49 protein-coding genes (2 of these 49 cut by a window edge) are annotated in these 56912 nt (G+C 70.4%); 22 read left to right on the top strand and 27 right to left on the bottom strand.

Translation table 11 applies throughout. The features are described from left to right. The 4 genes from MUN76_RS04925 to MUN76_RS04910 all read right to left on the bottom strand — a co-directional run. Positions 1-55: the beginning of an META domain-containing protein gene (locus MUN76_RS04925; protein WP_244687696.1), read on the bottom strand. It extends 326 nt beyond the left edge of the window; only the first 55 of its 381 coding nucleotides appear in the window; it begins with the start codon at positions 53-55; its stop codon lies beyond the left edge, outside the window. Between the two features lie 33 nt (positions 56-88). Then, complete coding sequence (locus MUN76_RS04920) at positions 89-1612, bottom strand: aldehyde dehydrogenase (NADP(+)) (protein WP_244687694.1); 1524 nt, start codon at positions 1610-1612, stop codon at positions 89-91. Positions 1613-1761: 149 nt separating this feature from the next. Continuing rightward, positions 1762-2787, bottom strand: a complete 1026-nt coding sequence (locus MUN76_RS04915) for an agmatine deiminase family protein (protein WP_244687692.1) — start codon at positions 2785-2787, stop codon at positions 1762-1764. 82 nt (positions 2788-2869) lie between these two features. Further along, positions 2870-3844, bottom strand: a complete 975-nt coding sequence (locus tag MUN76_RS04910) for an ornithine cyclodeaminase family protein (protein WP_244687690.1) — start codon at positions 3842-3844, stop codon at positions 2870-2872. A 138-nt stretch (positions 3845-3982) separates the two neighbouring features. On the opposite strand from MUN76_RS04910, the gene MUN76_RS04905 reads away from it, so the two are divergent. The 4 genes from MUN76_RS04905 to MUN76_RS04890 all read left to right on the top strand — a co-directional run bounded on the left by MUN76_RS04905 (position 3983) and on the right by MUN76_RS04890 (position 7400). Further along, the gene (locus MUN76_RS04905; RefSeq protein WP_244687688.1) at positions 3983-4333 is read left to right on the top strand and encodes a nuclear transport factor 2 family protein; all 351 of its coding nucleotides are present in this window, start codon (positions 3983-3985) and stop codon (positions 4331-4333) included. 60 nt (positions 4334-4393) lie between these two features. After that, complete coding sequence (locus MUN76_RS04900; protein WP_244687686.1) at positions 4394-4750, top strand: cupin domain-containing protein; 357 nt, start codon at positions 4394-4396, stop codon at positions 4748-4750. A 264-nt stretch (positions 4751-5014) separates the two neighbouring features. Next, entirely contained in the window at positions 5015-6514 is a 1500-nt protein-coding gene (locus MUN76_RS04895) for an APC family permease (protein ID WP_244687684.1), read from the top strand. A 91-nt stretch (positions 6515-6605) separates the two neighbouring features. Continuing rightward, a complete protein-coding gene (locus tag MUN76_RS04890) occupies positions 6606-7400 on the top strand; it encodes a gamma-glutamyl-gamma-aminobutyrate hydrolase family protein (protein WP_244687662.1) in 795 nt (264 codons plus the stop codon). Here the strand turns inward: MUN76_RS04890 and MUN76_RS04885 are convergent. Then, on the bottom strand, positions 7397-7861 hold the full coding sequence (locus MUN76_RS04885; RefSeq protein ID WP_244687660.1) for a flavodoxin domain-containing protein: 465 nt from the start codon (positions 7859-7861) through the stop codon (positions 7397-7399). The two genes, MUN76_RS04890 and MUN76_RS04885, sit on opposite strands and share 4 nt — an antisense overlap. 39 nt (positions 7862-7900) lie before the next feature. Continuing rightward, positions 7901-9178 carry an FAD-dependent oxidoreductase gene (locus tag MUN76_RS04880; RefSeq protein ID WP_244687659.1) on the bottom strand — a complete coding sequence of 426 codons (1278 nt, stop codon included), beginning with the start codon at positions 9176-9178 and terminating at the stop codon, positions 7901-7903. A gap of 244 nt (positions 9179-9422) precedes the next feature. On the opposite strand from MUN76_RS04880, the gene MUN76_RS04875 reads away from it, so the two are divergent. Genes MUN76_RS04875 through MUN76_RS04855 form a run of 5 tightly spaced genes read left to right on the top strand, consistent with a single transcriptional unit; the run spans position 9423 to position 14312 of the window. Beyond that, positions 9423-10652, top strand: a complete 1230-nt coding sequence (locus MUN76_RS04875; RefSeq protein ID WP_244687657.1) for a cytochrome P450 — start codon at positions 9423-9425, stop codon at positions 10650-10652. A gap of 30 nt (positions 10653-10682) precedes the next feature. After that, positions 10683-12119 (top strand): glutamine synthetase family protein, encoded by a 1437-nt coding sequence (locus tag MUN76_RS04870; RefSeq protein WP_244687655.1) that lies wholly within the window; start codon positions 10683-10685, stop codon positions 12117-12119. Beyond that, the gene (locus tag MUN76_RS04865) at positions 12116-12862 is read left to right on the top strand and encodes a substrate-binding periplasmic protein (protein ID WP_244687653.1); all 747 of its coding nucleotides are present in this window, start codon (positions 12116-12118) and stop codon (positions 12860-12862) included. The genes MUN76_RS04870 and MUN76_RS04865 overlap by 4 nt, the downstream gene beginning before the upstream one ends. Beyond that, complete coding sequence (locus MUN76_RS04860; protein WP_244687652.1) at positions 12859-13572, top strand: gamma-glutamyl-gamma-aminobutyrate hydrolase family protein; 714 nt, start codon at positions 12859-12861, stop codon at positions 13570-13572. Before MUN76_RS04865 ends, MUN76_RS04860 begins: the two co-directional genes overlap by 4 nt. Beyond that, on the top strand, positions 13569-14312 hold the full coding sequence (locus tag MUN76_RS04855; protein ID WP_244687650.1) for a type 1 glutamine amidotransferase: 744 nt from the start codon (positions 13569-13571) through the stop codon (positions 14310-14312). Before MUN76_RS04860 ends, MUN76_RS04855 begins: the two co-directional genes overlap by 4 nt. Here the strand turns inward: MUN76_RS04855 and MUN76_RS04850 are convergent. Genes MUN76_RS04850 through MUN76_RS04840 form a run of 3 tightly spaced genes read right to left on the bottom strand, consistent with a single transcriptional unit; the run spans position 14309 to position 19579 of the window. Then, positions 14309-15052 carry a cache domain-containing protein gene (locus tag MUN76_RS04850; RefSeq protein WP_244687648.1) on the bottom strand — a complete coding sequence of 248 codons (744 nt, stop codon included), beginning with the start codon at positions 15050-15052 and terminating at the stop codon, positions 14309-14311. The genes MUN76_RS04855 and MUN76_RS04850 overlap by 4 nt on opposite strands. Further along, entirely contained in the window at positions 15049-15834 is a 786-nt protein-coding gene (locus tag MUN76_RS04845) for a FadR/GntR family transcriptional regulator (RefSeq protein WP_244687646.1), read from the bottom strand. Before MUN76_RS04845 ends, MUN76_RS04850 begins: the two co-directional genes overlap by 4 nt. Positions 15835-15841: 7 nt before the next feature. Continuing rightward, on the bottom strand, positions 15842-19579 hold the full coding sequence (locus MUN76_RS04840; RefSeq protein ID WP_244687644.1) for a multifunctional oxoglutarate decarboxylase/oxoglutarate dehydrogenase thiamine pyrophosphate-binding subunit/dihydrolipoyllysine-residue succinyltransferase subunit: 3738 nt from the start codon (positions 19577-19579) through the stop codon (positions 15842-15844). Between the two features lie 248 nt (positions 19580-19827). On the opposite strand from MUN76_RS04840, the gene MUN76_RS04835 reads away from it, so the two are divergent. Continuing rightward, positions 19828-21162, top strand: a complete 1335-nt coding sequence (locus MUN76_RS04835) for a hemolysin family protein (protein ID WP_244687642.1) — start codon at positions 19828-19830, stop codon at positions 21160-21162. After that, positions 21159-22205, top strand: a complete 1047-nt coding sequence (locus MUN76_RS04830) for a hemolysin family protein (protein ID WP_244687641.1) — start codon at positions 21159-21161, stop codon at positions 22203-22205. The genes MUN76_RS04835 and MUN76_RS04830 overlap by 4 nt, the downstream gene beginning before the upstream one ends. 6 nt (positions 22206-22211) lie before the next feature. On the opposite strand, the gene MUN76_RS04825 is transcribed toward MUN76_RS04830, so the two are convergent. Together MUN76_RS04825 and metX are read right to left on the bottom strand one after the other, a co-directional pair. Beyond that, positions 22212-22799, bottom strand: coding sequence for a hypothetical protein (locus tag MUN76_RS04825; protein WP_244687639.1), 588 nt, complete (start codon positions 22797-22799; stop codon positions 22212-22214). A gap of 122 nt (positions 22800-22921) precedes the next feature. Next, on the bottom strand, positions 22922-24127 hold the full coding sequence (metX, locus tag MUN76_RS04820) for a homoserine O-acetyltransferase MetX (protein ID WP_244687637.1): 1206 nt from the start codon (positions 24125-24127) through the stop codon (positions 22922-22924). Between the two features lie 114 nt (positions 24128-24241). Between metX and MUN76_RS04815 the strand changes: the two genes are divergently transcribed. Continuing rightward, complete coding sequence (locus MUN76_RS04815; RefSeq protein ID WP_244687636.1) at positions 24242-25096, top strand: CPBP family intramembrane glutamic endopeptidase; 855 nt, start codon at positions 24242-24244, stop codon at positions 25094-25096. A 9-nt stretch (positions 25097-25105) separates the two neighbouring features. After that, on the top strand, positions 25106-25810 hold the full coding sequence (locus MUN76_RS04810) for a DNA alkylation repair protein (RefSeq protein ID WP_244687634.1): 705 nt from the start codon (positions 25106-25108) through the stop codon (positions 25808-25810). A gap of 83 nt (positions 25811-25893) precedes the next feature. On the opposite strand, the gene MUN76_RS04805 is transcribed toward MUN76_RS04810, so the two are convergent. Next, the gene (locus MUN76_RS04805) at positions 25894-27219 is read right to left on the bottom strand and encodes a bifunctional o-acetylhomoserine/o-acetylserine sulfhydrylase (protein WP_244687632.1); all 1326 of its coding nucleotides are present in this window, start codon (positions 27217-27219) and stop codon (positions 25894-25896) included. A gap of 140 nt (positions 27220-27359) precedes the next feature. Here MUN76_RS04805 and MUN76_RS04800 point away from each other — a divergent pair, with 140 nt between their 5' ends. Next, the gene (locus tag MUN76_RS04800; protein WP_244687630.1) at positions 27360-28130 is read left to right on the top strand and encodes an SDR family oxidoreductase; all 771 of its coding nucleotides are present in this window, start codon (positions 27360-27362) and stop codon (positions 28128-28130) included. Between the two features lie 11 nt (positions 28131-28141). Beyond that, positions 28142-28849 carry a uracil-DNA glycosylase gene (locus MUN76_RS04795; RefSeq protein ID WP_244687628.1) on the top strand — a complete coding sequence of 236 codons (708 nt, stop codon included), beginning with the start codon at positions 28142-28144 and terminating at the stop codon, positions 28847-28849. 6 nt (positions 28850-28855) lie between these two features. Here MUN76_RS04795 and MUN76_RS04790 read toward each other — a convergent pair whose 3' ends face one another. After that, positions 28856-29872 (bottom strand): arginase family protein, encoded by a 1017-nt coding sequence (locus tag MUN76_RS04790; protein ID WP_244687626.1) that lies wholly within the window; start codon positions 29870-29872, stop codon positions 28856-28858. 124 nt (positions 29873-29996) lie between these two features. Here MUN76_RS04790 and hutH point away from each other — a divergent pair, with 124 nt between their 5' ends. Both hutH and MUN76_RS04780 read left to right on the top strand, forming a co-directional pair. After that, on the top strand, positions 29997-31574 hold the full coding sequence (gene hutH, locus MUN76_RS04785) for a histidine ammonia-lyase (RefSeq protein ID WP_244687625.1): 1578 nt from the start codon (positions 29997-29999) through the stop codon (positions 31572-31574). A gap of 71 nt (positions 31575-31645) precedes the next feature. Further along, entirely contained in the window at positions 31646-32425 is a 780-nt protein-coding gene (locus MUN76_RS04780) for an IclR family transcriptional regulator (protein ID WP_244687623.1), read from the top strand. A 232-nt stretch (positions 32426-32657) separates the two neighbouring features. On the opposite strand, the gene MUN76_RS04775 is transcribed toward MUN76_RS04780, so the two are convergent. The 4 genes from MUN76_RS04775 to MUN76_RS04760 all read right to left on the bottom strand — a co-directional run bounded on the left by MUN76_RS04775 (position 32658) and on the right by MUN76_RS04760 (position 38689). Next, on the bottom strand, positions 32658-33896 hold the full coding sequence (locus tag MUN76_RS04775; RefSeq protein WP_429953344.1) for an amidohydrolase family protein: 1239 nt from the start codon (positions 33894-33896) through the stop codon (positions 32658-32660). Continuing rightward, positions 33896-35614: a urocanate hydratase gene (hutU, locus tag MUN76_RS04770; protein ID WP_244687619.1), complete on the bottom strand. Its 1719-nt coding sequence runs from the start codon at positions 35612-35614 to the stop codon at positions 33896-33898. Before hutU ends, MUN76_RS04775 begins: the two co-directional genes overlap by 1 nt. 162 nt (positions 35615-35776) lie before the next feature. Beyond that, complete coding sequence (locus MUN76_RS04765; protein ID WP_244687617.1) at positions 35777-37363, bottom strand: APC family permease; 1587 nt, start codon at positions 37361-37363, stop codon at positions 35777-35779. A gap of 186 nt (positions 37364-37549) precedes the next feature. Then, positions 37550-38689: a DmpA family aminopeptidase gene (locus MUN76_RS04760; RefSeq protein ID WP_244687615.1), complete on the bottom strand. Its 1140-nt coding sequence runs from the start codon at positions 38687-38689 to the stop codon at positions 37550-37552. Between the two features lie 105 nt (positions 38690-38794). On the opposite strand from MUN76_RS04760, the gene MUN76_RS04755 reads away from it, so the two are divergent. The 3 genes from MUN76_RS04755 to MUN76_RS04745 are packed head-to-tail and all read left to right on the top strand — an operon-like array spanning position 38795 to position 41481. Then, positions 38795-40267: an APC family permease gene (locus tag MUN76_RS04755; RefSeq protein WP_244687613.1), complete on the top strand. Its 1473-nt coding sequence runs from the start codon at positions 38795-38797 to the stop codon at positions 40265-40267. A 9-nt stretch (positions 40268-40276) separates the two neighbouring features. Next, on the top strand, positions 40277-40897 hold the full coding sequence (locus MUN76_RS04750) for a hypothetical protein (protein WP_244687611.1): 621 nt from the start codon (positions 40277-40279) through the stop codon (positions 40895-40897). Then, entirely contained in the window at positions 40894-41481 is a 588-nt protein-coding gene (locus MUN76_RS04745) for a hypothetical protein (protein WP_244687609.1), read from the top strand. The genes MUN76_RS04750 and MUN76_RS04745 overlap by 4 nt, the downstream gene beginning before the upstream one ends. A 63-nt stretch (positions 41482-41544) precedes the next feature. On the opposite strand, the gene MUN76_RS04740 is transcribed toward MUN76_RS04745, so the two are convergent. The 3 genes from MUN76_RS04740 to MUN76_RS04730 all read right to left on the bottom strand — a co-directional run bounded on the left by MUN76_RS04740 (position 41545) and on the right by MUN76_RS04730 (position 46237). Further along, the gene (locus MUN76_RS04740; protein WP_244687608.1) at positions 41545-42954 is read right to left on the bottom strand and encodes an aldehyde dehydrogenase family protein; all 1410 of its coding nucleotides are present in this window, start codon (positions 42952-42954) and stop codon (positions 41545-41547) included. A 47-nt stretch (positions 42955-43001) separates the two neighbouring features. After that, the gene (locus MUN76_RS04735; protein ID WP_244687606.1) at positions 43002-45083 is read right to left on the bottom strand and encodes a primary-amine oxidase; all 2082 of its coding nucleotides are present in this window, start codon (positions 45081-45083) and stop codon (positions 43002-43004) included. Positions 45084-45289: 206 nt separating this feature from the next. Then, on the bottom strand, positions 45290-46237 hold the full coding sequence (locus tag MUN76_RS04730; RefSeq protein WP_244687604.1) for an AraC-like ligand-binding domain-containing protein: 948 nt from the start codon (positions 46235-46237) through the stop codon (positions 45290-45292). 301 nt (positions 46238-46538) lie between these two features. On the opposite strand from MUN76_RS04730, the gene MUN76_RS04725 reads away from it, so the two are divergent. Then, positions 46539-48002 (top strand): APC family permease, encoded by a 1464-nt coding sequence (locus MUN76_RS04725; protein ID WP_244687603.1) that lies wholly within the window; start codon positions 46539-46541, stop codon positions 48000-48002. Positions 48003-48021: 19 nt separating this feature from the next. Here the strand turns inward: MUN76_RS04725 and MUN76_RS04720 are convergent, their stop codons facing one another. From MUN76_RS04720 to MUN76_RS04690, 7 genes are all read right to left on the bottom strand, one after another. Next, positions 48022-49113 (bottom strand): methyltransferase, encoded by a 1092-nt coding sequence (locus MUN76_RS04720; RefSeq protein ID WP_244687601.1) that lies wholly within the window; start codon positions 49111-49113, stop codon positions 48022-48024. A 98-nt stretch (positions 49114-49211) separates the two neighbouring features. Beyond that, a complete protein-coding gene (hpaD, locus tag MUN76_RS04715) occupies positions 49212-50354 on the bottom strand; it encodes a 3,4-dihydroxyphenylacetate 2,3-dioxygenase (RefSeq protein ID WP_244687600.1) in 1143 nt (380 codons plus the stop codon). Between the two features lie 28 nt (positions 50355-50382). Continuing rightward, positions 50383-51882 (bottom strand): aldehyde dehydrogenase, encoded by a 1500-nt coding sequence (locus MUN76_RS04710; protein ID WP_244687598.1) that lies wholly within the window; start codon positions 51880-51882, stop codon positions 50383-50385. A 71-nt stretch (positions 51883-51953) separates the two neighbouring features. Next, positions 51954-52655, bottom strand: a complete 702-nt coding sequence (locus tag MUN76_RS04705; protein ID WP_244687596.1) for a GntR family transcriptional regulator — start codon at positions 52653-52655, stop codon at positions 51954-51956. A 2-nt stretch (positions 52656-52657) separates the two neighbouring features. After that, positions 52658-54232, bottom strand: coding sequence for a fumarylacetoacetate hydrolase family protein (locus MUN76_RS04700; protein ID WP_244687595.1), 1575 nt, complete (start codon positions 54230-54232; stop codon positions 52658-52660). Positions 54233-54421: 189 nt separating this feature from the next. Further along, complete coding sequence (locus MUN76_RS04695) at positions 54422-55282, bottom strand: HpcH/HpaI aldolase family protein (RefSeq protein ID WP_244687593.1); 861 nt, start codon at positions 55280-55282, stop codon at positions 54422-54424. Then, positions 55267-56052 carry a fumarylacetoacetate hydrolase family protein gene (locus MUN76_RS04690; protein ID WP_244687591.1) on the bottom strand — a complete coding sequence of 262 codons (786 nt, stop codon included), beginning with the start codon at positions 56050-56052 and terminating at the stop codon, positions 55267-55269. The genes MUN76_RS04695 and MUN76_RS04690 overlap by 16 nt, the downstream gene beginning before the upstream one ends. Positions 56053-56306: 254 nt before the next feature. Here MUN76_RS04690 and MUN76_RS04685 point away from each other — a divergent pair, with 254 nt between their 5' ends. Further along, positions 56307-56912, top strand: partial view of an ABC transporter substrate-binding protein gene (locus MUN76_RS04685; protein WP_244687589.1) — the start only. The gene runs 930 nt beyond the window's last position; only the first 606 of its 1536 coding nucleotides appear in the window; the start codon lies at positions 56307-56309; its stop codon lies off the right edge, out of view.

Genomic DNA, 56912 nt, shown 5'->3' with positions numbered 1-56912 from the left:
GCGCGGCGGTGGCGGCGGTGGCGAGGGCGGCGGTTCGGAGCATGGCGCGGGTCATGTGCTCAGTGTATGCCGCGGGTGCACCGCCGGGCTAGGCGGTTGCGGCGCTGCCCCAGCTCCGCGATTCGCCCGCGGGGGCGATCGCCTGCGGGACCCCCAGCGGGTTCGCGTCCTGGAGGGCGAGCGGCAGGAACGCGGCCGGAGCGTTCTGGTACGCGACGGGCCGGAGGAAGCGGGTGATCGCCGCGGTGCCGACGGAAGTGCTCGTGTCGTTGGTCGTCGCGGGCCACGGGCCGCCGTGCTGCTGGGCGGGTGTGACGGCCACGCCGGTCGACCAGCCGTTGAAGAGGACCCGGCCGACCTGCTGGCTGAGCGCCTCGACGAGCGCGCGGAGGGCCGGGGCGTTGGCGGTCGATCCCGCACCTTCGGCCTCGCTCACGTGCAGCGTTCCCGTGAGGTTGCCCTCGAAGAACTCCGGCACGAGCGCGGCGAGGTCGGTGCCATCGGGCGTCTCCACGACGATGGAGAGGGGGCCGAACGCCTCCTCGACGAGCGCCTCCCGGCTCGTGCGGAAGTCCTCGAGGGACACCGCGACGATCGTCGGGGTGGCCCAGCCGTGCCCCGCGTCGTCGAAGCGGATGCCGCCCTCGACGATGGGCCGGACCCCGGGTGCCGAGAGGATCGCCTGACGGCGCTCGTCGAAGCTCCGAGAGATCCGGGGGTCGAGCAGCCGGTGCTCGGCGAGGTCGACGGCGGCCGCGGCGATCGCGGCCGGAAGCTCGGAGTCCTCCGGCACAAACGCGAAGCCGGGCTTCGTGCAGAGCTGCCCCGCGGAGCCGGACACGCTCGTGACGTATCCGCTCGCGATCTCCGCAGCGCGCTCCGCGATCGCCGCGGCGGTGAGGAAGACCGGGTTGACGCTGCCGAGCTCGCCGAAGAACGGGATCGGAGCCGGACGATTCGCCGCGAGGTCGGCGAGCAAGCGGCCGACGCTGATCGAGCCGGTGAAGGCGCCGGCGCGCACCCGCGGATCCTGCAGCACGGCGACCCCCGCCTCACGGCCGTGGATCAGCTGGAACACCCCCTCCGGCATGCCCGCGGCGCGCAGGGCGGTCGCGGCGACCTCGGCCGTGGCGTCGGAGAGCTCCGGGTGCCCCGAGTGCGCCTTCACGATGAGCGGGCAGCCGGCGGCCAGGATCGACGCCGAATCGCCCCCCAGGACGGAGAAGGCGAAGGGGAAGTTCGACGCCGAGAAGTTGATGACCGGACCGACTGGGATCAGCACGCGGCGCACGTCGGGGCGGACGCCGAGCGCGAAGTCGTCGTCCGCGGGGTCGATGCGTGCGTCGAGGTAGCCGCCGTGCACGAGCGTGTCGGCGAAGAGACGGAGCTGCACCGCGGTCCGCGTCACCTCCCCGGTGAGCCGGGCCTCGGTGAGCCCGGTCTCGCGCGCGGCGATCTCGACGAGAGACGCCTTCGCGCCCTCGAGCGCATCGGCGACGGCGACGATCGCGCGGCCCCGCTCCGTCGGACTGGTCGCGGCGAACGCGGGCGCGGCGGCCGCGGCGCGCGCGACGACGAGTTCGAGTTCCGGGGTGAGGGCAGCGGCAGGCATGGGGTTCCTTCGTGTCGAGCGGTCGCCATCAGCGCGTGGCGTCACTGCAGTCTCGCAGGTCAGACGGGGTTGCCGAGTGTGAATGTCGCACAGTCCCGCATGAATCCACCATGCGGGACTGCGCGCTCCGTCGGGGTGCGGCTCCCGCCTCAGGCGGCCTTCGGCTGCTGCTGCGTGATGCAGTGGATGCCGCCGCCGCGGGCGAACAGCGGGCGCGCGTCGATGCCGACGACGGTGCGGCCGGGGTAGACCTCGCGCAGGGTGGCGAGCGCCCGATCGTCGGCGGGGTCGTCGAACGCGCACGCGAGCACCGCGTCGTTGATCACGAGGTGGTTGATGTAGCTGTAGTCCACGAACCCCTCGGCGTCGCGCAGCACCGTGGGCGCGGGCATGTCGATGATCTCGAAGCCGGCCGAGGTGTCGTCGAGGGTGCGCTCCACGACGTCGCGATTGGTCCGGGCGATCTGGTGATCGGGGTGCGACTCGGAGTCCTGCCGGTGCATGAGGAGCTGGCTCGGGGTCGCGAACGCGGCGAGGATGTCGGAGTGCCCGCGTGTGCCGAACGTGTCGTGGTCGCGGAACAGGCCGCGAGGGAGCCAAATGGCGCTCGTCGTGCCGATCGTGCGGGCGAGCTCGGCCTCGACCTGCGCACGGGTCCACCCGGGGTTGCGGCCCGGATCGAGCTGTACGGTCTCGGTGAGGATGACGCGTCCGGTGCCGTCGACCTGGATCCCGCCGCCCTCGTTGGTCATCTCGGAGTTGATGAGCGTGGCACCCGACGCCTCGGCCACGATCCGGCCGATGTGCTGATCGTGCTCCCACTCGGCCCACTCCTGACCACCCCAGCCGTTGAACACGAAGTTCACCGCCCCGAGCTCGCCGTTGTCGCCGATGACGAAGCTCGGACCCATGTCGCGCATCCAGGCGTCGTTGAGCGGCGCGACGTGACGGTCGATCTGCGACGCGAGATACCTCGCGGCGATGTCCTCGTCACCCGGGTTGACGACGACGGTGACCGCCTCGTACTCGCTCGCCGCGTTCGCGACGGCGGCCCAGGTGCGCCGCGCCTCCTCGACCTCGGCCTCGGTGTCGCCCAGGGTGTAACCCGAGGTCGGCCAGGCCATCCACAGCCGTTCCTGTTCGTGCCCCTCGATGGGCATGCGCCATGCGGTCATCAGTGTCTCCTCCGGATCGATCGCGTGAGTCGCCTCAGTCTAGCCCTTACTGGCGGGTTGACCAATAAGCACGTGCGGGTGGTCACTCGCGCCCGGACGTCGACGCGGTGAAGGCGGCGGCGGCGCAGACGAGATCCTCCCAGGACATCCCGACGCCCGTGTAGAGCGCGGGGTGTCCCGGGCGGCGGCTGAGCCGGCCGAGCGCGGCCTCTCGCAGGTTGCGGGGTGCGCTGGGGGCCGCCCAGTCGGCGGGGCCGAGCGCGGTGGCCAGGTTCCCGTTCTCCCGCTCGGCGGAGCGGCGGCCCTCGACCAGGAGGTCCGCCCGGGCGACGAGACGGTCGTCGACCTCCCGGCGGTCGCGGCCGTGCGTGCCGACGGCGGCGACGATCGCACCGCCGCGCACGAGCGAGCCGTCGAAGACGGGGGTGTCCGAACTCGTGACGCAGAGGATCACGTCGGCCTCGGCGACCGCTCGGTCGAGGGCGCCGGGCGCAGGATCGAGGGCCCGGGTGTCGTCGCCGCCGAGCGCCGCACGGAGCGCCGCGACGCGCTCGGGGCGGCGGCCGGCGACGGTGAACTCCGCACCGGGGAGGGCTGCCCGCGCCGCACGGATGTGGCTCTCCGCCTGCACCCCCGCACCGATCACGAGGAACTCTGGTCGCGCCGGCGGCCGGTCCGTGGCAGGAGCCGCGGCGGCCAGGTATCGAATCGCGGTCAGTGTCACGGCGGCGGTTCGGATCGCGGTGAGGGAGGACCCCTCGAGAATCGCCACCGGAGCGAGCGAGTCGGAATCGATGAGGAGGTACAGGCCCTGAATCTTGGGCAGGTTCCGGGCGGGATTGCCCGGTGCGACGGTGAGCGCCTTGAGCCCGCTGAACTCGGGTCCCTGCGCGGGCATGAGGAGGAACTCACCGTGCGGAGCCGGGCTGAACAGGCGCGGCGCGTCGACCTCTGGGTCGATCTCCGTGCGCAGGGCCGCGTCCAGGGCCTGCATCGCGCGCTCGGCGGGGAGCGCCCGGCGCACCGCGGCGGCGTCGAGGAAGGGGATCTGGGGCACCGGGGGTCCTCACTGCGTCGGAGCGGAAGAGCGTCTCGTGCCCATCGTATCGCCGGGATCGGGCCCGGAGCGCGGCGCGACAAGCGCCCTGCACTCCGGTGCTACCGAGAGGATCGGGGCGGATCGTAGGGTGGGGGCATGCACGAAGATGTGAGAGCCGCGGTCCAACGCTACGTCGACGGGTGCCGCGCCGCGGATCCCGCTGCGGTGCGCGATGCGTTCGACGAAAACGCGGTCATGTGGGGGTACCTCGGGCCGGAGTTCGTCACGATGACCGGGGGCGCGTTCGCCACCGAGGTCATCGGCACCGCGGACCCGGCCGGCCCGGGGTACGCGGCTGAGATCCACAGCATCGAGGTGGTCGGCGACGTGGCGAGCGCGGTGCTCGACGAGCGGCAGTTCCTCGGGGCCGACTTCCGGAACTTCTTCGGGCTCGTCCGTCGCGAGGGCGTCTGGCGCATCACGAGCAAGGTGTTCACGACGCGATAGCGCGCGCTAGAGTGTTGCGCGCGGGCCCGCGACGGGGTCCCAGAACCGATGGAGGTTGCAGTGACGCAGCATGTGAGTGTTTCCGAGGTGTTCGCGCGTATCCCCGAATCCGGCCCGCTCGAGGCGCCGCTCGGCACGTCGACGACCGGCCCGACCCGCACCTGGCTCGAAGAGTTCACCTCGGATGGCGAGCGCGGAGTGCACACCGGCTTCTGGCGGTGCGAGCCGGGTGAGTCGGAGTGGGACTTCACGGACCTCGGAGAGGTCATCCACGTGCTTTCCGGGCGTATGACGGTGACCGAGGAGGGCGGGCAGCCCGTCGAGCTCGGCCCCGGCGACGTCGCCTCGTTCCCGACCGGGTGGACGGGCACCTGGAAGATCACGGAGACGCTGGAGAAGTTCTACGTGATGCTCTAGGCAGGGGTCACTCGAGGAGAGATCTGCAGCGCGAAGTGGGCGGGGATGGCGGTCGCCATTCCCGCCCGCTGGCGTCTTCCGGCGCCGTCATCACTCGGAAACAATTCATTCACATTTGCATGAATTGAGAGCCTCTACATTTCGATGCGGTTGATTTCCCGCTCAGTGTCTTGCAAGTTAAAACATTCACATATAGGTTGTATCCGACCGTACTCACGGGAGTGCGGCTGAGCTGTCACATGTACGAGGGAGTACCTGACGACCATGGATACCGCGAACCCACCAGTCGAGCACGACGAGGATGCCGCCCACCTCGCGTCTCTCGGCTACACCTACGACACGACCTTCAAGCGAGAGATGAGTTTCTGGGGAAACGTCTCGCTCGGATTCACCTACCTCTCACCGATCGCCGGCGTCTACTCGATGTTCGCGATTTCGCTCGGGACCGCGGGGCCGCCCATGGCCTGGGCGCTCGTCATCGCCCTCGTCGGACAGTTCTTCGTCGCCCTCATCTTCGGTGAGGTCGTCTCGAACTACCCGGTCGCGGGTGGCGTCTACCCCTGGTCGCGCCGACTGTGGGGCCGCAAGTGGGCCTGGATGAACGGCTGGATCTACGTCGTCGCCCTGATCGGCACGATCGCCGCGGTCGCCTACGGTGCCGCACCCTTCGTCGCTTCGGTCTTCGGCGGGGTGGTCGACGCCGGCGGCACGGTGCTCATCGCACTCGGCACGCTGCTCGTCGCGACGGTCCTCAACTTCATGGGGACGCGCGTGCTCAGCATGGCCGCGACGATCGGCCTGATCGCCGAGCTCGTGGGCTCCGTGGTCATCGGCGGCTACCTGCTCATCTTCGGCCGGGTGCACGACTTCTCGGTGCTCTTCGACAACCAGGGCATCGGCAACGACGCCCCGGGCGGCTACTTCGGAGCCTTCGCCGCCGCGGCGCTGATCGGCCTCTTCGCCTACTACGGCTTCGAAGCCAACGGCGACGTCGCCGAGGAGATCAAGGACCCCAGTCGCCGGGTGCCGCGCGCCATGCGGATCACCCTCTACATCGGCGGCTTCGCCGCGAACCTCCTGGTCTTCTCGCTGGTGCTCGCGGTGCCCGACTTTGCAGCGGTCGCGAGCGGCGAGTCCACGGATCCGATCGGCGACCTGCTGCACAATGCCTTCGGCCCGATCTTCCCGGTCGTCATGCTCGTCATCGTCATCGCCTTCATCTCGTGCATCACGAGCCTGCAGGCCGCGGCGAGCCGTCTGCTCTACTCGATGGCGCGTGACCGGTTCCTGCCGGGATCGACGATGCTCGCCCGCTTCAACGAGGCGCGGCACGTGCCGCAGAACGCGCTGCTCGCGGCGGGTCTCTTCCCCGCGGCCGTGGTCGTGTTCTCGCTCCTGCTCGCCGAGGCGCTCACCGCGATGGTCGGCTTCGGCACGGTCGGCATCTACGTCGGCTTCGGCATGGTCGTGCTGGCGGCACTCCGGGCCCGCATCCTCGGCTGGAAGCCTGCGGGTCGGTTCACCCTCGGCGCCTGGGCCTACCCGGTGAACATCATCGCCCTGCTCTGGGGTGCGATCGCGATCATCAACATCCTCTGGCCGCGCCCCACGGGCGGCGGCTGGGCGGAGGACTACCTGCTGATCATGACCACCGTCGGTGTGGTGGTCGTCGGCTGGATCTACATGCTGGTCTCCAAGGCCTACGCGCGCGGTGACGCCCCCTCGGGCGACGCCAGCGGGGCCATCAAGACGGTCGCCCCGTAGATCGACCGGCTCCTCCGAACTCCGGGCGGCTCCAGCGGGGCCGCCCGGAGTTCTCTCTGCGCAGCGACCCGCTGCGGAAAGGATGTGTCCGATGGCCGATCTGGCGGTCGATCCCGCACTCTTCGCTCCGGGAACGGGGGAGTCCCCGGAGGATCCCGCGGGTCCGCTCATCCCGGTCGTGGTCTCGCTCAACACTCCCGGCATGAATCAGCTGTCGTACGACCTGACGCGGGAGTTCACCCTCACCGCGTTCGAGGCCGTGCGTGCCGCGGGCGGGCGTCCGCGCCTGGTGGACTCCGCGGCCGTCTCGCTGACGCCGTCGGACGCGGTGCTCGCAGGGGCGTCGGCGGTGCTCTTCCTGGGCGGCGGAGACGTCGACGGCTCGTGCTACGGGTACACCGGCCCGCCACCCGCGAACGAGTACGGCGTCGACCTCCGCGCTGATCGGTACTGCATCGAGCTCCTGCACGAGGTCGTGGCGCGGGATCTTCCGATGCTCGCGATCTGCCGGGGGTCGCAGCTGCTGAACGTGGCGTTCGGGGGCACGCTGATCCCGGACATCGAGAACTGGTCGCAGCACCGCGGCGGCGCCGGATCCCCGCTCTTCATCGACGAGGAGGTGCGGCTCGAGGAGGGTTCCGAGATCGCCCGGATCCTCGGCACGTCCGCGGTGACCGTGCGGAACGGGCATCACCAGGCCGTCGCCGAGGTCGCCCCGGCGCTGCGCGTGACCGCTCGTGCCCACGACGGCATCGTCGAGGGCACGCAGCACCGCACGGCGAGCTGGGTGCTCGGCATCCAGTGGCACCCGGAGGAGTCGGCGGCCGACCTCGAGGATCGGGCGCGCCTGTTCGGGGCGCTCGTGGAGCGGGCGAGGAGAGCCTAGGCGGAGGCGGGCTCGGCGGCGGCCTCGAGCACGCCCGGGAGCCACTCGAGCGCGACGTCGCTGCCGAGGTCCCACGACGAGGCGTCGTGCCGACCGTACTCGCCAACACGGATCGCGCCCTGCGCGGCGAACCGGCGGTCGATGTGCTCGCTGCCCTGGCTGTAGGTGGCCTCGTAGAACGTGTCACCGAGCCCGAACATGGCGTAGCGCATCCCCGTCAGGTCGGGGAGTGCCGCATCGAAGGCCTCCGCGAACGGGATCGCCGTGTTCGGCAGGTCGCCGTCGCCGTGCGTGGAGCAGACCACGATCACGAAGCGGTCGGCGCCCAGGCTCGCGGGATCGGTGTCCTGCAGGTCGGCGACCTCGACGTCGAGCTCGGTCTCGCGGAGCTTGGCGCCGAGATCCTCGGCGATGAGCTCGGAGTTGCCGGATTCGGTGCCGTAGAGAACGGTGAACTTCACGGGGGTCTTCCTCTCGTCTGGGGTGTGCACGGGCCCGGTCTACGCCCGGTCGTGTGCGATGGCGACCATCCGGTCGTGGTCTGAGATCTTGCGGCGGATCCGGCCCGACGGGGCGAGCTCGCGCTCGTGCTGCTCGAGTCGGAGCCACTGCGCGTAGTCGACGGACGCGGCGCGGACATCGGCCGGCAGCCCGTCGAAGCCGAGTCTAGTCTCCGAACCCGGGAGTGCGCCCGACGTGACGTCCGCGACGATCTCCTCGGCGACCGACTTGGCGCAGGCGCGGTTCTCAGGGATCCCACCGCTCGGGCCGCGCTTGGCCCACCCGGTGCGGTACAGGCCCGGCTCGATCCCCCCGACCTCCGAGTGGTCGGCGAGCAGCTCGGCGAGGGGGTCGGACGCAGCGAACCCCACGGCGGTGATGACGCTCGTCGCCGGCACGACGACCACGTCGTCGCCCGCGGCGAATTCCACGGCCTCGACGCGCTCCTCGCCGAGAATCCGGACGGGGATCACCCCGAATCGCAGGGTGACCGCGGGGCCGGGATGCGCGGGGCGCTCGCTCGCGACGAGCTCCTCGACCGCGGCGAGGCGGCCGGCCTGGGCGCGGTCGAGCGCGCCGTCGTCGGCGAGCGCACTGCCGGGGTCGTCGGGCAACCGGTAGACGGCACGGGGGAGCGCGGCGAGCTCGCGGAGCATCTGCGCGTCGCCCTTCGCGTGCGCAGCATCGGACCGGCTCGCGACGGTCACGCGTGCGGCCGGGCTGCCGAGATACCGCTCGAGCGCGGGATCCGCGATGTCGCTGGCGTCGTAGTCGCTCTCGGCCTTCACGAGAAACCGCAGGAGATCGAGCGCGACGTTCCCGGCGCCGATCAGCACGACGTCGGAGCCGAGGTCGGGCAGTGTCGTCGGCTCGTCCGGGTGCGCATTCAGCGCCCGGGTCACGGTGCCGGCCCCGATCACCCCGGGCAGCTCGCCGCCCGGGAGCGCGAGCGCACGATCCGCGCTCAGCCCGGTTGCGAGCACCACGGCGTCGAAGTGCGCGCGGAGCTCGTCGAGACCCACGTCGCGCCCCAGCTCGACGTTGCCAGCGAAGCGAACATTGCCCGCCTGGAACAGGCGCTCGAACTGACGGGTGATGGCCTTCGTGTGCTGATGGTCGGCGGCGACGCCGTAGCGGATCAGGCCGAACGGCGACGCGAGGCGATCGATGATCGTGATCTCGGCGTGCGGCAGGCTCCGAAGGAGCGCCTGCGCCAGGTAGCACCCCGAGGGGCCGCTGCCCACGATGGCGATCTGGGGGCCGGGGGATCCGGGCATCGCGGCTCCTTTGCGTGCGGGCGACTGAGGTGCGAGAGAAGGGGTCCGCAGCAGCCTATCTGGGGACCCGGTGAGGCCAGTGTACCCGTAAATCTTCACTATGTGAATGTTTTATTGCGATTGCGTTTCGCGATTCCTGCGAGTTCGTTACGGAGACTTGCGCTGGAATACATTCACCTATAGTTTATTTGGACAACGGGCTTCGCGGTGACACGCAGACCGGATATTCGACGAAGGAGTACGAATGGCCACCCAGACCGACGACACCGAAGTGCCGTACCTCGATATCGCCGCTCCCGAGTTCGCCATGAGCTCGGAGCAGGTGCGCGAAGCGCGCGAGCGCAGCTGGTACGCGGAGACGAACTACGGCTACGGCGTGCTCCGGTACCGCGAGGTCTCGGAGCTGCTCAAGCACCCGAGCTTGAACCAGGGCAGCGCGAAGTGGCCGGATCACCACGGCGTGCACTCCGGGCTGTTCCACGACTGGTGGTCCAAGAATCTCCTGGTGCTGGAAGGGGAGGAGCATCACCGCATCCGCCGCCTCCTCAACCCCGCGTTCTCCCCGACGGTGGCCCGCCGCCTGGAGCCCGAGTTCGCGGAGATCGCCACCGAGCTCATCGACGCCATGAAGGCGAAGGCGGCGAGCGGCGAGGAGATCGAGTTCGTCGGCGACTTCGCCGAGCCGTTCGCCACCCGTGCCCTGTGCGCGATGATGGGACTCTCGCACGAGCACTGGCCGTTCATCGCGGACCGGGCGAACACGGTCGGCTACGCGCTCAGCGTATCCATCAAGGAGGACATCGAGCGGATCGACGTGGCGGTGCAGGAGCTCTACGACTTCGTCGATCAGCTGATCCGCGAGCGCAAAGCCGACCCCGGTCAGGACGTGGTGTCGCGGCTCGTGCAGTTCTCCGAGGCCGGAGACAAGCTCACGGACGCCGAGCTCCGCAACGCGCTCGTACTGATGCTGTTCGGCGGCATGGACACCACCCGCAACCAGCTCGGACTCATCCTGCAGACCTTCATGCGGAACCCGGAGCAGTGGGAGCTGCTGGCCGAGCGCCCGGCGGAGCTGGCGAAGCCGGCGCTCGAAGAGGCGCTGCGGGCCAACCCGACGACCCGCTGGGTGACCCGCGAGGCGAACGAGGACTTCGAGTACCAGGGGCTGCGGATCGCGAAAGGCACCACCGTGCACCTCTTCACGATGTCGAGCGGCACGGATCCCGAGGCCTACCCCGACCCCCAGATCGACATCGAGGCGGAGGGCCGCAAGCCCCACCACACCTTCGGCGGCGGCGTGCACCACTGCCTCGGGCACTACATCGCCCGCGCCGACATGAGCGTCGCGCTCCCGCTCCTCGCCGAGTCGTTCACGGACCTCTCCTGCCCGGGCGGCGACACCTGGCTCCCGGACTCGGGCAATCACGGCCCCGTGCGACTCCCCATCACCTTCACCGTGCGCGACCGCGCGTGATCCCGACCTTCCAACGACGAAAGGACCCCCATGTCTGACCTCAAGACCGGCGGACGCTTCGGCGCGGCGCTGCGCGAGATTCTCGCGGACGACACCGCCTTCGCGCGGCACCAGGAGGCGAACCTCCGGCCGGAGACCGTCGCCGCCCTCGGCGCGAAGATCCGGGAGCACGGCGTGAAGTACATCTACTATATGCTGCCGACCGTGGGATCGCGCACCGTCGCGAAGGTCGTGCCCGCGAAGCACTTCGAGCGCAATCTGAAGAAGGGGATCGCGTTCCACCGCACCGCGCTCACCGACCTTCAGACGAGCCGCGAGGGCGAGCTCATCGGCGGAGGCGTCGCCGCGCACGAGTTCTGGGGACTCCCGGAGCCGGAGACCTTCGACGTGCTGCCGTGGGATCCGGAGGTCGCGCGGATCTTCTGCACCGCGTACGAGCCGCCGCACCTCGGCGAGGTCGGTGGGCGCCTACTGCCGCTCGACACCCGGGCCCTCTTCAAGGCCGCGCACGCCGGATTCACGGAGCGCACGGGCCTCGAGCTGCGCAGCGGCCTCGAGCCGGAGATGACGTGGAGCGGCCCGGGCACCGAGGTCATCTCCAAGGAGGATCAGAGCCCCGCGTATCAGGTCGAGAACCTCGAGAAGATGCGCCCCATGTACAAGAAGGTCATCTCGTACGCCCAGGAGCTCGGACTCGACATGATCGAGGGGGACTACGAGGACGACGGGCAGGTGGAGCTGAACTGGAACTACGACCGCGCGGATCTCACCGCCGAGCGGATGACCACCTACCGGCAGATCTGCAAGCAGGTCGCGCGCGAGCTCGGCCTGCAGGCGAGCTTCATGCCGAAGCCCTACAACGGCAAGATGGGCAACGGCTGCCACCACAACCTCAGCCTCTGGCGGGTCGCCGATGACGGCACGGCCGAGAACGTGATCGAGGACGGCCGCGTGGAGCTGCACGTCACCGAGCTCGCCCGGCACGCCATCGCCGGAATGCTGCTGCACACCCCGGGCTCGATGCTCGTCATGGGATCCACCGTGAACTCCTACAAGCGGTACTGGGACGCGGGGCAGTTCGCGCCGTCCGGCGCCGACTGGGGCCTCGACACCCGCGGGGTGGCGATCCGGATCTCCTCGAACGGGCGCATGGAGTACCGGCTGCCGGACGCCTCCGTGAACCCCTACCTCTCGCACCTCTACCTGCTCGCGTCGATCGAGCACGGGCTCGAGGCGAAGCTCGACCCCGGGGAGCCCGGCGAGCACAGCGAGGTGCTCTCGGGCATCGTCGTGCCGAACACCCTGGGCATGGCGATCGAGGCCTTCGAGGCCGACGAGTACCTCATGGGCGCGATCCCCGAGGCGCTCACCAAGATCTTCATCCAGCTCAAGCGGGATGAGTGGGCTCGCTACTGCGGCCTGATCACGCAGTGGGAATTCGATCAGTACTGGGAGGCAATTCCGTGACCGACAGCACCCGCACCACCCGCACCATCCGACTCGCCTGCATCGACTCGGAAGCGCTGCCGCTCTTCTCGAAGAGCACCGACGGGCGCACGCGCGGCGGCTACGAGCCCGAGGCCGCCCAGCTCGTCTTCGACCGGCTCGGCGCGGCCGTCGAGTGGGTCATGGTGCCCTGGGACGACATGATCCCGTCCGTGCGCAGCGGCGCCGCCGACGCCGTCTGGTGCGGTCAGGGCATGACCGAGGAGCGCGCGGCGCTCGTCGACTTCACGCACCCCTACGCGGTCTTCAACGAGACGCTCATCGTGCGGGCCGACGATCCGGCGCGCTCCGCGGACGCCCTCGCCGGCTACAAGATCGGCGCGATCGCGAACTCGACGAACATGAAGCTCGCCGAGACGTTCCCCGGCGTCGAGCTCGTGAGCTTCGGCGCGAGCGACGACGTCTTCGGTGACATGATCGAGGCCACCCGCTCCGGGGCGATCGACGGCTTCGTGGACGACGACGTCGTGATGATCCCGCTCGGCCAGGAGGACCCCGACTTCGTGGAGGCCTTCACGGTGCTCACCGGCAATCGCTGGGGGATCGGGGTCGCCCCGGGCAACGACGCGCTCCGGTCCGAGATCAACGCGGCGCTCGAGGCGGTCATCGCCGACGGCTCGCTCGAGGCGGTCTGGACGAAGTGGATGCCGCTCCTGCCCTTCCCCCTCTCCGCCGCCGCGCTCGAGGGGAACGGCGCCGCGTGAGCACCCCGCGGATCGGCGTGACCGGGATGTGGTCGAACCAGATCCACGGGCTGCGCTTCGACGGCAGCGCGGTCTCCGCCGCGGTGCTGCGCTCCGTGATCCGGGCCGGCGGGGAACCGCTGACCCTGTTCGCGGAGAGCGCGCTGCCGGCCGAGGAGCGGGTGCGGGATCTCGACGGCCTGCTCGTGCCGGGCGGCTCCGACGTCGATCCCGCGCGCTACCGGCAGGAGCCCGATCCCGCGACCTCCCCGGCCGACTTCGCCGCGCAGGATCAGTTCGAGGCCGACCTCATGGCGGCCGCGATCGCGCAGGGGGTGCCCGTGCTCGCGATCTGCCGCGGGTTCCAGCTGCTGAACGTCGAGCACGGCGGCACCCTGGTGCAAGACGTGCCCGCCGACAGTCCGCACCGCAACAGCGTGCACGACGTGACGCTCGCCGCGGACTCGGCGCTCGCCGCCGCGATCGGGCGGTCCGAGCTGCCGGTCTCCTCGTACCACCACCAGGCGGTCGACCGGGTGGGCGACGGCCTGCGGGTCGTGGGCCGGGCGTCGGACGGGGTGGTCGAGGCGCTCGAGCACCCGACCGCCGACCTCATCGCTGTACAGTGGCATCCGGAAGACACCGCGGCGACCGACGTGACACAGCACGCGATCTTCCGGTGGATCGTGGATCGGGCGCGGGATCGCGCCGCAGAAAGGGACGCAACATGAGTCGCGCACGTGTGCTGGTCGTTGAGCACCAGGAGAATGCCGGCCTCGGCCTGCTCACCTCGAGTCTGGTCGAGGGCGGTGCCGAGCTCGACATCGTCGGCCCCGACGTCGGACGGGCCGTGCCGGAGTCGCTCGACGGCTACGACGCCCTGATCGTGCTCGGCGGTGCCATGGGCCCGATGGAGGACGACACCTCGCCCTGGCTCCCCGCCACGCGGCACCTCCTCGCCACCGGCATCGAGCAGCAGGTCCCGACGCTCGGGATCTGCCTCGGCGCGCAGCTCATGGTCTCGGCGACCGGCGGCCACGTGCGCACGATGCCCGAGGGGCCCGAGATCGGCTTGCATTCCGTCGCGTTCAGCGAGACCGCGGCGGGAGACCCGCTCTTCGGCGAGCTCAGCGCGACCTCCGTGCCGGTCGTGCAGTGGCACTACCTCGAGGCCGATCGCCTCCCCGAGCAGGCCACGCTGCTCGCGTCGAGCGCCGCCTGCGCGAACCAGGCCTTCCGCGTCGGCCCCGCCGCGTGGGGCGTGCAGTTCCACCCCGAGGCCCTCGGCCAGACGGCGGCGGAGTGGGTGGAGGAGGACGAGGAGAGCCTCGCCGAGCTCGGGATCGAGGGCGACGCCGTGATCCGCGGGGTACGCGAGGCCGAGCCCGCGCTCACCGACGTGTGGTCGGAGCTGGCCCGCCGGTTCGCGAAGCTGGCGGCGAGCAGCGAGCCCGCCGCGGCGAGCAGCTAGCCCGCCGCGACGAGCAGTTGGATTTCGCTCGAGAGCGGTTCGAGCGGTACTCGGGTGAAACCGTCGACGACGGGCGGCACCCAGTCGCCCGGGAGGAAGCGCGAGGTGTTGCCGAAGAGCACCGTGCCGTGCCGCCCGAGCAGCACGGTCTCGACGGGGCTCCGCAGGAGCAGCGGCATGAGCGCCCGCTCGAGATCCTCGACCTGCATGTCGTTGCCGACGGCGCCCACCCGGCGGCCGTCGATCTCGGCCGGCACCGTGAGGGTCATTACGTAGGCCTCGACGCCGAGGTAGTCGATGTACGGCCCCACGAGGGCGGGCGTGCCCTCGTGGAAGGCGCGGATGAACCACTCGTGCTGCTCGTAGTCGTAGTACCGATCCGCGCCGGGCACAACACCGAAGGAGTACCGCGCGAAGCGCGACTCGTCCTCGCGCACCCACCACTCGAGGTGGCCGTTCTCGGTGCCGAGCGCCGAGTGGGCGAAGATGAGGCCGCAGCCGTCGACGGTCTCGTTGTCGGCGAGGAAGCGCACGGCCGCGGCCTTGAGCTTGCGCTTGGTGGTCTCGCTCAGGTCGATGTTGCCCGCGGCGTCGAACCCGAGGTACGCGATCAACTCGTCGGCGAGCGTGCGGAGGTGCCCGAATCGCTCGGCGAACCAGCTGCGGAGGAGATCGAGCGTCTCGTCGACGGACACCGCACCCGGAGCCGGCATCGGCGGGGTCGAACCCGCGCCGCTCACGACACCGCCTCCGTGCGCTGCGCCGTGCGGGCCGGGAGCTCGCGGACGCCGAGCCGCAGTTTGGCTTCGATGATCATGCGGATGTTCCCCCTGACGTGATCGACCGCGATGCGCTGCGCGTCATCGGGGCGCTGCTGCTCGATCGCCATGATCAGCGACAGGTGTTCCGTGAACGCGAGCTGGCCGGAGGCGCGCGTGAGGTCCTCGCACCACAGGAACGGGCCGAGCTCGGCCTGCAGACCCTGCTCCGCGGTGAGGAGGCGCTGGGAGTGGCTCAGCACCGCGATCTCGACGTGGAACCGGCTGTCGGCCATCGAGAGCTCCTGGGCGCCGCGCGCTTCTCGAGCGCGGAACGCGAGCTCCGCGAGGCGGGTGCGGAAGTCGGGCGGTGTGCGCTCGGCCGCGAGTCGGGCCGCCATGCCCGAGACCGCCGAATGCTCGTCGGCGATGTCGCGCAGCACCACGATGCTCGTGCTGCGGAGGGTCGACGTGAGCGACTCGGTCGAGGGGAACGGCGCCTGCACCACGAACGTGCCGCCGTTGCGGCCGCGCCGGGTCTCGACGATGCCCTGCGCGCGGAGCGTCGCGAGCGCCTTGCGCAGGGTCGCGACCGCGATCCCGAACTGGCTCGCGAGCTCCGCCTCGGGCGGCAGCCGCTCGCCCACGGTGAGCATGCCGACGGAGATCGCGGACGCGATGCGCTGCGCGATCCCGCCGACCTGCTGCCCGGTGACGTCCCCGTCGCCGTGCACCGCGGGGTGCCCCAGGAGCGGCTTGTGCATGCGGGTCCTAGTCGTCGCTGTCGAAGTGCAGCGCCCGGGAGACGAGCGCCTCCTGCTCCATGGCGTGCACCTTGGCCGATCCGGTTGAGGGCGCGGCCGAGGCCGCGCGGGAGACCAGGCGGATGCGGTCGTTCGCCAGCTGCTTCGACAGCTCCAGGGAGATGAAGGGCCAGGCGCCCTGGTTCTCCGGCTCGTCCTGCACCCACACCAGCTCGGCACCGGGGTACTGCGTGAGCACCCGCCCCAGCTGCGCGACCGGCATCGGGTAGAACTGCTCGACGCGGACCAGGGCCACGCGCGGATCCGGATTCTTGTCGAGCGCGACGCGGAGGTCGTAGTACGTCTTGCCCGACACCAGGACGACGCGCGTCACCGCGTTGGCGTCGATGACCTGCGGGTCGTCGATCACCGGCTGGAACGTGCCGGTCGTGAAGTCCTCGATGCTCGAGGTCGCGCCGCGCAGCCGCAGCATCGACTTCGGGGTGAAGACCACGAGCGGCTTACGGGGGCGGGCGTACGCCTGCCGCCGCAGCAGGTGGAAGTAGTTGGCCGGGGTCGAAGGGCGCGTGACGATCATGTTGTCCTCGGCGCAGAGCTGGAGGAACCGCTCGATGCGCGCCGAGGAGTGGTCGGGACCCTGACCCTCGTAGCCGTGGGGCAGGAGCATCACGACGGAGGACTGCTGGCCCCACTTCTGCTCGGCGGAGGAGATGAACTCATCGACGACGCTCTGCGCACCGTTGACGAAGTCGCCGAACTGCGCCTCCCACAGCACGAGGGCGTCCTCGCGCTGCAGCGAGTAGCCGTACTCGTAGGCGAGCGCGGCGTACTCGGAGAGCAGCGAGTCGTAGATCCAGAACCGTGCCTGCTCCTCGGAGAGGTTCAGCAGCGGGATCCACTCCTGTCCGTTCGCCCGGTCGTGGAAGACCGCGTGGCGCTGCGCGAAGGTGCCGCGGCGCGCGTCCTGGCCCGCGAAGCGCACCGCGGTGCCCTCCATGAGCAGGGCGCCGAGGGCGAGCAGCTCGCCGAAGCCCCAGTCGATGCCGCCCTCGCGCGTCATGGTGAAGCGCTTGTTGAGCAGCTGCTGCAACTTCGGGTGCACGGTGAAGCCCTCGGGCTTGTTCGCGAACGCGTCGCCGATGCGCTCGATCACGGTGACGTCGACGGCCGTCTGGAGCGGCGCGGGGCCGGGGCCGCCGGCCTCGGCGATCTCGCCGATCCCGCTCTGGTCGATCACCGGGATCGCGCCGGTCTGCGCGGCGTGCGTCTCCTGGAACGCGAGCTCGAGGCGATCCTGGAAGTCCTGCTTCGCCTTCTCGTACTCCTCCTCGGTGATGTCACCGCGGCCGACGAGCGAGCTCGTGAAGAGCCGACGGGTCGAGCGCTTCGCCTCGATCAGGTCGGTCATGAGCGGCTGGGTCATCGAGGGATCGTCGCCCTCGTTGTGCCCGCGTCGGCGGTAGCAGATGAGGTCGACGATCACGTCGACGTGGAACCGCTGGCGGAATGCGTAGGCGAGCTTCGCGACGCGCACGACGGACTCGGGGTCGTCGCCGTTCACGTGGAAGATCGGGGCCTGCACGACCTTGCCCACGTCGGAGGAGTAGACCGCCGAGCGGGAGTCGGTGGGCAGCGTGGTGAAGCCGACCTGGTTGTTGATGATGACGTGGATCGTGCCGCCCGTGCGGTAGCCGCGCAGCTGCGACATCTGCATCGTCTCGTACACCACACCCTGACCGGCCATCGCGGCGTCGCCGTGGATGATGAGGGGGAGGGTCGTGAACGAGCCGATCGGCTTCAGGTCCTGCTTCGCGCGGACGATGCCCTCGAGCACGCCGTCGACGGTCTCCAGGTGGGAGGGGTTCGCGGCGAGGTGGACCGGCACCTGGGTGCCGTTGGGTGCCGTGAACATGCCCGTCGTGCCGAGGTGGTACTTGACGTCGCCCGACCCCGCCTTCGTCGCCTGCGCGCCCTCGAACTCGCGGAAGATCTGACCGTAGGTCTTGCCCGCGATGTTGGAGAGGACGTTGAGGCGGCCGCGGTGGGCCATGCCGATGTCGACCGAGTCGACGCCGTCCTCTGCAGCGTCGATGAGCATCGCGTCGAGGAGCGGGATCACCGACTCGCCGCCCTCGAGGCTGAAGCGCTTCTGCCCGACGTACTTGGTCTGCAGGAAGGTCTCGAAGGCCTCGGCCTCGTTGAGCTTCTCGAGGATGCGCAGGTGCTCGTCGTGACTCGGCTTCGTGTACGGCACCTCGAGCTGCTCGCGCAGCCAGGTGCGCTGCACGGGATCCTGGATGTGCATGTACTCGATGCCGATCTTGCGGCAGTACGAGTCGCGGAGCACGCCGAGGATGTCGCGGAGCTTCATGCTGCGCCTGCCGCCGATGCCACCGGTGACGAACTCGCGGTCCAGGTCCCAGAAGGTCAGGCCGTGCGACTCGATCTCGAGGTCGGGGTGCGTGCGCTGGCGGTACTCGAGCGGGTCGGTGTCGGCCATGAGGTGGCCGCGGACCCGGAAGGAGTTGATGAGCTCCTGGACGCGGGCCGACTTGTCGACGGCGCCGGAGATGTCGACGTGGATGTCGTGCGCCCACTGGACAGGCTTGTAGGGGATGCGGAGCGCCGAGAAGATGTCCTCGTAGAAGCTGTGGCCGCCGATGAGGCGCTCGTGCACGAGCTTCAGGAACTCGCCGGAGCCGGCACCCTGAATGACGCGGTGGTCGTAGGTGCTCGTCAGCGTGATGGTCTTGCCGATGCCGAGGTTCGTGAGGACCTCGGGGGAGGAGCCCTGGAACTCGGCCGGGTACTCGAGGGCGCCCGCGCCGATGATGCTGCCCTGGCCCTGCATGAGGCGGGGCACCGAGTGCACGGTGCCGATGCCGCCGGGGTTCGTCAGGGAGATGGTGGTGCCCTGGAAGTCGTCGGCGCCGAGCTTGTTGTCGCGGCCGCGCTTCACCAGGTCCTCGTACGCGGCCAGGAACTCGTTGAAGTCCAGCGTCTCCGCGCGCTTGATCGACGGCACGAGCAGCGAGCGGGTGCCGTCCGGCTTCGGGACGTCGATCGCGATCCCGAGCCCCACGTGCGCCGGGGCGATGACGGAGGGCTTGCCGTCGACCTCGGCGTAGGCGACGTTCTGGCTGGGGAACTCCTTGAGCGTCTGGATCAGGGCCCAGCCGATGAGATGCGTGAACGACACCTTGCCGCCGCGACTGCGCCGCAGGTGGTTGTTGATCACGATGCGGTTGTCGATGAGGAGCTTCGCGGGGATCGTGCGGACGCTCGTGGCCGTCGGCACCGCGAGGCTCTGATCCATGTTCTTGGAGAGCGTCCGGGCCATGCCGCGCAGCGGGGTGACGCGGTCCTCTTCGGCGGGGGCGAGCGGCGCGTTCGACGACGGGGTCGCGCGCGGGGCGTCGGCCGGGATCGGCGCCGTGCGCGGGGCTGCGTTCGTCGTGCGCGCGGTCTGCGTGGGGGTGGTGATCGGAGAGGTCACGGGGTGACTGGTCGCGGCCGGAGCGGCGGTCGGCGCGGGCGCTGCGGCGGGCGTCGCAGCGGGGGGCGCGGACTGGGCCTCAGCCGCTGCCGGAGAGCTCGCGTACTGCTCGAGCACGGGCCACCACGATTGATCCACGGAGTTCTTGTCGACCTGATACTGCTTCCACAGCTCATCGACAAGCCAAGCGTTTGCACCGAAATCTCCTGCGGGACCATCCTGACCGGTGGTCTCCGTGCGCTCAGCCAAAGCGACTTCCTCTCGTTGTCATGCCGAAGGGTGGCAAAAGGGGGGGTACCCGGGGGTGCCGACACCATAGCCGCACCACAGACAAGCCTACGCCCTCCGTGCGGCTCGCACATGAATACGAACCGGGTGAATCTTCAGCGCGGTCTGTGTAGAGTGGTCGTGATTATGGACGTAGACTCTCGCAGACCGTCAGACCCCCCGAGTACCGGCCGCGCTGAAGCGCGGCTTCTCTCTGTCCGAGGCATCCGGTGAACGACTGGGCTCTCCTCGGCATCGGCATTCTCCTCACCGTCGGCACGGGCATCTTCGTCGCGTCGGAGTTCTCGCTCGTCGCACTCGACCGGCAAGACCTCGAGCGGCGGCGCTCCGGGGGTGAGGGCGGCCTCGATCGAGTCATCCGCGGCCTCTCCCGCACGTCGACGCATCTCTCGAGCGCCCAGCTCGGCATCACTCTCACCACCCTGCTTGCGGGCTACACCCTCGAACCCGCCATCAGCGGCTTCCTCGACGGGCCGCTCGGGGCGATCGGGGTGCCCGCGGAGCTCCGGCGCACGATCAGCGCCCCGCTCGCCATCATCGTGGCGACCGTGTTCTCGATGATCGTGGGCGAGCTCGTGCCGAAGAACTTCGCGATCTCGAAGCCGCTCGCGACGGCGAAGCTCGTGATGCCCGCGCAGGCCGCGTTCACGACGACCTTCAAGCCCGCGGTCGCACTGCTGAACGGCAGCGCGAACGGGATCCTCCGCGGCATCGGCATCGAGCCGAAGGAGGAGCTCTCCGGCTCCCGCTCGGCGGAGGAGCTGTCCTCCCTCGTGCGCCACTCGGCGAGCGCGGGGCTGCTCGAGGCCGACACGGCCACCCTGCTCGATCGTACGCTCCGCTTCGCCGAGCGCACTGCGGGCGATGTCATGACGCCCCGACTGAAGATCGAGAGTGTGCAGCGACTCGAACCGGCTCAGGCGGTACTCGAGCTTTCGGGGCGCACGGGGCTCTCGCGGTTCCCCGTCATCGACGAGGATCGCGACGACGTGATCGGCGTCGTGCACGTGAAGCAGGCGGTCGCCGTGCCGCGCGCGAAGCGGGCGGAAGTGCCGGTCGCGGCGCTCGCGGAGGACGTGGTGCGCGTGCCCGACACGATGCGGCTCGACCAGCTCCTGGAGGAACTGCGGAACGCCGGCTTCCAGGTCGCCATCGTCGTCGACGAGTACGGCGGCACCGCCGGCATCGTCACCCTCGAGGATCTCGTCGAGGAGATCGTGGGCGAGGTCGCCGACGAGCACGATCGCGCCGCGGCCGGGGTCGTCGGCACGGCCGACGAGATGACGTTCCCCGCCGACCTGCGGCCCGACGAGGTCCTGGAGCAGACGGGGATCGTCGTGCCCGAGGACGACGAGTACGACACGGTCGCTGGCTACGTGCTGCGCGAGCTCGGCCGCATCCCCGAGGTCGGGGCCGAGGCGACGCTGCCCGACGGCGGCACGCTGCGCGTCGAGCGGATGGACGGGCGGCGGATCGCCCGACTGCGCTACACGAGCCCCCCGGTCGTGGGCGACGCGGAGCCGAACGACGGAGGACGCGCATGAGCGACTGGTTGGGCATTCTCTGGCTGGTCCTGCTGCTGATCGCCAACGCGTTCTTCGTGGGCGCGGAGTTCGCCGTCATCTCGGCGCGGCGCTCGCAGATCGAGCCGAAGGCCGAGGCGGGATCCAAACGCGCGAAGACCGCGCTGTACGCGATGGAGCACGCGACGCTCATGCTCGCGACGAGCCAGCTCGGCATCACCGTGTGCTCGCTGCTGATCCTGAACGTCTCCGAGCCCGCGATCCACCACCTGCTCGAGGGGCCGCTCGCCTGGACCGGCATGTCCGCCGAGGTCGTGAGCATCGTGGCGTTTGTGCTGACGCTGCTCGGCGTCTCGTACCTGCACGTGGTGTTCGGCGAGATGGTGCCGAAGAACGCGGCCTTCTCGATGCCGGATCAGGCCGTGCTGCTCCTCGCGCCCCCGCTCGTGTGGGTGTCGCACGTGCTGCGCCACGTCATCGCGGCGCTCAACGCCATCGCGAACGGCGTGCTGCGGCTGTTCAAGGTCGAGCCCAAGTCCGAGACCACGAGCACCTACACGCTGGAGGAGGTGGCCAGCATCGTCAGCCACTCCACCCGCGAGGGGGTGCTGGAGGACCGCAGCGGCGCGCTGACCGCGGCGTTCGAGTTCACGACGAAGCAGGCGCGCGACCTCCTGGTGCCGCTCGACCGCCTGGTCGTGCTCCCCGCCGGATCGACCCCACTCGACGTCGAGACCGCGGTCGCCCGACACGGGTTCTCCCGGTATCTCATCGCGGGGCCGACCGGCGACCTCGAGGGGTACGTGCACATCAAGGATCTCGTGCGGCTGGGGGAGGACCGGATCGGTGAGCCGATCCCGGCGAAGCGGATCCGCGAGATGGTGTCGATGCACGCCGATACCGAGCTCGAGGACGTGCTCGCGCGGCTGCAGGCCCGCGGGATCCACCTGGCGCGCATCTACGAGAAGTCGGGCGAGGAGCTCGGGGTCGTCTTCCTGGAGGACGTCATCGAGGAGCTCGTCGGCGAGGTGCACGACGCCACGCGGCGGCGGCGCTTCTCCTAGCGGGGACTACTCCGCGGTGAGCGCCACGTGGGCCGAGATCTCCTCGATGCCCGGGTGGTCGCCCGCCATGAGCAGATTGCCCGGGATCGCGAACGTCACGTCGAACTCGGCCGCGCGATCGGTGAGCACGCTCGGCAGCAGGCGGACGCTCGTGCCGTGCTGCTCGAGCCCGTTCACGGAGAGCGTGCCGGTCGCGTAGACGACGCCCTCGTCGCGTCCCTCGCGACGGAGCACCGTCGGTTCGGTCAGCACAAACGTCGCCTCGGTGATCCCGGCGACGGAGACCCCGAGTTCGGCGGCCGTGATGACCCCGTCCTGCATGATCATGTACCCGGAGGGCGTGACCTGATCCTGCACATCGGCGCCGAGTTCCGTCGTGTCGATCGGCGCGAGCAGCTGGACCTCGGACACGTGGTACACCTGCTCCGTCTGCACGTCGAGCAGGTCGGAGCCGGTGGCGGCGCGCAGTTCCGCTGCGGGTGGGCCTGAGATCCCCGGGGACGCGCAGGAGACGAGGCAGAGCGGGAGGGTCATCGTCACCGTCGCGAACACGCCGATCCTGCGCGCCGTGCGCGGTGCGTGCGTGCGTAACACCCTGGTGACTCCCTGCCGTGTGGACCTGTCCAGAGCCTACGGGGGCAAAGTGGGAGCAACGTGGGAGCAGGGTGTGAGCGCGCGGCGACCAGTGGGCGGGCAGCCGGGTGAGCGCGCGCCGATCAGTGGGCGAGCAGCCGGGTGAGCTGGGCGCCGACCAGGGCGAACTCGATGAGGAAGGCGTCGTGCCCGAACGGGGACTCGATCCTGGTGGCCCGGTCGCCGTCGAGGTTGCCCGGGGTGTGCTGCGCGATCTCGTCCTGCCCCTCCAGCGTGAACAGCCGGTCGCTCGGGATCCCGAGCACCAGGGTGGGGAGATCGAGGGTGGAGAGCGCGGCGCGGACGCCACCCCGACCGCGCCCGACGTCGTGCGAATTCATCGCCTGCACGAGCGTGACGTAACTGTTGGCGTCGAATCGGCGGGTGAACTTGTTGCCGTGGAAGTCCAGGTACGACTCGACCGCGAAGCGCCCGCCCTTGCCGAGCGGGCTGACGGCCGACTGCCAGGCGCGGCCGAAGCGCTCGTCGAGTTCGGTGTTGCTGCGGTAGTTGAGCAGCGCGAGCCGGCGGGCCGTCGCGAGCCCGTGGTGGGGGCCGATCCCGTCGGGGGCGTCGTAGTAGTTGCCGCCGCGGTAGAAGGGGTCGGATCGGATCGCCTCGAGCTGCACGAGATTCAGCCCGATCTGATCCGCGGTCGTCACGGGCGGCGCGGCGATGACCGCGAGCCGCTCGACTCGCTGGGGGTGCGCGATCGCCCACTCCAGCGCGTGCATCCCACCCATCGAGCCGCCGATGACGGCGCGGAAGCGATCGATGCCCAGCTCGTCGGCGAACCTGGCCGTCGCCGCGACCTGATCCCGGATCGTCAAGTAGGGGAAGCGGCCACCCCACTCGCGGCCCGTCGGGTCGAGCGATCCCGGACCCGTCGATCCCTGGCAGCCGCCGAGCACGTTCGGGGCGATGATGCAGTACCGGTTCGTGTCGAGCGGCTTGCCGGGACCGACGATCTCCGTCCACCAGCCGTCGGTCGGGTGCCCGGGTCCCGCACTGCCCACGAGGTGACTGTCACCGGTGAGCGCGTGGAACACGAGGATGGCGTTGTTGCGCGCCTCGTTCAGCTCGCCGAAGGACTCGTAGGCGATGCGGGTGTTCGGGATCTCCTCGCCGGCCTCCGTCGTGAGCGGACCCAGTGAGACGAACGTGCGCTCGCCGACCGGGTCGCCGTCGCGCCAGCCGCCCGAGATCGGGGGGCGACCGAGCAGCGCCCGCAGCTGCGCATCGGTGATGAAATCGGTCGGGAACGAGTCCTCGGGCGTCTGCCAGTCCATAGTTGACCATTCTGCCCGGCTCGCGGGGCCGCCGGGGGAGTGTTACGCGGAGTCTCGGGGTGCGCCCGCTGAATCCTCTAGATTGGAACTCTCAGACGACAGCGAGGAGCCCCCATGTCCGATCCGCAGCACTCGAACGGTTGGCGGCGCTTCTGGCACCGGGGCACCTGGTGGAAGGCGCTGCTCCTCGTGGTCGGGTACTGGCTCGTCTATCAGCTCATCGGCCTCGGCACGTCGGCGCTGTTCCACGACGTGATCGACGTCGCGGACCCGCTCAGCAGCCCCGCGAGCATCTTCTTCGGCGTCGCGCTCCCGATCCTGCTCTCGGGCCTCCTGCTGATCGTGTTGGCGGCCTCGCTCGGGTGGGCCCGCGGGCTTTTCCGCCGGGAGTCGCTCCCGGGACGCCGGTGGATGTGGCTCGCCGTGCTGCTGGTCCTGATCCCGATCGTGCTCCGCCTGATCGGGACCCGATGGTCCGCCTACGCCGTCGCGACGGTGCTCGCGATCCTCGCGCTCGGGCTCTGCGTCGGGTTCGCCGAGGAACTGCTCACCCGCGGGTTCGTCGTGAATATCCTCCGGTCCGGCGGATACGGCGAGCGGGCGGTGCTCGTGCTGTCCGCGTCGTACTTCGCGATCATGCACGCGGGCAACGCGCTGCAGGGGCAGCCGTTGTCGACGGTGCTGGGCACCGTCGTGTACACCTTCGGATTCGGCGCCCTGATGTACCTGTCCCTGCGCGTGACGGGTCGCCTGGTGTGGGCGATCCTGCTGCACGCCGCGACCGATCCGACGACGATCCTCGCGACCGGAGGCATCGACGCCCACAACGCCGCGACCGCGGGAACATCGGGTCTGATCGGTGTCGCGGGGATCTTCAGCTTCGTCTACGTCGCGTTCGCGCTGGTCGCCATCTTCCTGGTCACGAATCGGACGAAGGTCGCACCCGTCGCGCCCGCCACGAGCGACTAGGGTGACACCATGAACGCCGCAGACGCCGCAGACGCCGCCCCCGCAGAGACCGTCGAGACCGTCGACGCGCTGCTCGCCGAGCTCGCCGCCCTCGAGGATCCGCGCGCCCGCGCCGTGAACGAGAAGCACGGCGACGATCACGGGGTGAACCTCTCGAAGCTGCGCGCCATCGCGAAGCGGCTGAAGAAGAACCAGCCGCTCGCGCGCGAGCTGTGGGCGACCGACGTCACGCCGGCCCGCCTCGTGGCGCTCCTCATCGCCCGCCCGCGCGAGTTCTCCGCCGGCGAGCTGGACACGATGCTGCGCGAGTCCCGCGTGCCGAAGGTGCACGACTGGCTCGTGAACTACATCGTGGGCAAGGGGCCGCACGCGGAGGAGCTGCGCGAGCGGTGGCTCGCGGATCCCGATCCCGTCGTCGCGAGCGCGGGCTGGGCTCTCACCTCCGACCGCATCGGGAAGCAGCCCGAGGGGCTCGACCTCACGGCGTATCTCGACACCATTGAGGCGGAGATGCCGGCGGCGCCGGATCGGCTGCAGTGGGCCATGAACTGGAGCCTCACCCAGATCGGGATCCACGATGCGGCACTGCGGCCGCGGGCCATCGATATCGGCGAGCGCCTGGGGGTGCTGCGGGACTACCCGACCCCTCCGGGGTGCACCTCGCCGTTCGCGCCGATCGCCATCGCCGAGATGGTCCGCCGCAAGGACGGCTGAACGCGGGATGCACGGCTGAGCGCCGCTGAACGACGCAACGGGGCCCGCCGGATCGGCGAACCCCGTTGCAGGAATCGATCGGACTACGCGTTCGCGGCGGCTGCCACGACGGCACGCGCGGCGGCGAAGCCCTGCTCGAGATCGGCCTTGATGTCGTCGATGTGCTCGAGACCCACTGACAGGCGCACGAGGCCCGGCGTCACACCCGCGGTGAGCTGCTGCTCCGGCGTGAGCTGCGAGTGCGTCGTCGATGCTGGGTGGATGATCAGGCTGCGCACGTCACCGATGTTCGCGACGTGGCTGAACAGCTCCACGTTCTCGACGACCGCGCGACCGGCGTCGACGCCCCCCTTGAGCTCGAACGCGAGCACCGCTCCGACGCCCTTCGGGGCGTACCGGTTGGCGGCCGCGTACCACGGGCTCGACGGCAGACCGGAGTAGTAGACGGTGGCGACGTCCTCGTGGGAGTCCAGCCACTCGGCCACCTCCTGCGCGTTCTGCACGTGGCGCTCGATGCGTAGCGACAGCGTCTCGATGCCCTGCAGCAGCAGCCAGGCGCTGAGCGGTGCGATCGAGGATCCCAGGTCGCGCAGGAGCTGCACGCGGGCCTTGATGATGTACGCGATGCCGTCGCCCACGGCACCCGTGTAGCTGACGCCGTTGTAGGACGGGTCGGGCTCCGTGAGGCCGGGGAACGTGTCGGCGTGCTGCGACCACGGGAAGGTGCCGCCGTCGACGATGACGCCGCCGAGGGTGGTGCCGTGACCGCCGAGGAACTTGGTGGCCGAGTGCAGCACGATGTCGGCGCCGTGCTCGAGCGGGCGCACGAGGTACGGGCTCGCGACGGTGTTGTCGATGATGAGGGGCACGTGGTTCTCGTGCGCCACGTCGGCGACGGTGCGGATGTCGAGCACGTTCGAGCGCGGGTTCGCGATGCTCTCCGCGAAGAACAGCTTCGTGTTCGGACGCACGGCGCGCTGCCACGCCGCCGGGTCATCCTGGTCTTCCACGAACGTGACCTCGACGCCGAGCTTCGCGAGCGTGTACTTGAAGAGGTTGTAGGTGCCGCCGTAGATCGAGCTCGAGGACACGATGTGGTCGCCGGCGTTCGCGATGTTCAGCACGGCGAACGTCGAGGCCGCCTGGCCGCTCGACAGCAGCAGGGCCGCGGTGCCGCCCTCGAGCGCGGCGATCCGCTCCTCGGCAACGGCCTGGGTCGGGTTCGTGATCCGCGTGTAGATCGGACCGAGCTCGGCGAGCGCGAATCGGTTGGCGGCCTGCGTGGTGTCCTCGAACACAAACGACGATGTCTGATGGATCGGGAGCGCGCGGGAGCCGGTGGTCGGGTCGGGCTGCTGGCCGGCGTGGATCTGTTGGGTTTCGAAGCCCCAGGTGGACTGGTCTGTCATGAATGACTCCTCGGAGACGGAATGAGTGTGGGTGGTGCTGCACCCGAGCGTACGGAGTGCCCCTGGGAAGAGCAACGGCCCGAGACACGACGCGTAATCTATATCTGCAGACGTACAGGCGGAGAAGCGAGGAGGCGCGGGTGCAGAAACGAGTGGTGGTGACCGGGGCGAGCTCCGGGATCGGGGCCGCGACCGTGCGGCGATTCGCAGCGCTCGGGTGGCAGACCGTCGCCGTCGCGCGCCGGGAGGATCGGCTGCGCGCGCTCGCCGACGAGACCGGAGCGCACGTCGTGGTCTGCGATGTCACGGACGAGGAGCAGGTGTCGCGGCTCGCCGCCGACGTCGCGGCGACGGGCGGGGCCACCGGACTCGTGAACAACGCCGGGGGCGCGTTCGGCGCGGATTCCGTCGAGCACTCCTCAAACGATGACTGGCGCGCGATGTTCGAGGTGAACGTGATCGGGCTGCGCTCGGTGACCGCGGCGCTCCTGCCCGTGCTCCGGGAGGGTGCGCGACGCGCCGGCTCGGCCTCGATCTTGAACGTCACCTCGACCGCCGGGCTCGACGCCTACCCGGGAGGCGGGGGCTACAACGCCGCCAAGTTCGGCGCCCACGCGGTGTCGAACGTGCTCCGGCTCGAGCTCGCGGGCGAGCCGATCCGCGTGCTTGAGCTCGCACCCGGCCTCGTGCACACCGAGGAGTTCACCCTCAACCGGCTGCGGGGCGACGCCGAGGCGGCGGCCAAGCCGTATCTCGACGTGGAGCCGCTGCGCGCGGAGGACGTGGCGGAGGTGCTCGTCGGGGCCTTCGAGCAGCCGCCGCACGTGAATCAGGACCTGATCGTGCTCCGGCCGGTCGCGCAGTCGAGCGTCTTCCACGTGCACCGCGGCCCGCTCGCGCCGCGGACCTGAGCGGACCCGTGATGCTGCAGGGCACCCCCTGGGCGCGGTCCGGGATCGCCTCGGACTGGGCCGCCGCGCTCGCCCCGATGGCGGATCGATTCACTGAGGTGGGCGCCTTCGTCACGGCGGAGCGCGCGTCCGGTGCGGAGGTGCTGCCCGATGACGACCGGGTGCTCGCGGCGCTGCAGCGGCCCCTCGCCGGGGTGCGCGTGCTCATCGTGGGGCAGGATCCGTACCCGACCCCCGGGCACCCGATCGGGCTCTCCTTCGCGACGGCGCCCGAGGTGCGGCCGATCCCGCGCAGCTTGCGCAATGTCTACCGGGAGCGCCAGGACGACCTGGGGATCGCGCCCGCCGTGCACGGCGACCTCACGCCCTGGGCGGACCAGGGGGTGCTGCTGCTCAACCGGGTGCTCACGGTGCGCGCGGGTGAGGCGGGATCGCACCGGCGGCGCGGCTGGGAGGACATCACCGAGCACACGATCCGGGCCCTCGCCGCGCGCGGCGGCCCGCTCGTCGCGATCCTCTGGGGTGCCGATGCGCGCGCGCTCGCGCCGCTCCTCGGCGGGGTGCCGCGCATCGAGAGCGCGCACCCGTCGCCGCTGTCGGCGTCGCGGGGCTTCTTCGGCTCCCGCCCGTTCAGCCGCGCGAACGCCGCGCTCGCAGCGCAGGGGGCGCCGGGCATCGACTGGGCACTGCCGGACGTGGACGAGGCCCGGCTGTTCTGAGGGCGCCTACCGCCCCAGCCGCTCGGCGAGCCCCGCGGCCGCCTCGAGCACGCACAGCGCCGCGAGCCGCACCGTGCGGCCGTCGGGGGTGTCCGCGGAGGCATCGACCTCGGCCAGGTCGATGCCTCGGACCCGGGTGTCGGCGGCGAGCAGTCGGGTGATCCGACGCAGCTCGTGGGCTTGAAGCCCGCCCGGGATCGAGGCGGGGCAGCCCGGGGCGACCGAGCGGTCGCAGACATCCACGTCGAGGTCCACGTGCACCGGGCCGCCGGCTGCTCCCGCGATCCGGAGCGCCTCGGCGACGACGTCGCCGAGCGCTCGGTCGTGCAGTTCGTCGCGGTGGATCACCGTGATGCCCCACGCCCGCGCCCGGTCGCGGTAGACGCGGGAGTTCGCGAAGTCGGCGATGCCGATCTGCACGACGCGGCGCGGGTCGAGGCCCGACTCGATCAGGCGCCGGACGGGGGAGCCGTTGCTGCGGCCGGTGCGGAGATCGTGGTGCGCGTCGAGGGTGATGAGCCCCGCGGTCGCGAGCGTGTCGTGCGGGGTTCCGACGCCGGCGATCCCGAGCGCGGCGGGCACCGTCAGCGCGTTGTCGCCGCCGAGGGCGACGACCAGGTCGGCGCGTGCCGCGAGGGCCGCGACCGCCGCCGTCGCGGCACGCTCGCCGGCCTCGGTGTCGGGGTCCGCGACGTCCCCGGCGTCGACGATCCGGAGCGCCTCGTCGAGCACGAGCTGCGCCTCGGCGCCGCGATCCTCGGGATCGCCGAGGGCGACGACGTGCCCGGAGTACCGCCGCAGCGCCGCGCGCACCGCGGCGGGTGTGACGTGCGCGTTGCTCGGCGACAGCGAGGTCCGCGACGTGGGGATGCCGAGGACCGCGAGGTCGACCCGCTCGGTGCCGGGGACGTCGCTCGCCGCCGCCCAGCCGCCCGTGCGCGGCCACTCGGGATCGTGCGCGAGGACGGGGGCGGGCGTGGACGAGGGCGAGGGCGAGGGCATGGGCTCAGTGTCGGGGCTCATAGCTGCGACGCTAGCAAGCGGGGGATGGTCGCGGTGATCCTGCCCCCGTCGATCGTCCGGGATCCCAGACGGATCGCGAGACGGAGCCCTGCCGCGAGGCACGCTCGTGCGATGAGATCGAAGCATGGAATCTCGTGCACGCACCTCGGTCGTCCTGGGCGACGCCCCGCTCACCATCAGCGACGTCGTCGACGTCGCGCGCAACGGCGCCACCGTCGCGCTCGGTGCCCGCGCCCTCGAGCGCGTCGCGGCGAGTCAGCGGGTCATCGCCGAGCTCGCGAGCGACACGCGCCCGCACTATGGCGTCTCCACGGGCTTCGGGGCGCTCGCCAAGGTGCAGATCCCGATCGAGAAGCGCCAGCAGCTGCAGCGCAGCCTGATCCGGTCGCACGCCGCCGGCACGGGGCCGGAGGTGGAGCGCGAGGTGGTGCGCGCCCTCATGCTGCTGCGCCTCAACACCCTGGCGAGCGGTCGCACCGGCGTGCGCCCCGTCGTCGCCGAGACGTATGCGGCGATCCTCAACGCCGGCATCACGCCGGTCGTGCACGAGTACGGCTCGCTCGGCTGCTCGGGCGATCTCAGCCCGCTGGCGCACTGCGCGCTGACGCTGCTCGGGGAGGGCGAGGTGCGGGTGAGTGAGGATCCGCACGCGCCGACGATTCCGGCGGCCGACGCGCTCGCCGCCGCGGGCATCGAGCCGATCGTGCTCGCGGAGAAAGAGGGCCTCGCGCTGATCAACGGCACGGACGGCATGCTCGGCATGCTCTGCCTCGCGCTGCACGACCTCGGCGGCCTGCTCCGGGTCGCGGACGTCGCGGCGGCCGCGAGCGTCGAGGCGCTGACCGGCACCGACGCGGTGTTCGCCGCCGACCTCCACGCGCTGCGCCCGCACCCGGGCCAGGGGGCCTCCGCGGCGAACATGCTGCGGGTGCTCGAGGGGTCCACGCTCATCCAGCGCCCCCGCGAGGGCGAGTTCACGCGGGTGCAGGACGCGTACTCGCTCCGGTGCGCCCCCCAGGTGCACGGCGCTGCCCGCGACACCGCCGCACACGCGACCGGCGTCGCGGGCATCGAACTCGTGTCGGCGATCGACAACCCCGTGGTGCTGCCCGACGGCCGGGTCGAGTCGAACGGCAACTTCCACGGCGCCCCCGTCGCCTACGTGCTCGACTTCCTGGCCATCGCGGTGGCCGACCTCGCGAGCATCTCCGAGCGCCGCACGGATCGGTTCCTCGACGTCTCCCGCAACCACGGCCTGCCGCCGTTCCTCGCCGCCGACGCCGGGCTCGACTCCGGTCTGATGATCGCGCAGTACACGGCCGCAGGCATCGTCGCGGAGCTCAAGCGGCTCGCGGCCCCGGCCTCGGTCGACTCGATCCCGTCGTCGGCGATGCAGGAGGATCACGTCTCGCTCGGCTGGCACGCCGGTCGCAAGCTGCGGCGATCGCTCGACGGGCTGGCCCGGGTGCTCGGGATCGAGCTGCTCGCGTCCACGCGCGCGCTCGACTTCCGGGCTCAGGATCCCGAGGCGGGGCGGCCGAGCGCGGCGACGGCCGCGGTGCACGCGCTCTTCCGCACGCGGATCCCCGCGCCGGAGACGGACACGTTCCTGTCGCCCACCATCACCGCCGCCGCGGAGTTCGTGGGATCGGGTGCGGTTCGCGACGCGGTGGAGCGCGCGCTCGGCACGCAGCTTGCCTGACCCAGCTCGTCTGAGCCCGCTTGCCTCACGTCGTGTGCCTGAGCCCGCTCGCCTCGCGCTAGGCTGCGAGCATGGGTGACGCGAAGGTGCCGGCGGCGGATCAGACGCTGCGCATTCTGACCCTGCTCGCGCGCTCGCGGGGTCCGCTGCCCGCCAGCATCATCGCGGCTCGCCTGGCGCTGCCGCGCTCGACGGTCTATCACCTGCTCGCGACGCTGCAGACGCACGGGTACGTCATGCACCTGCCCGAGGAGCGGCGGTACGGCCTCGGGCTCTCGGCGGTCGAGCTCAACTCTGCGTACGCCCGGCAGGAGCCGCTCGCGCGCCTCGGCCGGCCGCTCGTGGCCCAGCTCGTCGACGCCGTCGGGCAGAGCGGGCACCTCGCCGTGCCGCACGGGCGCGACGTGCTCTACGTGATCGAGGAGCGCGCCGTGGGGGCGCCGCCGCTCATCACCGACGTCGATGTGCGGCTGCCGATGCAGCTCACGGCGAGCGGTCGGGCGATCCTCGCGGCGCTGCCCAAGGCGCAGGTGCGCGCGCTCTTCCCCGATCGCGAGGCGTTCGTGCACCGCCACGAGGACCCGGAGGGCATCGACCGCTACTCTCGCCTGCGCGCGGTGCTCGACGACACGCGCACCCGCGGCTTCGCGCTGGAGCGGGGTTCGGTGACGGCGGGGCTCTGCTCGATCGGGGTGCCGGTGCGAGATCACCGCGGCTGGCCGGTCGCGGCCATCGCGGTCACCTTTCCCGAGGACTCGGTGCCGGACGCGCGACTGCCCGAGCTCGCCTCGGAGGTGCTGCGCACCGCCGAGACGCTGTCGCACCGCATCCACGGCCGCGCGGCCGGCTAGCGGTACCGGCCTCTCGCCTCTCGCCTCTCGCCTCTCGCACCCTCCGCCGAACGCCTCCCACAATGCCGAACGCCTCTGATCTGCGCGCTCACTTCGGAGGCGCTCGGCGAGAAAGGAGGCGTTCGGTGGAGGGTGCGGGAGCGAGGGGCGGGGTCGCGCGGTGCGGGGCGGAGGGTGCGGGAGCGAGGGGCGGGGTCGCGCGGTGCGGGGCGGAGTGGTAGGCGGGACCGCGCTAGGCCACCCGGCCCCCGGCGCGCCAGACGGCGGCGGTGAGGGGCATGCCCGGCCGGTAGGCGAGGTGCGTGATCGACGGCGCGTCGAGCAGGTGCAGGTCGGCTCGCGCGCCTACGCGGATCCGCCCGACCGCCGGCTGCGCGAGACCCCGGGGGTCGGTCCAGCCGTCCTCGTCCATGGCGAGCGCGATGGCGCCGCCGAGCGTGGCCGCCCGCACCGCCTCCTGCACGGTCAGGCCCATCTGCAGCACCGCCGTCGCCACGCAGAACGCCATCGACGACGTGTACGAGGTGCCCGGGTTGCCGTTCGAGGCGATCGCCACTTCGACCCCCGCGTCGAGCAGCGCGCGGGCCGGCGCGAGCGGCATGCGGGTGGAGAGATCGCAGGCCGGGAGCACGGTGGCGACCGTGCCGCGAGGTGCGGACCCGCCGCGCCGTGGCGACCACGAGTCGGCCAGGGCGGCGATGTCCGTGTCATCGAGGAAGCCCACGTGGTCGACGCTCAGCGATCCGTGCGCCACCGCGAGCTGCACCCCGGGGCCGTGCCCGAGCTGATTGCCGTGCACCCGCGTGGCGAGGCCGCGCGCCTGGGCGGCGGCGAGCACCCGCGCGGTGCCCGCCGCGTCGAAGGCGCCGCGCTCGCAGAACACGTCGACGGCGCTCACGTGCGGGGCGACGGCGTCGAGCATCTCGCCGGTGACGAGATCGAGGTAGGCGGCCGGATCGGATCCGGCGGGCACGACGTGCGCGCCCAGGAACGTGACGGCGTCGGCGTGCGCACCCGCGATTCGGGCGGCGCGCAGCTCGTCCGCGACCGTGAGCCCGTAGCCCGTCTTCGTCTCGATGGTCGTGGTGCCGCCGCGCCGTGCCTCGCCCACGAGACGACGCAGATTCGCGTCGAGCGCGGCGTCGGTTGCGGCACGAGTCGCTTCCACCGTGACGTTGATGCCACCGGCGGCATATGCCTCGCCGGCCATCCGCGCCTCGAACTCCGCGGTGCGGTCACCCGCGAACACGAGGTGGGTGTGGGAGTCGACCCAGCCCGGCAGCAGGGCCCGGCCGGCGGCGTCGAAGCGCTCGTCCGTGGCGGGCGCGCGCTCCGCGGGCCCGACCCACACGATCCGATCGTGCTCGACCACCACCGCTGCATCGCGCAGCCGGCCGCCCGCAGCGAGCGTCTCGTCGTTCGTCGTGAGCTCGCCGATGCGGTCGATGAGGAGGCTGGTCGGGCTCACGATCAGTGCTCCCCGGCCGCGGCCCGAGCCGATGCGCCGCCGTCGCGCACCCGCGGGGTCATGGGCACGCGGACCCCGCGCTCCGCGGCGACGTCGACCGCGCGCTGGTACCCGGCGTCGACGTGCCGGATCACCCCCATGCCGGGGTCGTTCGTGAGCAGCCGCTGCAGCTTCTCCGCGGCGAGGGGTGTGCCGTCGGCGACCGAGACCTGCCCGGAGTGGATGGACCGGCCGATCCCGACGCCGCCACCGTGGTGCAGGGACACCCAGGTCGCGCCGGAGGAGGCCGCGGTGAGCGCGTTCAGGAGCGGCCAGTCCGCGATGGCGTCGGAGCCGTCGGCCATGGCCTCGGTCTCGCGGTAGGGGGACGCGACCGATCCCGAGTCGAGGTGGTCGCGGCCGATGACGATCGGCGCCGAAAGCGTGCCCTCGGCGACGAGCTCGTTGAACCGTACCGCGGCCTTCGCGCGATCCCCGTAGCCGAGCCAGCAGATCCGGGCGGGCAGCCCCTCGAACTCGACGCGATCCTGCGCCGCGCGGATCCAGCGGTGGAGGTGGGCGTTCTCGGGGAAGAGTTCGAGAATCGCCTCGTCGGTGACGCGGATGTCCTCGGGATCACCCGACAGCGCAGCCCAGCGGAACGGCCCGAGCCCCTCGCAGAAGAGCGGCCGGATGTACGCCGGCACGAAGCCCGGGAACTCGAATGCCCGGTCGTAGCCGCCCTGTCGGGCCTCGTCGCGGATCGAGTTGCCGTAGTCGAACACCTCGGCGCCCGCGTCTTGGAACTCCACCATCGCGCGCACGTGGGCGGCCATCGAGGCGCGGGCCGCGGTCGTGAACGCCTCGGGATCCTCGGCCGCGCGATCCCGCCACTCGTCGACCGAGATGCCGACGGGCAGGTAGGAGAGTGGATCGTGCGCGCTCGTCTGGTCGGTGACGATGTCGATCGTCATCTCGCCCGCGCGGTGACGACGCAGGATCTCCGGGAAGACCTTCGCCGCGTTGCCGACGAGCCCGACGGACCAGCCGCGCCGCTCGTCCTTCGCCCGCTGCACCGTCGCGAGGGCGTCGTCGAGGTCGGTGACCACCTCGTCGAGGTAGCGCTTGCCGACGCGACGCCGCAGCCGGGTCTCGTCGACGTCGACGATGAGGCAGGCCCCGTCGTTCAGGGTGACGGCGAGCGGCTGCGCGCCGCCCATGCCGCCGCAGCCGCCGGTGAGGGTGATGGTGCCCGCGAGCGAGCCGCCGAACCGCTTCGCCCCGATCGCGGCGAAGGTCTCGAACGTGCCCTGGAGGATCCCCTGGGTGCCGATGTAGATCCAGGAGCCCGCGGTCATCTGGCCGTACATCATGAGGCCCTCGGCCTCGAGCTTGCGGAACTCGGGCCAGGTGGCCCAGTCGCCGACGAGGTTGGAGTTCGCGATGAGCACGCGCGGGGCCCAGACGTTCGTGCGGAAGACCCCGACGGGCTTGCCGGACTGCACGAGCAGGGTCTCGTCGTCCTCGAGATCCCGCAGCGTGTCGACGATCGCGTCGTAGGCCTCCCAGCTGCGCGCCGCGCGACCGGTGCCGCCGTACACGACGAGGTCATCCGGCCGCTCCGCGACCTCGGGGTCGAGGTTGTTCATGAGCATCCGCAGCGGCGCCTCGGTCTGCCAGCTCTTCGCTGAGAGCTCGGTGCCTCGGGGGGATCGGACGGGGCGTGCGCCGGGGAGAGCCATGGGGATCCTTTCGCTGCTGCGGACCGACCGCGCATCCTGCGGGTGGGTTCCCTCCATCTCAGCGCGTACCGATCTCCGGGACAACGCACCACAGGCCTCACCCGTCCGGGATCCCGGACATCGCGATCCGGCAGCACACCGCGCCGGCGCGAATCCCGGCCGTCAGCGTGTCGTGCCGCGATCCGCGTCGACCGCGTCGACCTCGGTGACCTCGGTGATCTCGACGACGTCGACCACCGCTGTGCCGTAGGCGCCGGGTTCGGTGCCGTGGCCGATCTGTGCGTAGATCGACGGCTTCGAGTTGCGCAGCACCAGCGCCCAGACGATGCCGATCACAAACGCCGCGATGATGATGCCGGGGAGGAGGAACGTGGTGAGATCCGGCTCCTCCTGCCCGAGCATGAGCGGGAAGTTGCCGAGGATCATCACGAACATGGCGGCGAGGAGCAGCCCCGCGATGAGCGGTGCCACGATCGTGGTCCAGGCGTTCAGGCCGCTCGGTCGCTTGCGGAAGAACCCGATCACGGCGAAGGCGGTGAGTGCCATGAGGAGCACGAGGCCGGCGGCACCCGTGTTCGTGAGCCACGTGAACATGGTGAGCACGGGGTAGAGGAACGACAGCTCGCCGAACATCGCCTCAGCGCCGCCGAAGGCGTCGCCCGCGAGGGCGAAGGCCGCCACCACGACGACCGCGATGACGGTCTGCGCGATGGAGCCCGCCCACGGAGCGCCCGAGCGGCTGGTGTGGCTGAAGCGATGGGAGACGACGCCCTCGCGCCCGAGCGAGTAGAGGTAGCGCGCGACGGCGTTGTGGAACGCCTGCAGCGCCGCGAAGAGGCTCGTGATGAACAGGATCGTCATGATGTCGGCGATGATGACGCTCGTCTGCTCGGTCATGAAGATGAACATCAGGTCGGGACCCGCCTCCTGCGAGGCGGCGACGATCTGGGAGGGCCCGATGCCGACCGAGAACGCCCAGGCGCTGAAGGCGTAGAACACGCCGATGATGGCGACCGCCAGGTACGTGGCCCGGGGGACCGTGCGCTTCGGGTCCTTCGCCTCCTCGCCGTAGATCGCGCCGCTCTCGAAGCCCATGAAGGCCGCGACGCCGAAGACGAGGATGAGGCCGAGCGCGGGGCCGAAGAGGGCGTTCGGGTTGAGCGCGGCGGTCGAGACCCCCTCCGGCGCGGCCGTGAACGACACGATGTCGAACACGATGACCGCGATAAACTCGAGGGCGACGAGGGCGCCGAGCACCTTCGCCGACAGGTCGACGCGGTTCACGCCGAGCACCCCGACGACCACGATGCACAGGAACACCCAGAGCCACCACGGGGAAGCGAAGCCGAGCTTGGCCTCCAGGAACATCGAGAGCTGGAACCCGAAGAGGCCGTAGATGCCGACCTGCATGGCGTTGTAGGAGACGAGCGCCACGAGCGATCCGCCGACGCCGAGCGGCCGGCCGAGGCCCTGCGCGACGTAGGCGTAGAACGCGCCGGCGTTGGTGATGAACCGACCCATCGCGGTGTAGCCCACGGCGAAGATCGTGAGGATCACGGCGATGAGGAGGAACCCGAGGGGCACGCCCAGCGAGCCGGTCACTGCGAAGGAGGTCGTCACGCCACCCGCCACGACCGTGAGCGGCGCCGAGGCCGCGATGATCATGAGGGTGATGGACGGCACGCCGAGCGTGCGTCGGCTGAGGCCGGGGTCGTGCGGTTCGGTTTCCGTGGTGACGGGAGCGCTCATGTCACTCTTCCTTTCGGGGCGGCGTTGCCGGGAGTGCCGCGTCATTGCGTGGTGAGTGTGCGGCGGGCACGGGTGATCCGAGTCTACGAAGCGGTGACGCGCCCGGGCCAGGGCAGGGCTGTGCTCAGCGCGCACGGGGCATGTGTCTCCGCGCGAGACTTTCCAAATGGATAGTTTCGAGATTCCTTACGCGTCGAACGCCGCGCGCACCTCGTCGTGCGGAAGCGCGGGGCTGCGGTGCCCGTCGCGGCCCACGGTGTCCCGCGCCGCCACGAGCGCGTTCACCACGGCCTCCTCCGTCGCCTCCACGACCGCCGCGTAGAACGGGTCGATCCGGCCCCAGGCGACGTGGGGCAGCGACTCCACCACCGGTCCGGTCGCCGACATCCGAGAGCCGAGCGCGCCGGCGTTGGCCGTGGACAGCGCGAGGAAGATGTCACCCGAGAAGTGGCTGCCGGTGGTGCCCGTGCGGGCGAGCCCGAGGGGGACCCGACGCGCGAGCGCGCGGCACTGGTCGGGCAGGAGCGGGGCGTCGGTGGCGACCACCACGATCACGCTGCCCGCGCCCGGCACGGCCTCGGCGCCCTCGCCCGCCTCGCGCGCGAACCACCCGCTCGTCTCCATGGAATTCTCCGCCTGCGACGCGCGGCCGAGCGGCCGGCCCGAGATCCGCAGCTCGTCGCGGGAGCCGAAGTTCGCCTGCAGGAGCACGCCGACGGTCCACTCCGCGTCGCCGACGCGGACGATCCGCGACGCCGTCCCCGTGCCGCCTTTGAAGCCGTAGCAGTTCATGCCCGTGCCGCCGCCGACGTTCCCCTCCGCGACCGCGCCGCCGCGGGCGCCGTCGAGCGCCGCGACCGCGTGCTCGGGGGTGACGTGCTCCGCGTTGATGGAGTTCAGGTAGCCGTCCCAGGTCTCGCCGACCACGGGCAGCATCCAGGCCGCGGCGGACGACGGGTGGTGCGCCGCCATCCAGCGGTCGATACCCGTGTGCACCGCGCCGACGGCGTGCGAGTTGGTGATCGCGATCGGGGCCTGCAGCTGCCCGGACTCCTCGATCCAGCTCCGACCGGTGAGCTCGCCGTTGCCGTTCAGCACGGCGACCCCCGCGGCGCACGGCACACCCGCGTGCTCGGTTCCGCGGGGCAGGATCGCGGTCACTCCGGTGCGGGCGACCGGGGGTGCGTCCGACGTGATGGTCGTGAAGCCGACCTCGAGTCCCGGTACGTCGGTGATGGCGTTGTGGGGTCCCGGTTCGCCGTCGAACCGCACCCCCAGATCGCGGGCTCGAGTCGATCGTCCGTCGTCGCGCTCAACATTGAACATTGTTTAATCCTTTCTCCTGTGTTTACATTACAGAGCCAAACAGAAAATGACCATCTGCTGTTCGTTGTTCAGAATGGCGGGTCGGTGCGAGACGAAGGAGTCCCCATGCGCACCCAGCTCGACGAACCCTCCGGAGCGCAGAGCTCCACGCTCGCCGCCGGACGGCTGGGCACGTGGGACATCGTATTCTTCGTGATCTCCGCCGCAGCTCCCCTCACGGTGATTCTCAGCGGCGCGGTTACGTCGTTCCGCATGGGCGGGATCGGCGCCCCCGGAGCAATCCTCTTCTGCGCCGTGGTGCTGATCCTGTTCGCCCTCGGGTTCACGGCGATGTCGAAGAGCGTGCGGAACGCGGGGGCCTTCTACGCGTACGTGTCCCGCGGGATCGGCAAGCCCGTCGGCCTCGGCGTCTCGTCGGTGACGGTGTTCGCGTACATCTCGCTCGTGATCTCGTTCTACGGCTTCATCGGCTTCTTCGCGCAGTTCACGTTCGCCGAGTTGTTCGGGCTCGACGTGCCGTGGGGCGTGTGGTCCCTCGTGGCGGTCCTCGTCGTCGGCTTCCTCGGCTACCGCAAGATCGACGTCGGGGCGAAGGTGCTCGCCGTGCTGCTCACCCTGGAGGTCGCGATCCTGCTCGTGCTCGCGTTCGCGGCGCTCGCCGATGGCGGCCCCGAACCCTGGAGCCTCACCTCGTTCGACCCGCAGCACGTCTTCTTCGCCCCCGCCGCGGGCACCCTGTTCGTCATCGGATTCGGTGCCTACCTCGGCTTCGAGAGCACCGCGATCTACGCGGAGGAGGCGAAGCGGCCGGAGCGCACGATCCCGCGCGCGACCATCATCGCCATCGCGTTCCTCGGGGTCTTCTACGCGTTCACGTTCTGGATCCTGACGGTCGCGTTCGGCGTCGAGGGTGTGATCGAACTCGCGCGCAGCGACGCGTTCGAGACGATGGTGATCGAGGGCACCGGGGATCTCGCAGGGGCGTGGGCGGCGTTCGTCATGAAGATCCTGGTGGTCACGAGCTTCTTCGCCTGCGTGCTGTCGTTCCACAACGCCTGCACCCGCTACCTCTTCTCGCTCGGGCGGGAGGGGCTGCTGCCGCGCGCCCTCGGTCGCACGAGTCGGCGCAGCCAGTCGCCTGCCGTCGCGAGCCTCACACTCTCCGCGCTCTCGGCGCTGGGGGTCGTCATCGCCATCCTCGTCGGCGCGGACCCGTTCCTCGGACTCGCGCTCTGGACGTACGCGACGGGGGTGCAGGGGCTGGTGTTCGCTCAGGCCGTGACGGCCGTCGCCGTCGTCTGGTACTTCGTGCGGGATCGCCGCGGCCACAGCGTCTGGCGCGTCATCGTGGCCCCCGCCCTCGGGGCGCTCGGCCTGCTCGCGGGATTTGTGCTCATCGTCACGAACTTCGAGGTGGTGACGGGGCTCACCGGGCCCGTCAACGCCCTTCTGCTCCTGCCCACGCCGATCCTCTTCCTCGGCGGCATCGTCGTCGGACTCGTGCTCCGAGCGCGCCGCCCCGCGTACTACTCTGGGCTCACCCAGTCCGTGCCGGTGCATGCGGCCGACGCCCCCTAGGATTGGCGTATGAACGCGACTGCGCGACGCCGCTCAGAACGCCGAGATGACATCATCCGGGCGTTCTGGCGCGTCGCGCGATCCCGGCCCCGGCGCGCGATCAACGTGCGCGCCGTCGCGGCCGAGGCCGAGATGAGTCCCGCCAACGTGCTGCACTACTTCACGAGCCTCGATGAGCTGCAGGTCACGGCGATGGCCGGCGCCCAGGAGGAGTTCCTCGTGCAGCGGCGGCGGATCCTGGACCGGCCGGAGAGTGCCGCGGCGCGCATCTGGGCGATGATCGACGCCGGGGTGCCGGACCAGATCAGCGATGAGCTCCGCCAGGTGTACGAGAGCGTCGCGATCCTCGCGGCGCACCCGCAGTACGTGCCCGCCCACCGCGCCCTCACCGAGAAGCAGATCATGCTGTACCGCTCGCTCATCGAGATCGGTGCGGGCACGGGGGAGTTCACCCTCGCGTCGCCCGCGGGCCACATCGCGCGCAACCTGGTCGCGCTCGAGGACGCCTACGATCTGTACCCGCTCGTCGGCGACACGACGCCGCGCGAGGAGTGCCGGGAGGCGGTGCGGAGCTACGCATCGCTCGCGCTGGGTGTCGCACCCCCGACGGCGGACGTACCCGGGCCGTGACCCTCGCCGCGGGCCTCGTGATGGTCTCCGCCGGGGCGATGTGCTTCGGGGGCGCGGTCCTGGCGCGCAGGTGGTTCGGGATCGCCGCGGCGGCGATCATGCTGCTCGCGATGCTCGACGTCGCCTTCCTCGGTCTGCTGCCGCCTCTCGTGTGGGCGGCGGGGCTGCTGGTCGCCGGCCTCGTCCTCGGCATCGATCTCCGCTTCGGACGGAGTGCGCGCGGGTGCGGGATCCCGGACCCCTCGGGCGCGACGCCGCACCCGGGCCTCGAGCGCGCGGTGCTCGTCGCCGCGGCGCTGGCCTACCCGGCGACCGCGTGGCTGCTGCTCGGGCACGGCTCGGGGAGTGGCGGTGGGAGTGGATCAGACGTTGCAGGTGCGGCCGGCGGCTCCGCCGGCACCGCCCACCCGGGGCACGGCGCGATGGACCTGCTCACCGGGGTGCTGCCGACGGTCGGGGCGGCGGCGCTCGCCGCCGTGCTCGGGGTGCTCGCGCTCGCGGCACTCCGGCAGCGGCGCCGGTTCCTGTCGATCGAGGCCGGGGGCATGGCGGCGATGCTCGTCGCGATGCTGGTGGGGCACTGACGCGCGAACGGGCGCCGCTCGGAGGAGCGACGCCCGTTCGACGGTGCTGGGGAGGAACGCTCGCTAGCCCTGGATCACCTGCGGCTGCGCGACCGACTTGAGGCCCGCCGTGCCGAACTCCTGGCCGTACCCTGACTGCTTGGCCCCGCCGAAGGGCACCGCCGGGTGGATGGTGCCGTGCGAGTTGATCCACACGGTGCCGGCCTGGACGCGCGCGGCGACCTCGCGTGCGCGATCCCGGTCCGACGACCACACCGAGCCGCCGAGGCCGACCTCGAGCTCGTTGGCGAGGCGCACGGCCTCGTCGACGGTGGAGTAGCGGATGATCGGCAGCGCCGGGCCGAACTGCTCCTCGACCACGAGTGCGTTGTTCGGGTCGATGTCCGCGATGAGCGTGGTCGGGTAGAAGTACCCCACCGCGTCGCGATCCGGGTTGCCGCCCAGCACCACGCGGGCGCCCGACGACTTCGCTGCCTCGACGAGGCGATCGACGACCTTGAACTGCATCTCGTTCTGCAGCGGTCCGAGCACGTTGTCCTCGCTGAGGCCGTTGCCCATCGGCATGGTCTGCGCGAACGCCGCGAGCTCCGACACGACCTCGTCGTAGATGGCGTCGGGCACGTAAAGGCGCTTCAGTGCGGCGCAGGTCTGGCCGGTGTTGATGAACGCCCCCCAGAACAGGCCCTCGGCGATCGCCTTCGGGTCGACGTCGTCGAGCACGATGCCCGCGTCGTTGCCGCCCAGCTCGAGGGTCAGGCGCTTCAGGTTGCCGGAGCTCGCCTCGACGATCTTCTTACCGGTGCGCGTCGATCCGGTGAACATGATCTTGTCGACCTTCTCGCTCTCCACGATGCGTGCGCCGAGGTCGCCCGCGCCGACGACGGTGTTGAGGACACCCTCGGGCAGCACGGTGTTGAGGATGAAGTTGAGGGCGAGCCCCGAGAGCGTGGTGTACTCGGAGGGCTTCTGCACGACCGTGTTGCCCATGCGGAGCGACGGGGCGATCTGCCAGATCGCGATCATCATGGGCCAGTTCCAGGGGGTGATCGCCCCCACGGTGCCGAGCGGACGGTAGTGCATCTCCGCGAAGGTCTGGCCGTCGTCGATGACGGTCTCGACCGGCAGCGGGGTGTCGGCGGTGACGCGCAGCCAGGTGGCGCAGGCGCCGACCTCGAAGCGGGCGTTCGGCCCGTTGAGGGGCTTGCCCTGTTCGCGGGAGAGGATGGTCACGAGCGCTTCGGCGTTCGCCTCGACGGCGTCAGCGGCGCGGTGGAGGTAGGCCACCCGCTCCTCGTTGCTGAGTCCGGCCCAGCTCGCCTGGTGGGCGACGGCGGTGTCGATCGCGCGATCGACGTCGGCCGCGGTCTGCACGGGTGCGGCCGCGATGCGCTCCCCGGTCGCGGGATCGAAGACGTCGCGGGTCTCGCCGTCGGTGGTGGTGATGGCCTCGAGCAGGCTGTCAGCTGTGTACATGAGATTCCTTACTGTGGTGTCGAAAGGGGTCGAAGCGATTCAAATGGTCATGCGGTGGCGCGCACCTTGCCGCAACCGCACGCGGCGTTGCCGCACGCGCAGGTGTCGCCGGAGCAGCAGCCGCAGGCCCCGGCCGTGCAGCAGCTGCCGGATCCCGTGCCGTTGGCGTTCGCGCCGGAGTTCGTGCCGCAGCCCGAACGGGCGTCCTCGGGCAGATTCATCGTGGGGTTCCGGTCGAGGAAGCCGTGCGGCTTGAACCAGAAGCCGGAGTAGTCGACCGGCATGACCGGCCAGTCCTCGGTCCGGGGGAAATGCGTCGGCCCGAAGGAGTGCCACAGCACGATGTCCTCGCCGTCGAGGCTGCGGTCGGCCGTGGTCCAGGTCGGCAGCCCCTCCCACCCGGCGCTCTGGTTCGGGTACTGCCCGGCGGGGTACAGCTCTCCCTCGGCGAAGCGGGTGCCCCACAGGTGCTTCGTCGCGAAGTTGGCGCGCGCGTAGACGGACGACTCGGGCTGCGCGAGCAGCACCGACTTGCCCTCCGGGATCAGCCAGAAGGCGGTGGGCTTGCCGACGTGGTTCGTGCGGTGCGCGCTCGCGACCTCCCACACCCGGCTCATGGCGCCGTTCGCCATGCGCTGCGCCTCCTGCTCCGTCTTCAGCTGCGTGTGCGACCAGGTGAAGGCGTTGCCGCGCGGGTTCTCCGGACCCATCGGGATCGGCACGGCCTCGATCTCGTTGAGCGTGTTGTCCTCGCCGTCGACCGCCACGTCGAGACGGGCCGAGAAGATGTGCTGATGGACGGGCGTGAAGACGCCGGGCGCGACCTCCGTGTTGTAGGCGTTGTCGCTGCCGGGCACCCCCGCTCCGGCGAACACGACGCCCGTGGCCTTCGCCTCGAGCTGGATCGAGCCGTCGAGGTAGAAGTACCAGAAGAAGCCGTAGTCGTAGTTGCCGACCGTCGCGAAGTAGCTGATCACGAGGCGGCGGCTGCGGCGGGTGTCCGGGACGCCGTCGAGATCCGTGTGCTTCCACTGGATCCCGTAGTCCTCCTCGTGCATGCAGATCACCTGGGGGAGTTTCACCGGGTTGCCGTGATCGTCGTTCACGAAGCCGTCGAAGTAGTGGATCACGCCGAGGCAGTCGCAGCCGAGGGTCAGCGGGTTCGCGTTGCGGCCGAGCAGGTACTCGCCGGCGTCGAAGTAGCTGATCCAGTAGCGCGTCTCGTCGACGTCGCCGTAGGGCACCACCATCTCGGGCACGCTGGCGCGGGTGATGACCGGGCGATCCTCATCGCCGTCCTGCCACGAGATGTTGCTCAGCACGAGCCCCTCCCGCGAGTTGAAGCCGACGTGCAGCTTCCAGTTCTCCCACTGCACGTGGTTGCCGTCCACGGAGAAGCTCGGCCCCTCCGGCATCGTGATGTCGATGGGCTTCAGCGACTCGCGCACCGGTCCCTGCGCCGCAATCGAATAGTTGCCGTGCACGAGCGGGGTCTCCACGTCGCCCTCGTCGTACACGTCGATGACCGAGCGGCCCGTGAGGTCGACCCGCACGATGAGGCCCTCGACCGGGTGCGCCCAGGGGCTGTCGCCCTCGTTCGGGATCAGGTAGGTGAAGGAGCGGACGAGGCGGCGGCCCACCTCGTCCTCCTTGCCGAAGTACCCCGGTGCGAGGGGCGAGCAGAAGCAGCCGTCGATGTACTCGGACAGGCCGCGCCGCTCCATCGCCGCGCGCCACTCGGGGGAGGCCTTGACGATGTCGCCGACCTCGACGAACTCCTCCATCAGGATCGCGGCCTGTCCGTAGGGGGCCTCGCCAGTGGGGAGCACCCGGTGCTCGTCGACCCGTCGATGGGTCAGGGAGACGATCGCCTCGGTGTGCTCGGCGGTCGACCGGTCGAGCAGGGTGACGACGACCCGCCGCTCGAACGGATCGCCCGCCTGCCACGCGGCGAGCACGTCCTTCGGCGGGTCCAGGGGCAGCAGCATCGCAACTCGGACGTGCTCGGTGAGGAAGCCGGCCTCGTCGAGTACGGTGCGGGCCGCGGCGATCTCCGCCTCGGTGAGCGGATCGAGCGGATGCTGGGCGGTGATCGTTGTGCTCACGCGTTTGCCGTGCGTGTGTGTCACGTCAGGAGTATGCGACATCGGAGGTTCCCTCACTCTTCATTGACGATCCGGATACCCCTTCAGTATCCGAGAGCGGGCGGCGAATCTCGCGCCGGAATCGAAGTCGTGCGCGCGCAGACAAGACCTGCGCCCCAGGCGGTGATGTGGGCGAAGAATCTGCGACGCGGGCCGGAGCGCCTCGGGCGGAGTGACTCGGGTGGATGAGCTCAGACGGCGCGGCGCAACTCGGTCGGCGACATGCCGTAGGCCGCGCGGAAGCTGCGGCTGAAGTGCGCGGCGTCGACGAAGCCGCGGTTCGCCGCGACCGCAGCGACCCCGAGGTGCGCGAACGCCGGGTCGACGAGGTCGAGACGGCACCGCTCGAGCCGCCGCTCCTTGATCCAGGTGGAGACCGTGGTGCCGGTCTCGCGGAAGAGCGCGTGCAGGTGCCGCGTCGACACGTAGTGGGCCGCCGCGATGGCGTCGGGGGACAGCCGGGGCGATCCCAGGTGCTGCTCGATGTACCCGGTGATCTTCTGCAGCAGCGCCTGGTGCGGATCGTGCGGCGGTGCGTCGACGTCGAACACGGCCGAGAGCGTGGAGTTCAGGAGCTCGAGGCTGGAGTGGGCGAGCTTCGCCCGCGCCGGTCCGGAGAGCAGGTGCAGATGCGGAGAGGCGCGGGAGATGAACTCGGCGACGACGTGGGCGAGCGGGTGCTGATCCCCGAGCGACACTGCGGTCAGGGACTCCGTGACGTGCGCGGGGAAGTCGAGCCGCGACTTCGGGAACATCATGATGAGGTTCCGGAACTGCTCGTCGAAGAGGAGCGAGTAGGGCTGTGAGGTGTCGTAGAACGAGATGTCGCCGGGCTTCATGACGACCTCGCGGCCGTCCTGGATCAGGATGCTCGAGCCGGCGAGCAGCAGGCTGACCTTGTAGTACCCGCTGCCGCCGCGGGAGATGTTCTCCGGCGTGCGCTCCACGAGCTGGGGGAGGGCCGCCACCTCCGTGAAGGCGACGTCGTCGGCGTCCACGCCGCGCATCGAGGCCGAGAAGCGGTGGTGCGCGTCGGGCGTGATCTTCAGCGGGACGAACGAGTGATCGACGGTCTGCTGATACAGGTCGAAGTCATCAGTGCGCATCACCGTTGACGCCGCTTCGATCGAATTGCGCATGCGATTCACCTCAGTGCTGGTGCGGGACTCCATCGTCGGACCACTTTCATGTGCCGGGCTTGCTCAGGATGCTATCCGATTGGCCAGCAGTCGGCAATCGCACGCTCGGCCGTCTTGCGGCCACCTGCGCGAATGCGCGGGCGGGCTTGTCTCTCCGCGCAGAATCGGAGGGATCGAGTGACGCTCCTGAGGTTCCGTGCTAGAAATTCGGCAAGAGCCGGCCGCGCTGGAGCCGGCCTCGAACGCTGTTTCACGCCGTGGCAACGGGGCCGCGGCGACGCCTGTGAACGAAGGAGCTCTCATGGCTGAAGATTCGCACACCCAACTCGCGCGCAACCAGCTCGGCGTCTCGTCGATCGTCTTCCTGGTGCTCGCCGCGGTCGCCCCCGTCACGGTGGGCATCGTCGTGCTGCCGCTCGCGATCTCGCACGGCAACGGCGGCGGCACCCCGCTCGCGGTCATCATCGTCGCGCTCGCGCTGCTCCTGTTCGCGATCGGCTACGCGCAGATGACGAAGGAGTTCACGAACGCCGGCGGCTTCTACGCGATCGTGGTGAAGGGCCTGGGCCGGACCGCCGGCCTGATCACGGGCCTCATCGCGACGATCGGCTACAACGTGTTCGTCGCCGGTGCGCTCGGCACCATCGGCTTCTTCACCGGCGCAGTGGCGCTGCCCATGGTGTTCGGCTTCGAGCTCAACTGGTTCCTCTGCGGCTTCGTGCTGTTCACCGTCGTGCTGCTCCTCGCCCGATCCGGGATCCACCTGAGCGCGGTGGTGCTCGGCGTCGCGCTGGTGCTGGAGATCATCCTTCTCGTCGCCTTCGCCTTCTCCGTGCTCGTGCAGACCGGCTTCAGTATCGAGGCGTTCACGCTCGCGTTCAGCCCGGAGATCCTCGTCGGCGGATCAGTGTGGATCGGACTCCTCCTGGTCGCGACGGCGTTCATCGGCTTCGAGGCGACCGCGCTCTTCGGCGAGGAGGCGAAGGAGCCCCGCAAGACCATCCCGCGCGCCACCTACGTCGCCATCATCGTCATCGGGGTGCTGCACGCGTTCGCTGCGTGGGCGATCGTGAGCGCGCTCGGCGTCCCCGAGGCGCAGGCCGAGGGGCTGGCGCACCAGGAAGCCGGCGACCTCACGCTGGTCCTCATCGACACCTACCTCGGCCCGTTCATGGGCATCGTCGCGGTGATCCTGCTCGTGGTCAGCCTGTTCGCGGCCCAGCTCGCCTTCCACAACTCGGCCGCACGCTATCTCTTCGCACTCGGCCGCGCCGGAGTGCTGCCGCGCTGGCTGGCGCAGACCAACGCGAAGGGCGCTCCGCAGCGCGGCCTCATCGTGAACTACCTCTTCGGGATCATCGTCGCCGCGATCTTCGCGTTTTTCATCGACACCGACCTGCCGCCCGTGCTCACCCTCGTGCCCGTCGGCCTCGGCTTCGGCACGCTCGCGGTCATGATCGTGCAGGCGATCGCGGCGCTCGCGGTGGTCGTGTACTTCCGCAGGACGCGGGATCCGCGGTGGATGACGACGTTCTTGGCACCCGGGATCGGCTTCCTGGCGCTCCTGACCTTCAGCATCATGGCGCTCGTGAACTTCGACCTCGTCGCCGGCTCGGACGCGGTGTACGTGATGGTGCTGCCGTGGGTGCTCGTCGTGGCGATCGTCGGCGGGCTCATCTTCGCGGCGTACCTGCGGGCCAAGCGCCCGAAGGACTACGCTGCGCTCGAGCAGGATCTCGAGAACTTCACCGAACTGCCGGACTGAGGTGGCGCGACGGGCGCGGTCAGGGCCGCGCGCCCAGCCTCCACAGGGTCGTGACCTCGGCTGAGCGCTCCGCGTGGAACGGGTCGTCGGAGTCGGATGCGCGACCGTGGGTCGGGACGGTGTCGTCCCGACCCACCACGTGCAGGCCGGCGTCGGCGATCCACTGCTGCAGATCCTGCCGGCTCCGGAGCCCGAGGCGCTCGGCGAGATCCGACAGCACCAGCCAGCCCTCGCCGCCCGGGCTGAGGTGGGCGGGCAGCTCGCACAGGAATGCCCGCAGCATCGCCGACCTCGGGTCGTAGATCGCGTGGTCGAGGAGGGTCTGCGGGGTGCCCGGCAGCCACGGCGGATTGCACACGACCACGTCGGCGCGGCCCTCGGGGAACAGATCCTGCGGTACGGCGCGCGCCCGGCCCGCCAGCCCGAGCGCGGCGAAGTTCTCGGTGGCGCAGGCGATGGCCCGCTGCTGGGTGTCCGTGCCGATCACCTCGCGGATCCCGCGCCGCGCCAGGATCGCCGCGAGCACTCCGGTGCCGGTGCCGATGTCGAAGGCGCGCGCGTGACCGGGGAGGTCGGCCCGGGCCACGAGGTCGAGGTACTCGCCGCGCACGGGGGCAAAGGTGCCGTAGTGCGGGTGGATCCTGGCGTCGAGGGCGTCGACGAACACCCCGTTGCGGCGCCACTCCTCGGCCCCGATCGCCCCCAATAGCTCTTGCAGGCTCACCAGCGTCGGCTGCTCGAGCGGGCCGAAGGCGTGCAGCCAGGCATCGCTGATGTCGGGGCTGTGGCGGAGGTCGACGCGCGGTCCGCTGTGTCCGGCATTCCCCGGCACCACGGGCACCAGCAGCATCGAGAGCACGCGGGCTCGGTGGGTGCGCGCTTGCCGATACGCGTAGAAGCGCTCGGCCGTCGTGGGGGCGGGCGCGCTGCCGGAGCGCCGGCTCTTCCTCCGCGAGGAGGTGCCGTCGGGGATCCGCCGAGCGATCGCGCTGAGCAGCTGGCGGGCGTTTCGGTAGTCGCCGGCGTAGCGCATCCGGGTGCCGCCCGTCGCCAGCCGGTACGCGTCGGCGGCGGTCGTGGTGTCGTCGACCGGGGACGGGGTGGCAGTCATGTGATGCAAGCCTAGAGGGTCGAGGCGCAGGGCACACGCGGGGAACGCGGCCCCACCGAGGTGAGACCGCGTTCCCCGCGTGCGTGTGCGCTGTGCGCCTACAGCGTGTTGCCGAGCTTGAAGCCCTTGTCGCCGTCCTCTTCGCGGGTGTAGGAGAACCCGTCGGCGCCGATGGTCACGTTCATCTCGGAGCTGTCCGTGCGCGCCACGATCGGCTGCGGGTTGCCGTCGAGATCGAGCACGAGCGAGCCGTCGGTGTACCAGGAGGGCACCACCGGGTTGCCCCACCAGTCGCGACGCTGGTTGTCGTGTACGTCCCAGGTGACGACCGGGTTGTCGGGATCGCCGGTGTAGTAGTCCTGGGTGTAGACCTCGACGCGGTGGCCGTCGGGATCGCGCAGGTACAGGTAGAAGGCGTTCGAGACGCCGTGCCGGCCCGGACCGCGCTCGATGCTGTCCGACTTGCGGAGCGAGCCGAGCTTGTCGCAGATCGCGAGGATGTTGTGCTTCTCGTGGGTCGCGAAGCACACGTGGTGCATGCGCGGGCCGTCGCCGCCCGTCATCGCGGTGTCGTGCACGGTGGGCTTGCGGCGCATCCAGGCGGCGTACACCGTGCCCTCGTTGTCCTGGATGTCCTCGGTCACGCGGAACCCGAGGTTCTGCATGTACCCCACGGCGCGCGGCACGTCCGGGGTGATCTGGTTGAAGTGGTCGAGCCGCACGAGCTCACCCGGGATGTGCAGGTCGTAGCGCCACGACATCCGCTCGGTGTGCTCGGTCTGATAGAAGAACTCGTACGGGAAGCCGAGGGGATCGATGACCCGCACCGAGTCGCCGATGCCCTTCACGAACCCGTTCGGATTGCGCCGCACCTCGCAGCCGAGCTCCTCGAAGAAGGCCACGGCCTTGTCGAGGTCCTGCGGGGTGCGGACGCGGTAGGAGAAGGCTGCCACGGCCGCCACGGGGCCCTTGCGGAGCACGAGGTTGTGGTGGATGAACTCCTCGGTCGAGCGGAGGTAGATCGCCTCGTCGTCCTCGGTCGTGACGTACAGTCCGAGCACGTCGACGTAGAACTCGCGGGACGCCGCGAGGTCCGTGACGATGAGCTCCATGTACGCGCAGCGGAGGATGTCGGGGGCCTCCGACGTGGCGGTCGGGATTGGGTTGTCCGAGTGGATCGGCGCCTCCTCCGTCACCCAGAAGCCGGCGGACTGTTTGTCGTGTTCGTTGAGCTTTGCCATGATGATGCTTCCTTGCAGACTCGAGGGCTTACTGGGTGCCGGCGCCGAAGCGGGGGCTGTGGGCTTCGTTGAGCGTGATCTGGATCGACTGCGCGGTCGTGTAGAAGTCGACGGAGCGGTAGCCGCCCTCGCGCCCGAGGCCGGAGGCCTTGACGCCGCCGAACGGCGTGCGCAGATCCCGGACGTTGTTCGAGTTCAGCCAGACCATGCCCGACTCGATGCCGTGCGCGAAGTTGTGCGCGCGCTTGAGGTTCGAGGTCCAGACGTAGGCGGCGAGGCCGTACTTCGTGTCGTTCGCGAGCGCGAGCGCCTCCTCGTCCGTGTCGAACGGGGTGATCGCGACGACCGGTCCGAAGATCTCCTCCTGGAAGATCCGCGCATCGGGGGCGACATCGGCGAACACGGTCGGGGCGACGTAGTTGCCCTCGGGGAAGCCCTCGGGGCGGCCGCCGCCGGCGACCAGGCGTCCCTCGCCCTTGCCGATCTCGACGTAGCTCATGACCTTCTCGAAGTGGCTCGGGTGCACGAGCGCGCCGACCTCGGTCGCGGGATCGGAGGGGAGTCCGATCACGATGTTCTTCGCGCGCTCGGCGTACCGCTGCACGAAGTCGTCGTAGATCGACCGCTCGACGAGCACGCGGCTGCCCGCGGTGCAGCGCTCACCGTTCAGGCTGAAGACGCTGAACACGGTGGCGTCGAGCGCCTCCTCGAGGTCGGCATCGGCGAAGACGACCGATGGGCTCTTGCCGCCGAGCTCGAGCGACAGGCCCTTGAGGAAGGGGGCGGCGTTCGTCGAGATCATCGCGCCGGTCGAGCTGTCGCCGGTGAACGAGATGAGCGGCACGTCCGGGTGCTTCACGAGCGCGTCACCCGCGACGCCGCCGGAGCCGAGGATCAGGTTGAAGACGCCGTCGGGCACGCCGGCCTCGCGGAAGATCTCGGGCCACAGGGCCGCCGAGAGCGGGGTGTAGCTCGCGGGCTTCAGCACGACGGTGTTGCCGGTCGCGATCGCCGGGGCGAGCTTCCAGGACTCCTGCATGAACGGCACGTTCCACGGTGTGATGAGGCCGGCGACGCCCTTGGGCTTGCGGTTCACGTAGTTGATCTGACGACCCGGCACCTTCGTGACGTTGTCGTGCTCGGCGACGATGAGATCGGCGAAGAAGCGGAAGTTCTCGGCCGCGCGGCGCGCCTGGCCCTTGGCCTGGGTGATCGGCAGGCCCGAGTCCCAGCTCTCGATCAGTGCGAGCTGCTCATCGCGGGACTCGACGATGTCGGCGACCTTGTGCAGGATCCGTGAGCGTTCGCGCGGGAGCATCTTCGGCCAGGGGCCCTCGTCGAAGGCGCGCTTCGCGGCGGCGACGGCGAGGTCGACGTCGGCCTTGCCGGCCGAGGCGGCCGTGATGTAGACCTCGTTCGAAACGGGCTCGATGACGTCGAACTCGGCGCCGTCCTGGGCGTCGACGAACGCGCCGTCGATGAAGAGCTGGATCTTGTCGGGCAGGCCGGCAGGCTTCTCGTGCGTCATGATTCTCTCCCTGTGGTGTGAGTGGTGGTGCGAAGTGTTCGGGGGGGCTGTGGGCGGGGGTTCGAGCGGGGTCAGGCGGCGGTGCTGCGGTGCGCCTCGCCGTGCTGGTGCGCGTCGCCGTGCCGGTGCTCGTCGGAGTAGGCGAGCACCGCATCGAGCGTCGCGGTGCGGTGCGCGCGGGCAACGGACTCGATCTCGGCGACCGGCGCGCGGCGCTCGATGAGATCGAGGATCCGCTCGTGCTCGTCGACCGACTCCTGCGCACGCCCCGGGACGAAGCTGAACGAGGAATTGCGGAGGACCTTCATGCGATTCCAGCCGCGGTGGACGAGATCGAGGATGTGCGGATTCGGGCAGCTCTCGAAGAGCACGCTGTGGAACTCGAGGTTGAGGGCAGTGAAGCGCTGCGGATCGAACGCGTCGAGGGTCTCGCGCATGGTCTGGTTGACCGCGCGCGCCCGCCGGATCTGATCCTCGGAGATATCGGGGGCGGCGAGTGCCGTCGCGGCGCCCTCGACGAGCGCGAGCGTCTGCATGGTGTGCAGGTACTCGGTCTCCTTGATGAGAGCGACCTGGGCGCCGACGTTGCGCTCGAAGGTGACGAGCTGCTCGGCCTCCAGGCGCCGGATCGCCTCGCGCACCGGTACGACTGACATGCCGAGCTCGTTCGCGATCGGCGCGAGCACGAGGCGGTACCCGGGCACGTACTGCCCGTCGTCGATGCGGCCGCGGATCAGGCGGTACGCCTGCTCCGACTTGGACTCGACGCTCATGGTCAGGCCTGCCCGCCCGCGGTCTCGGCCTCGTAGCGCGCGCGCCACTCGGCGTTCATGGGGAAGAGTCCGTCAACGGCCGCGCCGTTCGCGACCTGCGCGGCGACCCAGGCGTCGGCCCGCTCCTGGGCGGCCGCCTCTGCCGCGACCTCCGCGAGCAGGAACGGCGGGATCACGATCACCCCGTCGCGGTCGCCCATGATGATGTCGCCCGGCTGCACCGCGGCGCCGCCGCAGGCGATCGTGACGTCGGTCTCCCACGGCACGTGGCGGCGGCCGAGCACACTCGGGTGCGCGCCCTGCGAGAACACCGGGATCGAAAACTCCTCGACCGCCGCGAAATCGCGCACGCCGCCGTCGGTGACGATCCCGGCGGCTCCGCGCACCTGGGCGCGGAGGGCCAGCACGTCGCCGACGGTGCCGGTGGAGGGGATCCCGCGCGCCTCGACGACGAGCACCTCACCCGCGTTCACGGTGTCGAAGGCCCGCTTCTGGGCGTTGAAGCCGCCCGCGTACTCCTTGAAGAGGTCCGGGCGGAACGGGATGAAGCGGAGGGTCTTCGCGGTGCCGAGGATCGTGTCGCCGTCGTGGTTCGGGTGCACGCCGTCGATGAAGATGTCGACGTAGCCGCGCTTGCGCAGCGCCGCGGAGACGGTGGCGACCGCGACCCCGTCGAGCTGGGCGCGGATCTCTGGGGTGAGCGGCGAGGCTGCTGCGGGGTCAGCGCTCGCTTCGGCGAGGCCGTCGAGCGGCACTGACGCGGTGGCGTCACCGCCAGTCGCAGTCGAACGCGCTGCGTTCTCCTCTAAGCGACTGGCGCGACCCGCCGCCACGGCCTCGGCGTGCTCCTGCTCGCTGCCCCAGGCCTCGATGCGCTGCAGGTCGTCGGTCTTCGGCTTCGTGCCGAAGTCGCCGAACGGCACGGTGCCCTGCGTCACCGTCGTGACGAGGCGGCCCGTGGTCGGGGCGCCGGGTGCCTGCGGCGCGTCGACCTCGACCTCGACGACGTCGCCGGGGAGTACGACCGAGGAGCCCGCCGGGGTGCCGGTGAGGATCACGTCGCCGGTCTCGAGGGTCATGTGCTGCGACAGGTCGGCGACGAGCCGGCCGAACGGGAACGCGAGCGTGTCGCTCGTGTCGTCCTGCACCAGCTGGCCGTTGACCCAGGTGCGGACGCGCCAGTCGCCCTCGCCCAGGCCCTCGGTCGGGATCGCGGCGGGGCCGATCGGCGTGAATCCGTCACCGCCCTTGTTGCGGACGTTGGATCCCTTGTCGGCGGCGCGGAGATCGTAGACGCCGAAGTCGTTCGCCGCGGTCACCTGCGCGACGTGGGACCAGCCGTCCTCGGGGGAGACGTGGCGCGCGGGGGTGCCGATGACGAGGGCGATCTCACCCTCGAAGGCGAGCAGTTCGGTGCCGGCGGGGCGCTCGATGGTGCCGCCCGTCGGGGCGAGCGACGACGCCGGCTTGAAGAAGTAGGACGGCTGCGCCGGGGTACGTCCGCGCTGCTGCATGCGCGACGGGTAGTTGAGGTGCACCGCGATGATCTTGCCTGGGGTGTCGATTCCGTACGTCATAGCTCCCTCGCCGGTCGTTGTATTTCTTATCGTATACGATTTGATGGAATTTGAGAAGTGCGATGCGAGCGGCCGCGCTGATCCCGACCGCGCTGATCCCGACCTCGCTGCAGGGTTGCGGGGTCACTCTGGTGGAGTGTTTTGCGCTCGCAACCCCTCACGAGTGACCCCGCCACGATCTGGGGAGCTCTAGTAGCTCGCTCGAGGGGTGGATCCGGATGCGGCAGCAGCCGCACCCGCTGCGGGATCCTGGCCCGCCGCCCGCGCCGCGAAGCGATCGACGAGCGCCTCGGTCTGACGGGCGAGGATCGCGACATCCGCGCCCACGGCGACGAAGCTCGCACCGGCGTCGATGTAGCGATCCGCGTCGGCCGCCACGAACGCGTTCACCCCGACGGGCTTCCCCGCATCGGTCGCCGCGCGGATCGCGCGCAGCACGCCCGCCACGACCTCGGGGTGGCTCTGCTGACCCAGGTATCCCATGGACGCCGCGAGGTCCGAGGGGCCCACGAAGATCGCGTCGACGCCGTCGACCGCGAGGATCTCCTCGACCTCGGCGACCGCGGCCGCGGACTCGATCTGCACGGTCAGGCTGATCGTCCCCCCGGCGCGGCCGAGGTAGCCCTCGACCCGATTCCAGCGGGCGGAGCGGGCGAGCGCCGATCCGACCCCGCGAGCGCCGCCGCCCGCGCCGTCGGGGTAGCGCACCGCCCGCACGATCTCCGCGGCCTGCGCGGCCGAGTCCACCATCGGGATGAGCAGGTTCTGCGCGCCGAGGTCGAGGAACTGCTTGATGGTCACGGTGTCGCCGGACGGCGGACGCACGAGCGGAGCGACGGGATACGCCGACATCGCGTAGAGCTGCGCCAGCACCGATTCGAGGCCGTTGGGGGAGTGCTCGGCGTCGAGCAGCACCCAGTCGCAGCCGCTGCCCGCGACGATCTCCGCGGTGATCGGGCTGCCGGCGCACGCCCACAGGCCGATCAGCGGGCGGTCCGCGGTGTCGAGGCGCTCGCGGAGCGTGGGGGGCAGGTCTAGACGAATCGGCATGTCACCGACCCCAGCCCGTTGTAGTCCGCGTGCACGGTGTCGCCGCGCTGCACCCACATCGGCTTCGTGAACGAGCCCGCGAGGATGATCTCGCCCGCCTCCAGCGTCTGGCCGTGCTGGGCGAGCTTGTTCGCGAGCCACACGACGCCGAGGGCGGGGTGGCCGAGGATCGCACCGGCGACTCCCGAGTCCTCGATGGTCTCGTTGCGGTAGAGCAGCGCCGAGGCCCAAGTGAGGTCCGTCTCGTCGACCTTCACCGGCCGCCCGCCGACGACCATCGCGCCCATGGCGGCGTTGTCGCTGATCGTGTCCACGATCGTGCGCCCCTCGAGCTCGAGGTGGGAGTTCAGGATCTCCAGTGCCGGCACGACGTAGGCCGTCGCGTCGAGCACGTCGAAGATCGTCACGTTCGGGCCGGTGAGGGGCTTCGCGAGCACAAACGCCAGCTCGACCTCGATGCGCACGTTGGAGTAGCGGTCGAACTCGAGCACCGAGCCCGACTCGTAGACCATGTCGTCGTGGATCACGCCGTAGTCGGGCTCGGAGATGCCCGTCGCGAGCTGCATGACCTTCGAGGTCAGCCCGATCTTGTGGCCGACCAGGCGGGCGCCCGCGGCGATCCGGCGATCGGACCAGACCTTCTGGATGGCGTACGAGTCCTCGATCACCATGCCGGGGTATCTCGCGGTGAGCTTGGGCAGCACGGCGCGGTCGAGGTCCGCCTGCACCAGTTCGTCGGCGATGGATTCAATGGTCGTCTGATCGAGCACGTGGCCTCCAAGTTCCTGCGGTCGTGCTCAGATCGTATACGATTCCGGGGGCCGCGCGCCAGGCCCAATCGCGTCAATTCCCGGCGCCGAATTCGACTTGTTTTTTTTGTCAACGTGCGTAGAATGAAACCGACGGCACACCGATGTGGCGTCCAACCTCACTCCGGGGAACGCACGCGTTCCGCCCGGAATGCGCGTGGATCAGCAACGAAGCGTCACCCAATCAACAGGTCCGAAGACCGGGAGAACACCACATGATGAAGCACACTCTGACGGGGCTCGCGGCGGTCGCCGCCGCGGCTCTCGCCCTCACCGCCTGCTCGGCCGGCGGGTCCGCCGGGGGCGGCGACGCACCCGAGGGCAACGTCCCCCTCAACATCGGCAACTTCCTCGACGTCACGTCGTGGGATCCCGCGCTCGCCGACATCGGCTTCGACGGCCCCTACCTGTCGGCGGTCTACGACCCGCTCGTTGTGGTCGACGGCGACGGTGTGCCCCAGCCCGCGCTCGCCACCGCGTGGGAGGTCTCCGACGACTTCACCACGATCACGATGGATCTCCGCACCGACGCGGTCTTCTCGAACGGTGAGGCCTTCGACGCCGCGGCCGCCGTGCAGAGCCTCGACTACCTCAAGGCCGGTGTCCGCTCACAGGAGGCCTACCAGAAGGTCGAGAGCTTCGAGGCCGTCGACGAGGACACGATCGCGATCCACCTCACCGAGCGCGACGACACGATCCTCTACTTCATGGGCCTCGGACGGAGCTACATGATGGCCCCGGCCGCGATCGCCGATGGCAGCCTCGCGACCGCACCGGTCGGCTCCGGGCCCTACACCCTGGGCGACGCCACGGTGCCGGGT

Origin of the sequence: Leucobacter rhizosphaerae (assembly GCF_022919175.1) — a bacterium.
GTDB lineage: Bacteria > Actinomycetota > Actinomycetes > Actinomycetales > Microbacteriaceae > Leucobacter > Leucobacter rhizosphaerae.
This window is presented reverse-complemented; position numbering and strand designations above follow the sequence as displayed.

What these genes read in the sequence shown, in the direction of transcription:
- MUN76_RS04915 (WP_244687692.1), bottom strand. Translation starts at nt 2,787, where the DNA reads ATGACCGCATGGCGCATGCCCATCGAGGGGCACGAACAGGAACGGCTG.
- MUN76_RS04755 (WP_244687613.1), top strand. Translation starts at nt 38,795, where the DNA reads ATGCGCACCCAGCTCGACGAACCCTCCGGAGCGCAGAGCTCCACGCTC.
- MUN76_RS04710 (WP_244687598.1), bottom strand. Translation starts at nt 51,882, where the DNA reads ATGACGCACGAGAAGCCTGCCGGCCTGCCCGACAAGATCCAGCTCTTC.
- MUN76_RS04705 (WP_244687596.1), bottom strand. Translation starts at nt 52,655, where the DNA reads ATGAGCGTCGAGTCCAAGTCGGAGCAGGCGTACCGCCTGATCCGCGGC.
- MUN76_RS04730 (WP_244687604.1), bottom strand. Translation starts at nt 46,237, where the DNA reads ATGCGCAATTCGATCGAAGCGGCGTCAACGGTGATGCGCACTGATGAC.
- hutH (WP_244687625.1), top strand. Translation starts at nt 29,997, where the DNA reads ATGGAATCTCGTGCACGCACCTCGGTCGTCCTGGGCGACGCCCCGCTC.
- MUN76_RS04725 (WP_244687603.1), top strand. Translation starts at nt 46,539, where the DNA reads ATGGCTGAAGATTCGCACACCCAACTCGCGCGCAACCAGCTCGGCGTC.
- MUN76_RS04790 (WP_244687626.1), bottom strand. Translation starts at nt 29,872, where the DNA reads ATGAGCCCCGACACTGAGCCCATGCCCTCGCCCTCGCCCTCGTCCACG.
- MUN76_RS04815 (WP_244687636.1), top strand. Translation starts at nt 24,242, where the DNA reads ATGTCCGATCCGCAGCACTCGAACGGTTGGCGGCGCTTCTGGCACCGG.
- metX (WP_244687637.1), bottom strand. Translation starts at nt 24,127, where the DNA reads ATGGACTGGCAGACGCCCGAGGACTCGTTCCCGACCGATTTCATCACC.
- MUN76_RS04765 (WP_244687617.1), bottom strand. Translation starts at nt 37,363, where the DNA reads ATGAGCGCTCCCGTCACCACGGAAACCGAACCGCACGACCCCGGCCTC.
- MUN76_RS04855 (WP_244687650.1), top strand. Translation starts at nt 13,569, where the DNA reads ATGAGTCGCGCACGTGTGCTGGTCGTTGAGCACCAGGAGAATGCCGGC.
- hutU (WP_244687619.1), bottom strand. Translation starts at nt 35,614, where the DNA reads ATGGCTCTCCCCGGCGCACGCCCCGTCCGATCCCCCCGAGGCACCGAG.
- MUN76_RS04895 (WP_244687684.1), top strand. Translation starts at nt 5,015, where the DNA reads ATGGATACCGCGAACCCACCAGTCGAGCACGACGAGGATGCCGCCCAC.
- MUN76_RS04700 (WP_244687595.1), bottom strand. Translation starts at nt 54,232, where the DNA reads ATGACGTACGGAATCGACACCCCAGGCAAGATCATCGCGGTGCACCTC.
- MUN76_RS04875 (WP_244687657.1), top strand. Translation starts at nt 9,423, where the DNA reads ATGGCCACCCAGACCGACGACACCGAAGTGCCGTACCTCGATATCGCC.
- MUN76_RS04845 (WP_244687646.1), bottom strand. Translation starts at nt 15,834, where the DNA reads ATGCACAAGCCGCTCCTGGGGCACCCCGCGGTGCACGGCGACGGGGAC.
- MUN76_RS04780 (WP_244687623.1), top strand. Translation starts at nt 31,646, where the DNA reads ATGGGTGACGCGAAGGTGCCGGCGGCGGATCAGACGCTGCGCATTCTG.
- MUN76_RS04805 (WP_244687632.1), bottom strand. Translation starts at nt 27,219, where the DNA reads ATGACAGACCAGTCCACCTGGGGCTTCGAAACCCAACAGATCCACGCC.
- MUN76_RS04905 (WP_244687688.1), top strand. Translation starts at nt 3,983, where the DNA reads ATGCACGAAGATGTGAGAGCCGCGGTCCAACGCTACGTCGACGGGTGC.
- MUN76_RS04740 (WP_244687608.1), bottom strand. Translation starts at nt 42,954, where the DNA reads ATGTACACAGCTGACAGCCTGCTCGAGGCCATCACCACCACCGACGGC.
- MUN76_RS04795 (WP_244687628.1), top strand. Translation starts at nt 28,142, where the DNA reads ATGCTGCAGGGCACCCCCTGGGCGCGGTCCGGGATCGCCTCGGACTGG.
- MUN76_RS04890 (WP_244687662.1), top strand. Translation starts at nt 6,606, where the DNA reads ATGGCCGATCTGGCGGTCGATCCCGCACTCTTCGCTCCGGGAACGGGG.
- MUN76_RS04760 (WP_244687615.1), bottom strand. Translation starts at nt 38,689, where the DNA reads ATGTTCAATGTTGAGCGCGACGACGGACGATCGACTCGAGCCCGCGAT.
- MUN76_RS04810 (WP_244687634.1), top strand. Translation starts at nt 25,106, where the DNA reads ATGAACGCCGCAGACGCCGCAGACGCCGCCCCCGCAGAGACCGTCGAG.
- MUN76_RS04695 (WP_244687593.1), bottom strand. Translation starts at nt 55,282, where the DNA reads ATGCCGATTCGTCTAGACCTGCCCCCCACGCTCCGCGAGCGCCTCGAC.
- MUN76_RS04750 (WP_244687611.1), top strand. Translation starts at nt 40,277, where the DNA reads ATGAACGCGACTGCGCGACGCCGCTCAGAACGCCGAGATGACATCATC.
- MUN76_RS04720 (WP_244687601.1), bottom strand. Translation starts at nt 49,113, where the DNA reads ATGACTGCCACCCCGTCCCCGGTCGACGACACCACGACCGCCGCCGAC.
- hpaD (WP_244687600.1), bottom strand. Translation starts at nt 50,354, where the DNA reads ATGGCAAAGCTCAACGAACACGACAAACAGTCCGCCGGCTTCTGGGTG.
- MUN76_RS04830 (WP_244687641.1), top strand. Translation starts at nt 21,159, where the DNA reads ATGAGCGACTGGTTGGGCATTCTCTGGCTGGTCCTGCTGCTGATCGCC.
- MUN76_RS04870 (WP_244687655.1), top strand. Translation starts at nt 10,683, where the DNA reads ATGTCTGACCTCAAGACCGGCGGACGCTTCGGCGCGGCGCTGCGCGAG.
- MUN76_RS04920 (WP_244687694.1), bottom strand. Translation starts at nt 1,612, where the DNA reads ATGCCTGCCGCTGCCCTCACCCCGGAACTCGAACTCGTCGTCGCGCGC.
- MUN76_RS04880 (WP_244687659.1), bottom strand. Translation starts at nt 9,178, where the DNA reads ATGCCCGGATCCCCCGGCCCCCAGATCGCCATCGTGGGCAGCGGCCCC.